Source organism: Xylanibacter ruminicola 23, assembly GCF_000025925.1.
GTDB classification, from domain to species: Bacteria; Bacteroidota; Bacteroidia; order Bacteroidales; family Bacteroidaceae; genus Prevotella; species Prevotella ruminicola.
In genome coordinates, this window is sequence record NC_014033.1 from 3327058 (window position 1) to 3384728 (window position 57671).

The 57671-nt window shown below is 47.0% G+C and carries 34 protein-coding genes and 1 pseudogene (2 of these 35 only partly in view); 29 read left to right on the forward strand and 6 right to left on the reverse strand.

Translation table 11 applies throughout. The features are described 5' to 3' along the window. Together PRU_RS13920 and PRU_RS13925 are read left to right on the forward strand one after the other, a co-directional pair. Nucleotides 1-192, forward strand: partial view of a SusE domain-containing protein gene (locus PRU_RS13920; protein ID WP_013063198.1) — the 3' portion only. Its footprint begins 933 nt before the window's first position; only the last 192 of its 1125 coding nucleotides appear in the window; its start codon lies beyond the left edge, outside the window; the stop codon is at nucleotides 190-192. A 17-nt stretch (nucleotides 193-209) separates the two neighbouring features. Further along, nucleotides 210-1349: a glycoside hydrolase family 76 protein gene (locus tag PRU_RS13925; protein WP_041386346.1), complete on the forward strand. Its 1140-nt coding sequence runs from the start codon at nucleotides 210-212 to the stop codon at nucleotides 1347-1349. On the opposite strand, the gene PRU_RS13930 is transcribed toward PRU_RS13925, so the two are convergent. Continuing rightward, nucleotides 1303-5307, reverse strand: coding sequence for a hybrid sensor histidine kinase/response regulator transcription factor (locus tag PRU_RS13930; protein WP_013065517.1), 4005 nt, complete (start codon nucleotides 5305-5307; stop codon nucleotides 1303-1305). The two genes, PRU_RS13925 and PRU_RS13930, sit on opposite strands and share 47 nt — an antisense overlap. 181 nt (nucleotides 5308-5488) lie before the next feature. Between PRU_RS13930 and PRU_RS13935 the strand changes: the two genes are divergently transcribed. Next, on the forward strand, nucleotides 5489-6613 hold the full coding sequence (locus tag PRU_RS13935; protein WP_013064478.1) for an AAA family ATPase: 1125 nt from the start codon (nucleotides 5489-5491) through the stop codon (nucleotides 6611-6613). Nucleotides 6614-6661: 48 nt separating this feature from the next. Here the strand turns inward: PRU_RS13935 and PRU_RS13940 are convergent, their stop codons facing one another. After that, nucleotides 6662-8182 carry a tetratricopeptide repeat protein gene (locus PRU_RS13940; RefSeq protein ID WP_041386348.1) on the reverse strand — a complete coding sequence of 507 codons (1521 nt, stop codon included), beginning with the start codon at nucleotides 8180-8182 and terminating at the stop codon, nucleotides 6662-6664. 177 nt (nucleotides 8183-8359) lie between these two features. Here PRU_RS13940 and PRU_RS13945 point away from each other — a divergent pair, with 177 nt between their 5' ends. The 9 genes from PRU_RS13945 (at nucleotide 8360) to PRU_RS13980 (ending at nucleotide 16669) form a co-directional block, all read left to right on the forward strand. Beyond that, nucleotides 8360-8722, forward strand: a complete 363-nt coding sequence (locus PRU_RS13945) for a hypothetical protein (RefSeq protein ID WP_041386350.1) — start codon at nucleotides 8360-8362, stop codon at nucleotides 8720-8722. A 71-nt stretch (nucleotides 8723-8793) separates the two neighbouring features. Beyond that, the gene (locus PRU_RS13950; protein WP_041386352.1) at nucleotides 8794-9018 is read left to right on the forward strand and encodes a hypothetical protein; all 225 of its coding nucleotides are present in this window, start codon (nucleotides 8794-8796) and stop codon (nucleotides 9016-9018) included. A gap of 18 nt (nucleotides 9019-9036) precedes the next feature. Then, the gene (locus PRU_RS15915) at nucleotides 9037-9252 is read left to right on the forward strand and encodes a hypothetical protein (protein WP_148214895.1); all 216 of its coding nucleotides are present in this window, start codon (nucleotides 9037-9039) and stop codon (nucleotides 9250-9252) included. A 47-nt stretch (nucleotides 9253-9299) separates the two neighbouring features. Continuing rightward, nucleotides 9300-10136, forward strand: a complete 837-nt coding sequence (locus PRU_RS13955; RefSeq protein ID WP_013065117.1) for a GLPGLI family protein — start codon at nucleotides 9300-9302, stop codon at nucleotides 10134-10136. 197 nt (nucleotides 10137-10333) lie between these two features. After that, the gene (locus PRU_RS15480) at nucleotides 10334-11188 is read left to right on the forward strand and encodes a GLPGLI family protein (RefSeq protein WP_013065307.1); all 855 of its coding nucleotides are present in this window, start codon (nucleotides 10334-10336) and stop codon (nucleotides 11186-11188) included. Further along, a complete protein-coding gene (locus PRU_RS13965) occupies nucleotides 11185-13749 on the forward strand; it encodes a peptidase associated/transthyretin-like domain-containing protein (RefSeq protein WP_013064624.1) in 2565 nt (854 codons plus the stop codon). The genes PRU_RS15480 and PRU_RS13965 overlap by 4 nt, the downstream gene beginning before the upstream one ends. Nucleotides 13750-13932: 183 nt before the next feature. After that, complete coding sequence (locus PRU_RS13970) at nucleotides 13933-14319, forward strand: BlaI/MecI/CopY family transcriptional regulator (RefSeq protein WP_013063002.1); 387 nt, start codon at nucleotides 13933-13935, stop codon at nucleotides 14317-14319. Further along, complete coding sequence (locus PRU_RS13975) at nucleotides 14316-15557, forward strand: M56 family metallopeptidase (protein ID WP_013065113.1); 1242 nt, start codon at nucleotides 14316-14318, stop codon at nucleotides 15555-15557. The genes PRU_RS13970 and PRU_RS13975 overlap by 4 nt, the downstream gene beginning before the upstream one ends. A 23-nt stretch (nucleotides 15558-15580) precedes the next feature. Then, on the forward strand, nucleotides 15581-16669 hold the full coding sequence (locus PRU_RS13980) for a TlpA family protein disulfide reductase (RefSeq protein WP_013065711.1): 1089 nt from the start codon (nucleotides 15581-15583) through the stop codon (nucleotides 16667-16669). 656 nt (nucleotides 16670-17325) lie between these two features. Here the strand turns inward: PRU_RS13980 and PRU_RS13985 are convergent. Together PRU_RS13985 and PRU_RS13990 are read right to left on the reverse strand one after the other, a co-directional pair. Beyond that, complete coding sequence (locus PRU_RS13985) at nucleotides 17326-18588, reverse strand: ATP-binding protein (RefSeq protein WP_080517212.1); 1263 nt, start codon at nucleotides 18586-18588, stop codon at nucleotides 17326-17328. Between the two features lie 202 nt (nucleotides 18589-18790). Next, nucleotides 18791-19324 (reverse strand): outer membrane beta-barrel protein, encoded by a 534-nt coding sequence (locus PRU_RS13990; protein ID WP_074683860.1) that lies wholly within the window; start codon nucleotides 19322-19324, stop codon nucleotides 18791-18793. A 216-nt stretch (nucleotides 19325-19540) separates the two neighbouring features. Between PRU_RS13990 and xyn10D/fae1 the strand changes: the two genes are divergently transcribed. The 3 genes from xyn10D/fae1 (at nucleotide 19541) to xyl3A (ending at nucleotide 27071) form a co-directional block, all read left to right on the forward strand. Then, nucleotides 19541-21721, forward strand: a complete 2181-nt coding sequence (gene xyn10D/fae1, locus PRU_RS13995) for a bifunctional endo-1,4-beta-xylanase/feruloyl esterase (RefSeq protein WP_013065621.1) — start codon at nucleotides 19541-19543, stop codon at nucleotides 21719-21721. Nucleotides 21722-21989: 268 nt separating this feature from the next. Continuing rightward, complete coding sequence (locus tag PRU_RS14000; RefSeq protein ID WP_013064566.1) at nucleotides 21990-24455, forward strand: glycosyl hydrolase family 95 catalytic domain-containing protein; 2466 nt, start codon at nucleotides 21990-21992, stop codon at nucleotides 24453-24455. Nucleotides 24456-24485: 30 nt separating this feature from the next. Beyond that, the gene (xyl3A, locus tag PRU_RS14005; protein WP_013064096.1) at nucleotides 24486-27071 is read left to right on the forward strand and encodes a xylan 1,4-beta-xylosidase; all 2586 of its coding nucleotides are present in this window, start codon (nucleotides 24486-24488) and stop codon (nucleotides 27069-27071) included. Here the strand turns inward: xyl3A and PRU_RS14010 are convergent. Together PRU_RS14010 and PRU_RS14015 are read right to left on the reverse strand one after the other, a co-directional pair. Then, nucleotides 27061-28353 carry an ABC transporter substrate-binding protein gene (locus tag PRU_RS14010; RefSeq protein WP_013064401.1) on the reverse strand — a complete coding sequence of 431 codons (1293 nt, stop codon included), beginning with the start codon at nucleotides 28351-28353 and terminating at the stop codon, nucleotides 27061-27063. The genes xyl3A and PRU_RS14010 overlap by 11 nt on opposite strands. A 17-nt stretch (nucleotides 28354-28370) precedes the next feature. After that, nucleotides 28371-32375 (reverse strand): hybrid sensor histidine kinase/response regulator transcription factor, encoded by a 4005-nt coding sequence (locus PRU_RS14015; RefSeq protein WP_013064354.1) that lies wholly within the window; start codon nucleotides 32373-32375, stop codon nucleotides 28371-28373. Nucleotides 32376-32563: 188 nt separating this feature from the next. Here PRU_RS14015 and PRU_RS14020 point away from each other — a divergent pair, with 188 nt between their 5' ends. The 14 genes and pseudogenes from PRU_RS14020 to PRU_RS14090 form a co-directional block, all read left to right on the forward strand. Further along, nucleotides 32564-35053, forward strand: a complete 2490-nt coding sequence (locus tag PRU_RS14020; RefSeq protein ID WP_041386356.1) for a glycosyl hydrolase 115 family protein — start codon at nucleotides 32564-32566, stop codon at nucleotides 35051-35053. A gap of 242 nt (nucleotides 35054-35295) precedes the next feature. Further along, nucleotides 35296-38430, forward strand: coding sequence for a SusC/RagA family TonB-linked outer membrane protein (locus PRU_RS14025; protein WP_013065530.1), 3135 nt, complete (start codon nucleotides 35296-35298; stop codon nucleotides 38428-38430). 12 nt (nucleotides 38431-38442) lie between these two features. Further along, nucleotides 38443-40341, forward strand: coding sequence for a RagB/SusD family nutrient uptake outer membrane protein (locus tag PRU_RS14030; RefSeq protein ID WP_041386357.1), 1899 nt, complete (start codon nucleotides 38443-38445; stop codon nucleotides 40339-40341). A gap of 36 nt (nucleotides 40342-40377) precedes the next feature. Further along, nucleotides 40378-43179, forward strand: a complete 2802-nt coding sequence (locus PRU_RS14035) for a SusC/RagA family TonB-linked outer membrane protein (protein WP_013063376.1) — start codon at nucleotides 40378-40380, stop codon at nucleotides 43177-43179. A gap of 13 nt (nucleotides 43180-43192) precedes the next feature. Beyond that, nucleotides 43193-44962 (forward strand): RagB/SusD family nutrient uptake outer membrane protein, encoded by a 1770-nt coding sequence (locus tag PRU_RS14040; protein ID WP_013063196.1) that lies wholly within the window; start codon nucleotides 43193-43195, stop codon nucleotides 44960-44962. A 34-nt stretch (nucleotides 44963-44996) separates the two neighbouring features. Further along, nucleotides 44997-46031, forward strand: coding sequence for a DUF5627 domain-containing protein (locus tag PRU_RS14045; RefSeq protein WP_013065175.1), 1035 nt, complete (start codon nucleotides 44997-44999; stop codon nucleotides 46029-46031). A gap of 19 nt (nucleotides 46032-46050) precedes the next feature. Next, complete coding sequence (locus PRU_RS14050) at nucleotides 46051-48174, forward strand: endo-1,4-beta-xylanase (protein WP_013063764.1); 2124 nt, start codon at nucleotides 46051-46053, stop codon at nucleotides 48172-48174. A 137-nt stretch (nucleotides 48175-48311) separates the two neighbouring features. Beyond that, nucleotides 48312-49970: a DUF6057 family protein gene (locus tag PRU_RS14060; RefSeq protein ID WP_224082997.1), complete on the forward strand. Its 1659-nt coding sequence runs from the start codon at nucleotides 48312-48314 to the stop codon at nucleotides 49968-49970. Beyond that, nucleotides 49954-51438: a TolB family protein gene (locus PRU_RS14065; protein WP_013063945.1), complete on the forward strand. Its 1485-nt coding sequence runs from the start codon at nucleotides 49954-49956 to the stop codon at nucleotides 51436-51438. The genes PRU_RS14060 and PRU_RS14065 overlap by 17 nt, the downstream gene beginning before the upstream one ends. 9 nt (nucleotides 51439-51447) lie before the next feature. Continuing rightward, nucleotides 51448-52671 (forward strand): DUF6057 family protein, encoded by a 1224-nt coding sequence (locus PRU_RS14070; RefSeq protein ID WP_041386359.1) that lies wholly within the window; start codon nucleotides 51448-51450, stop codon nucleotides 52669-52671. An 11-nt stretch (nucleotides 52672-52682) separates the two neighbouring features. Further along, nucleotides 52683-54131, forward strand: a complete 1449-nt coding sequence (locus tag PRU_RS14075; RefSeq protein WP_013062996.1) for a TolB family protein — start codon at nucleotides 52683-52685, stop codon at nucleotides 54129-54131. A 224-nt stretch (nucleotides 54132-54355) separates the two neighbouring features. After that, nucleotides 54356-55606: pseudogene (locus tag PRU_RS14080) on the forward strand (glycoside hydrolase family 43 protein); the annotation flags it as partial. Nucleotides 55607-55663: 57 nt separating this feature from the next. After that, complete coding sequence (locus tag PRU_RS16185) at nucleotides 55664-57013, forward strand: family 43 glycosylhydrolase (protein ID WP_177168177.1); 1350 nt, start codon at nucleotides 55664-55666, stop codon at nucleotides 57011-57013. Nucleotides 57014-57022: 9 nt separating this feature from the next. Then, nucleotides 57023-57671 carry the beginning of a glycoside hydrolase family 31 protein gene (locus tag PRU_RS14090; RefSeq protein ID WP_013064576.1) on the forward strand. Its footprint extends 1499 nt past the window's final position, so 649 of the gene's 2148 nt are visible here — the first part of the coding sequence; the start codon lies at nucleotides 57023-57025; the stop codon falls past the right edge of the window.

A 57671-nucleotide genomic window follows, 5' to 3' on the forward strand; every position in this document is an offset into this window, starting at 1 on the left:
CCTGGTGGTCTGGCTATGGACGATCCTTACTATTATATTATGGAAACTGGCAACAACCAGTGGGACGACAAGTGGAAGTTCGATGGCGACTTCGATGGTGGCTCTGATGGTCCTCACCCAGGTGTCAAGACCCGCATTACCGTGCTCTTCCATGGTGCTAACTATACCCACCATGTTGAGCTGGCTGATTAAACTGTAAGTTCTAACTTATGCATAACATATTAAAAGTTTTCTTCGTACCGCTTCTCTGCAGCCTTGTGCTGCAGGGTTGCGGTTCTTCTTCATCCGAGGATGAACCAACGCCTGCGCCACAGCCTGAGCAGACGAACTGGAAACAGGTGGCCGAACAGGCTACACAGGCTTTAGTAACTCACTTCTGGAACGGTCGCGAGGGTTATTTCAACTCGTTGCCCGATGTGGCCGATATCCATCAGAATCAGTACTGGCCCCAGGCACATGCCATGGATGTGGTGATTGATGCCTATCTGCGTACAGGTAGTGCCGGCTATCGCGACTTGTTTGATAAGTGGCACGAGGGCATCAAGAAAAAGGCTGGCAACAGCTATTTCAACGATTTCTACGACGACGAGGAGTGGATTTGCCTGACGATGCTCCGCCTGTACGACTGCACCAAGGAACAGAAGTACCTGGATACCGCCCAGTTGCTGTGGGACGACATCCAGAATGCCTGGAACACCAAGTACTGTGGTGGTGGCATGGCTTGGCGCAAAAGTCAGCCCTGGAGCAAGAATGCCTGCAGCAATGGTCCTGCCGGCATCATCGCTGCCCGCATGTACAATATCCTTCACAAGGCATCAGATTTAGATCTGGCTAAGCGTATCTACAACTGGGAGCGCGACAACCTGTATGCCCCTGGCACGGGTGCTGTTTATGACAGCATGAACGGTCAGGATGGCAACAATGTTACCACCTGGGTGTTTACCTATAATCAGGGCACGTTTGTGGGTATGTGCTACGAGTTGTTCAAGATTACTGGCGAGACCCTTTATCTGCGCGATGCTGTGCGTGCTTCGTCTTACACCCTGTCGAGCCTGAGCGACCTCACCGAGAGTGTACTCAAGGACGAGGGTACTGGCGATGGCGGCTTGTTTAAGGGCATTTTTGTGCGCTACTTCACTTTGCTCATTCAGGAGCCCCAGCTCGATGCAAGCGATAAGACCCGTTTTGTGGCTTACTTAAAGCACAATGCCGAGGTGCTGAAAGAAAAAGGTCTGCAAACCCAGTACCTGATTGGCAGCAACTGGGCTCGTAACACATCGGCCATCGACTTGGGTACCCACGTTAGTGGTTGTGTACTGCTCGAAGCTGTTGCTCTCGATACTCTTTAGGCGTCATACCAAAATGCTTTCGGAACTCAGTATAGAACTGTGAGCGCGTGTTGAAGCCCGTTTTATAGATGATTTCCTGAATAGTGGTATTAGTAGTGGTAAGCCATCTTGCGGCCACATTAATACGGTAGGTCTTGATATAATCCTTAGGTGTCGGCATATTGGCATCACTGAACTTCCTATAGAGATTGCGCGGACTGATACTCATCAGTTCCGCCAATGTCTCTGGGGTCAGCTCAGTATCGGTCAGATGCTCGTCAATCACCTTTGTCACCTCGTCGGCAAAGCTCTGGTGCTCCTTGCTAATCAGGTCGCCGCCAGCATACACATAGGCCGATGCTGCCGAATTATAGTATTCGCGCAGCACGTTGCGGTTCTCTAACAGTCGTACCACGGTGGCCTGCAGCAGGTTGATGCTGAAGGGCTTGCTGATATACACGTCGGCACCGCTGTCTAATCCCTCTATACGCTCCTCTTCCGATGTCTTGGCCGATAGGATAATCAGTGGTATGTGCATGGTGTGCTTGTTGCGCTTTACCTGTTGTGTAAAGTCCAGTCCGTCGGTACCAGGCATCATAATATCGGTAATAATCAGGTCGGGAGTTTCCTCTTTTAGGTAAGCCATGCCCTGTTCGGCATTCAAGGCTGCCAGCACACGGTAGTCCGACAAGCAGTCGGCCAGCAGGTCAAGCATCTCCTGGTTGTCGTCAATCGTCAGGATGGTAGGTGTTCTGTCGCCTGCCATCTTGGGCAGTGGGCGTGCAGGTTTGGCTGTGCTTACTGCCTGTGGTACAGCCAGGGGCATGTTGTCGGTCTGCTTAGCCGATGTCACCACCTCGTCGCTCACCCCTTCGGGTAGCGGCTTTTCGGGCAGATACACATTAAACTGTGCATACTGGCCCACTTCGCTGTCAATCTCTATCCGTCCGCCTAACAGTTTGGCCATGTTATGACAGATGGCCATACCAATGCCATTACGCGAGGTCTGTCCGGCATTCGGACTCTCCTCAACGCTGTCGAACACAGTGTAATAGTCAAAAATGCGTTCCCTGTCTTCAGGTGCGATACCACGTCCTGAGTTATAAACCGAGAACAGCAATCCTCCCTCCTGTCGGGTAAGTTTTACTTTGATGGTGCCCTCGCTCTTGGTGTATTTAAAGGCGTTTGATATCAGGTTGCCTACGATGCTTCTCAGTGCCTTATCGTCAGATGTCCACACCAATCCCGGCTCAATGTCCTGTTCGTAGCTGATGCCACTGCGCTCGGCCATCTCGGTAAAGGCGTTGGCGTAGTCGCCCACCACTGCCGATACATCCACGCGTCGCCAACTAATCTCGTGGTGTCCTGTGGTTACACGGCGCAGGTCGATAACCTCCTGAATCAAACTGTTCAGTCGACCCAGGTTCTGCATCACCTTGCCCACGTATTTTCTCACAAACTCATCGGCCTTGGTGTAAGCCATAATGCGCTCGCATGGTCCGTAAATCAGGGTCAGAGGTGTGTTCAGTTCGTGTACCACATTGGTCAGGAACTTCAGTTTCTCCTCGTACAGCTCGTCCTGGTGCTGCTGTTGCAGTCGGGTTAGCTGCATCTGCTGGTGCAGCTTCTGGTCCTCGTACCAGTGACGCACATAGATGGCTATCAGGGCAATGGCCAGTAATATATAAATAAGGTAGGCCCAGATGGTGCGGTAATAAGGTGGCTTGATGTCGATGTGCAGTTGCGATACGGCCGTTTCCTTACCGTTCATCATGTTCTTGGCCTTTACATACAGCGTGTGACTGCCCTCGGCCATCTGGGTAAACGATATCACGTTGCTCGATCCGTTGTCAATCCATTCGCCATCGTCTGTCAGTCGGTACAGGTAATGGTAGAACGGCTCCTCCAGATAGTTAAAGGTGGCTAAGCTCACGGCAAAGGAGTTCTGCGTGTGGTCTAATGTCAACGTCAGGTTATCGCGCTCGCCCTGCATAAAGTCGTTGATGTTCTGCAGCTTACCCAAAATGTTGAGTGTGGTAAAACTAATGCGCAGTTCGTGTACCTGCTGCTGTACGGTGGTGTCGTTCACAATAGCCGTAAAGCCGTTGATACCGCCAAAAAACAGCTCCCTGCCATTGGCAAAGGCGGCACCATCGCAGTATTCGGTTACATCCAGTCCGCTGTTCATGCCATACACCTTCAGCACCGTGCCGTTGGGCGACAGTTCTACCAGTCCGCCGTTGGTGGTAGCCCATACTTCGTCTGCTGTACCTTTTGTAAAGGCATGTATGGTGTTGTTAGGCAGTCCGTTGGCTGTAGTCAGATGGTGACTCTTGCCTTGCTTGTTACGTATAAAAATGCCCATGCCCGTACCTATCCACAGGTTATCGCCCACGGCCTGCAGCGCAAACACATCGTTAATGCTGGGGTCGTTGGTTGTCTGGCTGGGTGCCATATACTTCAGCTGTCCTTTCTCAAAGGTATAAAGTCCTTTTCCACGGTTTCCAAACCACCAGCGGCCCTGTTCGTCGCAGGTCAAACAGAAGAAGTAGTTCGACGAGCCTTTGCCGCCATCCAGCACATAGCGTTTCATGTTGGTTAGTCGTGGCTGTCCGTTTTCTACGCTGATATCGGCCTTTACTATACCCGATCCCAAGGTAGCCATCCACAGTTCGTTGCCTTTCTCGCGGATATCTATCACCTGCTGCAGGTGCATTTCGGCTGGTACGGGTCGTATGCTCTTGGTGGCTTGCGAGTAATAGCAGATGCCATCGCCGCCACTAATCCAGAACCAGGGATGTTTGCTCTCGGCCAGTTTGTAAACCACATTGCTGCTCAGACCGCTGTTTTGCTCTCTGTACACCGTTTCGCCCAGCTGGTGTGGGTTCTGGTAGATGCTGAAGTTGGGTACCTGTATCAGTCCGTCGCCCTTGGTGCCCACCCATAGGTTGCCCTCGCCATCTTTTAGCAGGGCACGGATGGGGAACGATTTGCCGGCACGTAGCGAGGTGCTTGCAAACGAGCGTAATGTCAGTGGCTCGTCGCTATACATCAGCACGCCGGCACCATCCGAGCCTATCCATACGATATCGCCTAAGCGGTCCTTGTGCATACAGAATACGCCTGTTTCTACCCCTAAGTCAATCACCTCGGCAGGTCGGCCTTTGGGACGGTTCACTTTAATCACACCACCTTCGCCAAAGCCAATCATCAGCGACTCCTTGTATTGCAGTACCTCGTTGACGAAACCTCGTCGACTGATTTCATGGGCCAGCGACATCTCGTGTTGCAGGGTGAGTGCCTCCATCTGGTAGCTGTATAGCTGTCCGTCGTTGGTAACCAGGTATTCTGTATCGCCATCGGGCATGGCCGATACCAGGTGCATGCGTTGCACCATTTTGGGCTTGCCAATGGAGTATTGGTTGTTGTTGGCGCTTAGCTGATAGCTCACAATGCCATCGCGGTTAAACAGGTAAAGAGCCTTACTCGATACGGCAAAGTCGCACACGTTGGCCAGTGTTACGCCTTTCAGGGGTAGGGCATGTATGCTGCCGTCGCGCTTGTCGATATAGTTCAGTTTGCCGTCGGTAAGCAGGAATCCGTCGCCTTGCGGATTCTTTCGTATGCGTCTTAGTCCTTGGAACTGTGGGTAGTAGCGCACCTCCTGTCCTTTGGGTGTTACAATGTTCAGACCATAGTTAGTCAGCACCCAGGTGTTGTTATCGCCTACGTTCAGCACATGCTCTATCAGGTTGCCGTAGAGTCGCTGTCCGGCATGCAGGGTGGCAGGGCGCACCTTACTGCCGTCGTAGCAGTTCAGTCCGTCGATGGTGCCAAACAGCATAGTGCCGTCGGGTTGCTGCTCAATACTGAGTATCGAACTGGCCGACAGTCCGTCGCCACTGGATATATGTCGGATGTTATAAGCCTGTACTTGCAGCACGAAAGCCGCGAAAGCAAGTAGTAATTTAATCTTCATGTTTTTAATTTTTCCTTTTCGTGCGCAAAAATACAAAAATATTTTGTAACACCCGTTCTTTATGCCTTTTTTGTGACAAAAAAGTTATAATCATGCAATTACGTTAAATATTATTATAAGATGATTATTATAGTATGATAATTGAAAGATAATAATTATATTTGCAACAAAAAAGCATGGTATGGTAAACAATCCTTTTATTCTGTATGGATATGAGTCGGAGGAGTATTTCTGTGATCGTCAAGACGAGACGAAGCATCTGCTCCGATTAATAGAGAATGGAAATAATGTTGCATTAATAGCTCCACGTCGAATAGGTAAGACGGGGCTGATAGAGAATTTATACCATCTAAAGGAGGTTCAGGAGAATTATTATACGTTTCTGATTGATATCTATGCAACTAAGAATATGGAGGATATGGTTATGGCGATGGGTAGCGCAATGCTTGCATCATTACGGCCTAAAGGTGCTCAGATTATGCAGAAGTTTACAGGCTTCTTGTCTTCTTTACGTAGCGGTATCTCTTTTGATCCTGCTGGAAATCCGTCGTGGAATGTGGAGATTGGAGATATCAGGATGCCAAGAACAACTTTAGAGGAGATCTTTCACTATATTGAATCGGCTGATAAACCATGTATTGTTGCTATTGATGAATTTCAGTCGGTTGCAAATTATCCTGATGGTCATGCAGAGGCACTTCTACGAACACATATTCAACATTGTCGCAATGCAAATTTTATCTTTGCCGGGTCGCAACGTACCATGATGGCCGAGATATTTAATAGTCCGGCACGTCCGTTTTACCAAAGTGCTTCGATGATGAATCTTGGCTGTATTTCAATGGATAAGTATTGCCAGTTTGCTCAGGAGCATTTTTCGAAGGCAGGCAAATCGCTTCCTGCCGATGTGTTCCAGATGGTTTACGAGCGCTTTGAAGGTATAACCTGGTATGTACAGCGTGTGATGAACGAACTTTTTTCTTTAACGTCTACAGGATCTGCCTGTACGGTGGAGATGATAGATGTGGCTATAGATAATATTCTGCGAGCTAACGAATTCAATTATCAATCATTGCTGTTTCAACTGCCACCAAAACAAAAGATGCTGTTAGTGGCTATCTGTAAAGCAGGTAAGGCCACTGCCTTAACGTCGGCCGATTTTGTTCGTCGCTGGCATCTTCCGTCAACAAGTAGTGTTCAGTCTGCTATAAAGGGGCTGCTCGAAAAGAGTTTTGTGACAACTTCGCTTGGTGTTTACGAGGTTTACGATAAATTCTTTGCCATGTGGCTCCTCCGTCAATCATAATTTTCAAAATTTATCTACCACTCTACCACCAATCTGCTGGGATGCCTGTTATAAACTTTGTAGGTAGTCATCCCATTGGGTGGGGGAGCCTTTCTGGCCGAACGATTTCTCGTATAGGCGTTCTCGGGTTGAACTGATTGCTTGCTTGCTTTTATTGAGTAAGTTTGCAACCTTTACGGGAGCAATGTCGATTTTCCTTAACAGGCAAATTTGGCGTTCAGTAGCGCTGATATCACATAGATTCTCCAACCTCTCTGTAAAACGTGGATAAACTGTATTGATGACCTGTTCTAATTCCTGCCAGTCTTTATCGGTAATGTTAGGAGCAAAGGTCATACTGTTATCTGCAAAGTTGTAGAACTTTTTACGAATATCACATTCTTGTATTTGTTTTTTTCTTTCTTCTGATAGGGCTTTCTCTTCCTGTGTTTGTTGCCATTTCTTTGCCTGTTCTAATATTTCAGATCTCAGACTTTTTGTTTCTTTGTGTTTGGTGTAATACAAATATACAGCAATAAAAATAAACGCAAGCGTCAGGATGACGAAACAAGCTACTGTAAGATAAAAGTATATGCGTTGATTGCTTTCACGTAGCTCTGCATTCTCTTGTTCCTGTCGCTGATAATTGTATAGTGCATTTATCTTGGCAACGGTTGCTGTGTTTGTTGTTTCGTTGATAGAGTCGTTAAGATTCTTATATACTGTTAGATAATGCAATGCTTCTTTTGCTTGTCCTCGTTTGAGGGCAATTTCGGCCAAGCGCTCATTAGCTGAGCAGCGAGCATATATTGTACCTATTTTTAATAGTTGCTTAGAGTAATATTCGGCAGAGTCCACCATACCGATGGTCATATAAATATTTGCTGCAGTTGTTAGTACGCCACTGCTGTCAGGGCCATATACGCAGGTTAAAGCTTCGTTTATCTCTGCTTTTGCTTTTGGGTAATTCTGCAATTTGCAATATAAACCTGCAAGGTTGCTTTTGTTACCATAATACAAATAGTCTATATTTTTTGCTTTTGTCAACTGGATTGATTCCTGTAATATCCTTAGGGCCTCATCATATCGTTCATGGTCACTTAGTTCCTTTCCCCAATCTCTCAGGCCATATATCATACCGAGCGTATCTTTTTGGCTTTTACAGAACTGGTAGGAGCGTTTGAATGCTGCGATGGCCTCTTCTGGTAAGTCTTGGTACGAAAATACATAACCTATCTGGCTATAGATTACTCCTTCCAAATCTGGGGTGTCGCTATGTGGTAGGGCTGATACTGCCTTATTGTAATAATGTAGTGACTTTGTGAAATCTCGTCGCTCGTAGAAAACACGACCTGCGTAATAACATGCCTCAGCTAATTTCAGTTTACTGCCATGATGTTCATAATAGTCAACTAGCGAAAGTGCTAAAGAGTCAGATTCTGCAATAGGTTCATCGGCTTTATCTGCCGTTTTAATGCTTTGTAGCTTTTGATACATATCTTTTTCAAGAGAAGAATCCTCCCCCTGACACGAAAATGTAATGACCAATATGGTAACGAATATGATGCGTTTTAGCAAATCTAATCTCATAACAATCTTTTTTCGCTTGCAAAGGTAATACTTTTATTTCAAAAATTCCCCATTTCATCGAAATTTTACGGTTTTGCGTACAGTACGCAGAAAATGCGTACTCATTTGCGTACTAAAAAGTTTGGTTATATGTCATGAGCGTATTAATTTTGCAGCATTAAATTTAAAATTTACTGTATGAAGAAATTAATTCCAATTCTATTATTGGCTTTCATAAGTCAAATTTGTTATGCAGAGGACACGCCTAATGGCAATAATGCAGATGGATATGATAAGGGAGAAAAAGGTCATCCACATAAGGCTCCCATAAAGCCATCTGCCCCACTTATCTCTTATAATCAAGGAGTGTTGTCTGTCTCAACCCATAATACATTGTATAATGCAGAGATAATAATTCGTGATATTAATGGTAATATCATATATGATGTTGTTGATACCATCTCAAATGGTTATGTCATACTCTTGCCAGAATTCGTATCTGCTGAGATGTATCGTTTTGAATTGGTTTATTCAGAGAATCAGATTGTTTTATATTTCTGAAATAGAATATGGATCCATAGAGGAAACTCCACAAATTCTATAAATATTAACAATTTTAAAACAAAAGTAAAATGAAGAAGTTTTTATTGATGCTTGCCATCATGGGAAGCGTAGTTACAACTGCTTCGGCTGAAAAGAAAGAGCAGCCCAAAGAAGAATATGTTTATACTTTTCGTGGGCATTGCGAAACTTTGTCGATAACAAAGAGTTTTGATCATGTACTTACAGATGCCGAAAAAGCATACTGGAATGGTTATGTGGATGGATTGTGTAATCCTCTACTACATTATTGTTAAACAATATCTGTGATGGTTATGAAAGCATTTCTATTATTTCTATTACTAATTCTAGGACTTAATTTTGCTTACGCAGAAAAAAAAGAAGATCCTAAGTCACATTGTTATTTATTTGTTAGCAAGTGTGATAGATGCTATACAAAGGTTTTTGATCATGAACTATCTGATGCGGAATATGCATATTATCAAGGGTTTTATGATGCGCAATGTGATAAAAACTGGCATTACTGTTAATTATTTGATTAATCGATTATGTAATAATTTTGTAATTCTATGTTTATATGAAAAAAAAAGTCATTGTATTATTGCTAGGACTCGCAATAATGAATCTATGCTATTCAAAGAATTTTATGGATAAGATGATGTTTCGTTTCGTCTATGACGTACAGGCAAAGGCTTTCGAAAAGAGTACCCGGTTGAATTCTGATGAACATTGGTTGGATATTGGTGAAAATGGTGTTAGCAAGTACTATAGTAGATGGAAGAATGATTATTGGCATATAAATGATAGTTTAAAAGCAATTGGCGGTGATTTTAACAGCATACAGCGCGTTGTTCGTGAAAAAGGGATAGAGTCATCACAATTCAACTACTATATCTACAAAAACTATCCTAGTCAGCGACATCAAACGGTGGATTACTATTCAATAGAATTATTCCAGTATCAAGAGCCCATGGGGCAGGACTGGGAACTGGCAGAAGGAGATACTACAATTTTGAACCATCCCTGCCATAAGGCTGTTTGCAATTATCACGGTAGAACATGGACAGCCTATTATGCCACAGATATCCCCATCTCTGATGGTCCATGGAAGCTCTGTGGGTTGCCAGGTCTCATATTGAGAGCTTACGATCACGATGGTGCTTTCATTATTAATTGTATCGGCATCCACCAGGAAGTTGGAGGTGAGATAACCATGCGTGATGCTAAGAAAAGGAAAATGAAGCCAGAACAAGCGCATAAATTGATAGAACTGATTGATAGCGATCCTGATGCATATATGGAATCGCAAGGTCACAAAAGCACGACTTATGATGAGAAGGGCAGACCAATGAAGATGCCTCAGATGCCCAAGCGTGCCTATTACGAAAGTTATTCCTCTGGAGATAAGAAATGAGATATACGCTGTTGACATTGATGGTGTGGCTGACAGCTATGGTGGTCGGATTACGGACACCTTATTTATTTCATCTTGTTTCATGAAACACATTGAACCAAGAAAAATTTGGTTGTTTGTGTAGTTTTGCCTATCTTTGCCCCAGGAATTTTAAAACAAAAAGTAAAATGTGATGAATTATTGAAAACTGGATTATTATGAAGCTGTTATTAATTGGATTAATTCTATTTTGCATCGGAAACAATGCTTTTGGTCAGAAAACAATTTCTGACCAAAAGGTATTGGATACGGTTTCTTATCGCTTTGTGTACGATGTCCAGGCAAAGGTTTTTGAGAATAGCAATCTAAGGAAATCTGATGAACATTGGTTGGATATTGGGAAAAAAGGTATTAGTTATTATTATAGTGCTTGGCAAATGAGAAATATCCAAATCCATGATAGCATACGCAATATTGGTGGCTCAATGAATGATGTCTTTCGAGTGAAGTACGAGCAAGGTGTTGAACCGTCAAATTTCCTTTATTTCATATTCAAGAATTATCCACTGACAGGGCAGCAGACTGTAGATTATGCGTCGATGGATTTATTCCAATATCAGGAACCGATGGATTTGAATTGGAATTTTGTAGAAGGGGATACTATTATTTTGAATCATCCTTGTCAAAAGGCAATCTGCAATTATCATGGTAAAACATGGATTGCATTTTATGCCACAGATATCCCTATTTCTGATGGTCCTTGGAAATTATCAGGGTTGCCCGGGCTTATTCTCAGGGCTTACGACCTTTCCGACTCGTTCTTGTTTAACTGTGTAGGCATCTATCAGAATGTAGGAGGAATTATTGCAATGATGCGTTCTAATAGAAAGATAACTACTCCTCAAAAAGTACATGAGACGACAAGAGAAATAGAAAAGGATCCCAATGCATATATGAAAGCAAAAGGCCAAAATGTCACAACGCTCGATGAAAAGGGGCGCCCTATCAATTTGGGTAAGATTCTGTCGAATATGGCTCATTACGAAAGTTATTCCTCTGGAGATAAGAAATGAGATATACGCTGTTGACATTGATGGTATGGCTGACAGCTATGGTGGTCGAGGCCCAAACATCTTTTTCGGGACGTGTTGTTGCTGAAGGTTCGAAAAAGGGGTTGGGCTGGGCCAGTGTAGTGGCCGAGGATGGTAACCATAAGCCCGTGGCATTTGCTAGAACTAAGGAGGATGGCACCTTTGAACTGAAGGTGCAGGCAGGCAAGGAACCGGCATGGCTATCGTTCTCGTTGCTCAGCTATGCAAAAAAAACGATTGCTGTAGCTGATTATCGCAATGGTCAGACCGTAAAAATGCGCGAAGAGGCACTAATGCTGAAGGAGGTAAAAGCCACCTCGAAGCGATTGGTTCGACGTAGCGATACGTTGGTATATAGCGTGGCAGGATTCCGCCATAAGCAAGACAGATCCATAGCCGACGTCATTGCTAAAATGCCTGGGCTTGAAGTAAAGCAGGATGGCTCTATCCAGTATCAGGGCAAGCCCATCAACGAGTTTTATATTGGAGGCATGAACCTGATGGGCAACAACTACTCGCTGGCCAGCGAGAATATCAATGCCAACAAGGTGAAGAATGTAGAGGTTCTTACCAACCATCAGAAGGTGAAGGCCCTGCGTGGTGTGCAATTCTCCGACCAGGCTGCACTGAATCTTGTATTAGAAGAAGATGCCAAGAATACCTGGTTGGGATTGGTGGAGACAGGAGTGGGAACCACATTGCAACAGAACGAGACCGACCGTCTGCTGCGCGACGGGCGCCTGATGGCCATGATGTTTGGAGGTAAGATGCAGAGCCTGTCGATGTATAAATGGAATAATACAGGTAAAAACATCAAACGAGAGATACGCGACCTGCAAAACACCATCGCCGACATCAGTAGTGCCAAAAGCATGATTAATAGTGTTGGACTGAGTGCCCCTGGCCTGATGCAGGAACGCTATACGATGAACGACTCCCGACTGCTGGCTACCAACTGGCTGCGTAAGGCTGGTAAGGATGCCACCATCAGGTTCCAGCTCAATGGCTTTATCGACAATACCGAGGGTAATCGCTACTCAGAAACCACCTACTCGGATGTGATGGGTGGTGCCATCATCACAGAGGAAGCCAATGGCGAGAATCGGCAGAGCCAATGGAAAGGTGAATTGAAATATGAGCGCAATGGAGAAAAACTGTTTGTTACAAATGTATTGAGCGGCTATATGGATTTCGACAAGAGCTGGGCTACGACATACACAAACGGTCAGGTTCTGCGACAAGAGGCTGCACCCAAAGAACGCTGGGTGGGCGACCATCTGGAAATCGTGAAGGCCTTGGGTAATGACCGTGTGCTGCGACTGAATGCCAGTGGCTTTATCGCCTATCTGCCTGGTATGCTGCTACTGGCCGACAGTACTAGCCAGAATGTCGATCAGCATGCCACCCAATTGCGTGTAGGGGCCTCATTCCGCCATAAACTATTTGGTAAACTGTATGTTTCATATAAAACAGGTGTTGACTACGATGACGAGCGTTTCGCACTTAGTTGCCATCAACAGCCTACACAGCGCAACAGCTATCAACAGTTCAGCTGGTATCTGCAGCCATCATTCAATATCAAACGTAATGATCTGGAGCTTACGGCATCGCTGCCATTCAGATTAATCAATCGCCACTTTGGTAATGAAAACAACACGCAGGGCATACTAACGCCAACAATAAACATTCATTATCAGCTGCTTAGCGAACTGGCTGTTATTGCCAGCTATAACTACAACTGGCAGCCCGCCTCGTTAGAGGATATGACGGCAGTTCCTGTTTACAGCAGCTATCGAAGCTATAGTACAGGTATCGGCAGTCTCTATGCCCAAAACAGTCAGAATGGCAATCTGAAGTTTGAATACAGTAACCCTGTGATAGGTTTGTTTGGCCATATCCAGGCCACCTTGTTATATCAGGACAATCAGCCTCTTTACAACAGCCAGTTGGACGGCATTTTCTACCATAGTAGCCCGTCGGGACAGTTCTACGACAATACCACATGGATGCTTTCCGGCCGTCTCAGCAAATCACTCGGCACTATGAAATTTATTACAGCCATCGACGGTAATCTGTCGAGCCGACGCTCCACCACCATGATGAGCGGGCTACTACTACCTTACCGTCTCGACAGCTATCGTTGCGGCATCAGTTTCTCTTTGCGCCCGGCACAGACGCTGTCTTTCGAGGAAGAGAGTCATTATCAGTACAGCTGTCAGAAATTCAACAGCATTCAGTTGTCGGATAGCCGTGCCTTGCGTTCGTTTACCCATACTTTGAAGAGCTACTACATGCCAGGTAACTGGCAGATAGAATGGACCAACGAGATGTATCATAGTAACGACCATTCCGTATCGTTCACCTATTTCTCCGACCTGCAGGTGTCATACCGCACCAAAAAGCATGAGTTTGGTGTAAAGGTAGGTAATATCTTCGGCAACAAGGATTACGAACGCAGATACATCTACACCAATTACACCAGTTACACGATGAACCGCTTGCGCCCAAGAGAAATCCTATTGAAGGCTAGTTTTGATCTGTAAGTATTAGTTGTCATCTATATTCTAATTTATCTGATAGAGACTATTTGAGTGGTGCCTCATATACCCCATTATCACCAGTTGTAGTGATAAAAAGATGTTAAATACTAAAAATTTAGTTGATAAAATTTGGAACTACTAAATATTTAGTATATATTTGCCGGCGGAATGATAAACCTAAGCATTATGAAGGAGAAAAAGAAGCAACTAACCAAGGCCGAGACGCAGGTGATGAACATCCTGTGGAGTTTGCCAGAACAGCAGGGCTTTATTCAGGACATCATCGATCGCTATCCTGAACCCAAACCTGCCTACACTACTATCCTGACGTTTATGAAGATTCTTACAGACAAGGGATTTGTAAAGCCTGAAAGGGTAGGCAAGGCCAATCGTTTTTCGCCGTTGGTAAGCAAGGACGATTACACCTACTCGTTTATCAGCGATGTAAAGGATACTTTTTTTGATGGCTCATTCACATCGCTTGTCAGCTTCTTTGCCAAAAAGGAGCAATATACCGACGAGGAGTTGGCAGAACTGAAGGAATTGATGACAAAAATCGAGTCGAAACGATGATAACGGCATTTCTGTTATATATAGGTAAGGTGGCGATACTGTTGGCAGTGTTCTATCTGTTTTATCGCCTATTGATGGAACGTGAGACTTTTCATCGCTTTAATCGTGCCATCCTGCTTTTGTCGTTCTTGATAGCCTTTATCCTTCCGCTGTGCGAAATCACCCTGCACAAAACGGTTGTGGCTGCATCTACGTCTGCATCCGGGTCTAATGTTGCAGCTGGTGTTGTATCGGATATTCCCTCTGTAACTTACGGTAATCCCCTTCTATGGCTATTCGTTATCTATCTTGTAGGCGTAGTATTAAAACTGCTCCATACCGCCATCAGCATCTATCGTTTGAACAAGTTGATTAACCAATGCGAGCAGCACCCGCAAGCAGATGGTACCACCATTGCCGTTTGCGCTCAGAATATTGCTCCGTTCAGTTGGTGGAACACCATTGTGTTTTCGCGTCGCGACTATCAATTACAGGATTCGGCCCTCTTGGTTCATGAGCGGGCACATATCAATAGCTATCACTCCTTCGATCTGTTGCTGATGGAGTTGGCGATTGCCCTGCAGTGGTTTAACCCTGCCATCTGGCTCACAGGTAGAGAGTTACGTGCCGTTCATGAGTACGAGGCCGATGCCAGTGTGCTTTCGGGTGGTGTAGATGCACACCACTATCTGAACCTGCTGATGGATAGGGCCAATGCCAAGTTGGAGTGTAAGTTGGCTAATGCCATCAGTCAGCAAACGCTGAAGAACCGTTTTCAGATGATGGCGCGTCATCGCTCCAAGCCTTCACGATTGCTCAAGGTGCTGTATCTGCTCCCCGTTGTAGCCATCACCTTAGCCCTGAATGCTCAGACGATTATTCACTATCAGGCACCTGAACCCGCTCCCAGCCATCCTGTTGCTGATACCATTCAGCCCCCTGCGTCACAGAAGGTGGCACCAGACCCTGAGGTTAAGCCATATAAACAGCAAAGCACTCAAAAGACGGAACCTCAGCCAGAAACCGCATTGCTGACGATTTCAGGAACGGTAGTTGACGAAGAAGGTAATCCCTTGTTAGGTACAGCTGTAAAGGAACATGACGGTGCAACAGGTACGATTACTGATTTTGATGGTAAATTCTCGCTCAAAGTACCCAAAGGCACTGTGGTAGATTTTCTGAATATAGGCGTGGCCACAGTCTCCATACAGGTAAAGAGCGATATGACTGACCAGAAGATAATTATGAAACAAGAATAACTTAACCAATAAAAGTAATGAGTATGAAAAAAGTTTTTGTGATGATGGCAGTGTTGTTGGCATCAGTAACCGCATCTGCTAATGACAACTTTAAGTTGACAGGTAAAATTGATGGTGCAAGCAATGATACGCTCTGCATCGAGTATACTATTTTGCAGCCTCAGAAACAGCACATGGTGCATAAGGTGGCTGTAAAGGCTGGTGAGTTTTTGTTCCACGCCAATCTGAAAGAGGCTTATTCGGCTAAAATGTATTTAAAGACGAATCCCAAAGAGAGTCTTTATTTCTATTTGGTTCCTGATGAGGAGGCTGTCTTTAGTGGCAGTCTTAATTCGGTAGACGAGCATTGGAGTGGTAGTACATTCTATCAGCAGTACGAACGAATAACTGAACTCCAACGTCCTTTTAATATTGAGTTTGTGGCTGCTCGAAATGATCCTGATAGCATAAGGGGGGAGAAAAACCGTGATATCAATAGGCGCGCACATTCTGTATATATGAAATACATAGAGGAACATCCCGACGAGGATGCCACGGCAACTTTGATTGTTTATGTAGGTTACGAGCAGGTGTTGCCTGCTATGGCCAAGTTGACTCCGGAAGTTCGCAATGGCAGAATGAAAAGCGATTTGGATAGCTTGGAGAGAATGTTTAAGCAAGTGCTGAAAGAGGCGGCTGCACGCAAAGCCGTTAAGAACGATACTGTTACAATAGGCACTCAAGTACCAGAACTTGGGTTGAAAGATTTGCAGGGAAATGTGTTGGAATTGAAATCGCTTCGTGGTAAATATGTAGTGCTCGATTTCTGGGGCTCGTGGTGTACCTGGTGTATCAAAGGGTTCCCCAAACTAAAGGAGTACTACGCCAAATATAAGGATCGCCTTGAGATTGTGGGCATCGACTGTAACGATACTGCCGAAAAGTGGGCTGCTGCTGTTAAGAAACACAATCTGCCTTGGCTGCAGGTAAGAAGCGAGGATGGCATTACAGAGGATAGATTCAGAATAAAGGGCTATCCTTATAAGGTGCTGATCTCGCCCGAAGGCATTGTGCTCAATGCCTACCTAGGCGAAACCGCCGATTTCTACCAGTATTTAGATACCGCCCTTTAAGTTGATGGTATGGCTCAACATGTTCTGATTATAAGAAGATTGGAGAACGAATATATTAAGACGAATGACAAATTCCTATTAGTGGAACGCAGTGTTCCCAGGTTGGGAACAAAACATTCCCAGGTTGGGAATGAAACGTTCCCAAGTTGGGAAAAAATGAAGCGCTTTTGGTGGCGAGGGTTGTAGTATTAGTTGGCGTTTCTTTTGAAACTTTTGCAAAAAAATCTCTCATCTCTCCCTCAATCTCTCAAAACCCGCATAAACACAGGTGGTTTGAGCGATGAGAGATTTTTCGCATCCCTCCCTCATCTCTCATGTATCTCTCCCTATAGCATGAGAGATGTAGGGAGGGATTAGGGAGGGAAAAGGGAGAGATTAAGAAAATCTCCACCCTCTCGAAATGCCTGTGTACAAAGGCTTTTCGGAAGATTGAGGGAGAGATGGCTGTTTTTACAGAGAAATTATTTGCAAAAATTATCTCCGTTACCTCTTCTTTACCTATCTTGGCTTTGATGATATAAACACCTTTAGGCCAGCCTGCGGTAGAGATGGTGGTAGAGTGCTATATGTCAGGGACCAGTCCCGTGGCATAGATAGGCTATCGCTAAATATCTTCGAGAGATAACGTTATTAAATTGAGATGGTATGATCCAAAATCAGATGCTGGCAAAGATGCTACTCTTTGTTTCTAACTCTGAAAGACTAAGTTTTTTAGGGTTCCTTTTAATTTCGGCAGCAATACCAGTGTGCTCAAATTCATTGAGGGCAATCATATCTATCTCATTCTCACCTTTACGATTCCACCAATTCCCCACTATCGTATATTGCCCCGATTCCATAGCTTGTTGTTGAAAGAACTGTTCAAGTGTACGCCCTGTAAACTGTTCATAACCTTTCCCCATATTCTGTCGCAACAAGGAAAGTTGCTGGCGTTCCACAAGTGCCTGATATGGCCACACAAAGCGGAACCAGAAACGTAGGAACTGGTCGGAAATCTCGTAAGCACTGGTTTTGCTGTTAGGTTTGGCCAGTAGGGGTTTTAGACGCGAGATGATGTTATAGTTGTTTTCAAGATTCTGGATGAAAGTACCCATATCCTTTTGCATTGCGCCGTCTATATCCGAACGCCTGGTCATACCTCCCGCTATTAGCTGGAGAATAGAAAAGTATGTGCTACTCTCATCGCCAAACTCCTGAATCATCAGATCGCGACCCTCTGAGAGAAAATAAGAATCCTGCCTGCATACAAAGTTTAGCATTTTCTCCTTTGTATAACATCCTGCATCCATCAAAAGCTCTACGTATTTTGCCACTCCACCAGTAATCATATAGAGGCAAAGCAAGTCCTCATTGTTATAATGCGGGTGATGGTCGCCGAATATCTGCTTCAGTACATTAATAGAGAAAGGTAACAGTGTGAATTTTGAGGTGGGGCGTCCATAGAGCGGTTCGTTTCTATCTTCGAAGATACGTTTCATCAACGAACGGATACTACCCATCGTTATCAGGTTAATATGTGAGTCACGATGATACCTGTCCCAAATGTCTTGCATCTCACTAAAGATGGCTGGATTTACTTTATAGAAGTTCTGAAACTCATCAAAAACAATAGAAAAATGGCGATGTACCGATTCTCTCATAATAACCTCGAACACATCACGGAAGTGCGACAATCGACCATATACCTGTATACCTACCTGTTCCTGGAGTGTTTGCTGAAACTTATGGCAAAGCATGGCTTCGCTATCTTTCGCCACAAAAAGATAAGCAAACTGGCACCCCTCCAAGGCTTTTATCACAAGCGACGTTTTACCAACTCGGCGTCTACCCATCAGTACTGTAAACACAGCATGCTGTTCGGCCTGCTTCTCATTCTGCTTCAGAATCTCCATCTCTGCTTTGCGATCATAAAACTTCATAATATAAATCCGGATTTATATAAATTGTCATTTATATTTCTGCTGCAAAGTAACAAAAAAAACTTCATATCTCCAAATATTATGGCTATTTTTTAATAGTTTACCTCACATTTGGACGAAAACTAGTAAAAATAGCGATAGCCTACTGACGAATATAGGCTATCGCAAATATGCCAGGGGGCACTTTATTCCGTGGCATGCACTATTTCTTGCTATGGAAAGAGTAACCAATAGTAAGGCCTACATGCGAGTAGTATTTCTTACTGATGTGGGCATCAAGGGTGAGGCGCAGGTGGCGGGCAAATTCTACACCTGCTCTTGGAATGATGCAGAGAGTTGTGCCCTCATCACCTAAGCTGCCCTTGATTTGTTGGCAATTCGCAACTCCAAGGCCAAGACCGATGAATGGTGATACCTTCGAGCCACGATTTATCTGATAGTCGGATAGTATAGCAAGCGATATCGTTCGGTTGCTGAGCGACTTGTCATCTTCGGCATGTCTTACAGCGCTGCCGATATATAGTTCTGCACCAACGTCCATCGGCAGCCGTTTCAGATTCCATCGCGATTCAAGTCCCAAGTTAACGCCTAACTTGTTGCTGATTCCCGATTCGCTATCCAACGGTAAATTGGTTCCTGCTTTTACTTCAAACTCAAACGGAGCAACACTCTGCTGGGCCCTGCTTGGCATAACGGCCATCAGGGCCATACATAATACAAGTTGTAATTTCTTCATCTTTATTTTATTGGTTTGTAAATTCACGTGCAAAGGTACAACAATTAGTTGGAATATACTCAAGAAAATCCCTATATAGTGGTAGGTAATCCCCCTAAAGTAGCCATTGATGGTACAAATAATAAAGTTTATGATACTCACGGAATAGAGGGTTTGGGGGATTTGTTGTAACTTTGCAGCCGAATAGATTAATAAACAGAAATCAAATTAGCAAATATGAAGAAACTATTAGTAGCGTTATCGCTTATCGCCGGTAGCCTGACAGCATCGGCACAGTGGGGACGTCCTGTAGATTATGCAGCAGGTCCTGGACTTAAGGATGCTTACAAGGATTATTTTACTGTAGGTGTGGCTGTAAACAAGTTCAACATCTCTGATCCTGCTCAGACTGCAATCGTAAAGAAGCAGTTTAACAGCGTTACTGCCGAGAATGCTTGGAAACCAGGCGAGATTCATCCCAAAGAGGGTGTGTGGAACTTTGGCTTGGCCGACAGCATTGCCAACTTCTGCCGCGAAAACGGTATCAAGATGCGTGGTCACTGCTTGTGCTGGCACTCACAGTTTGCCGACTGGATGTTTACCGATAAGAAGGGTAAGCCAGTAAAGAAAGAGGTATTCTACCAGCGTTTGCGCGAGCATATCCACACCGTGGTTAACCGCTATAAGGACGTGGTTTATGCTTGGGACGTAGTAAACGAGGCTATGGCCGATGACGGTCGTCCATTCGAGTTTGTTGATGGTAAGATGGTGCCTGCCAGCCCTTATCGTCAGAGCCGTCATTTTAAGCTTTGTGGCGATGAGTTTATTGCTAAGGCTTTTGAGTTTGCACGCGAGGCCGACCCAACAGGTGTGCTGATGTACAACGACTACAGCTGTGTTGACGAGGGTAAGCGCGAGCGTATATATAATATGGTGAAGAAGATGAAGGAGGCTGGTGTGCCCATCGATGGTATCGGCATGCAGGGTCACTATAACATCTACTTCCCTGATGAGGAGAAGCTGGAGAAGGCCATCAACCGTTTCAGCGAGATTGTAAACACTATCCACATTACAGAGCTGGATCTGCGTACCAATACCGAGAGCGGTGGTCAGCTGATGTTCTCGCGTGGCGAGGCTAAACCACAGCCTGGTTATATGCAGACACTGCAGGAGGACCAGTATGCCCGTTTGTTCAAGATATTCCGTAAGCATAAGGATGTGATTAAGAACGTTACATTCTGGAACCTGAGCGATAAGGACTCTTGGCTGGGTGTAAACAATCACCCACTGCCTTTCGACGAGAACTTCAAGGCTAAGCGCTCGCTGCAGATTATCCGCGACTTTGATGCCGCTATGGACAATCGCAAGCCAAAAGAGGACTTTGTGCCCAACCCCATGAACCAGCCCGGACAGGAGTATCCTATGGTTAACTCTGAGGGTTACGCCCGCTTCCGTGTTGAGGCTCCCGATGCTAAGTCGGTAATTGTAAGCCTGGGTCTTGGTGGCCGTGGCGGTACCGTACTGCGCAAGGATAAAAATGGTGTTTGGACTGGTACTACCGAGGGCCCAATGGATCCTGGTTTCCACTACTATCACCTGACTATCGATGGTGGCGTGTTTAACGATCCTGGTACACACAACTACTTCGGTTCTTGCCGTTGGGAGAGTGGTATCGAGATTCCTGCCAAGGATCAGGACTTCTACGCTTATCGCAAGGATATCAACCATGGTAACATCCAGCAGGTAACCTTCTGGAGCGAGAGCACTGGTAAGATGCAGACTGCCAATGTTTATCTGCCTTACGGTTACGGCAAGGTGGTAAAGGGTAAGCAGGAGCGCTATCCTGTACTGTACCTGCAGCACGGTTGGGGTGAGAACGAAACCAGCTGGCCTGTACAGGGTAAGGCTGGACTCATCATGGACAACCTGATTGCCGATGGTAAGATTAAGCCATTTATCGTAGTAATGGCCTACGGACTGACTAACGACTTTAAGTTCGGTTCAATCGGTAAGTTTACTGCCGAGGAGTTTGAGAAGGTACTCATCGACGAACTGATTCCTACTATCGATAAGAACTTCCTGACCAAGGCCGACAAGTGGAACCGTGCGATGGCAGGTCTGTCGATGGGTGGTATGGAAACCAAGCTCATCACCCTGCGCCGTCCTGAGATGTTCGGTTACTGGGGATTGCTGAGTGGTGGCACCTATATGCCCGAGGAAATTAAGGATCCTAAGGCTGTGAAGTATATCTTCGTAGGTTGTGGCGACAAGGAGAACCCAGAGGGCATCAACAAGAGCGTTGAGGCACTGAAGGCTGCTGGATTTAAGGCCGAAGGTCTGGTTTCTGAGGGCACTGCACACGAGTTCCTGACATGGCGTCGTTGCCTTGAAAAGATGGCTCAGAGTCTCTTTAAGTAAGGAAAAGTGCGAAAAAAGTGTGATTTTTTAGTGGTTGAAACAAAATAAAAAGTAAATGTAACATGAGGATAAGCCACTTTCGAAAAAATACACTAACTTTGCACCCAGATAAAATAAAGAATCGGTTAAAATTGTTTTAGTTATATTAGTAGTTAGTAGTTTTTCCTTCCCTGGGACTAAAGAAAGGCGTTTCTTGTCCCAGGGTTATTTTTTAAATTCATAAATTATTTGTATCTTTGCAGCGAAATTTAAAACCAATAGTATATATATGAAACGATTATTGACTATCCTTGCCAGTGTGTGTGTAGCACTTGTGGTTAATGCCCAGCAGCACAAGCTGTGGTACAGTAAGCCTGCCGCTCAGTGGTTAGAAGCCCTGCCTATAGGCAATTCGCACTTAGGTGCCATGGTGTATGGCGGTATCGGTACAGAGCAGATACAGCTGAACGAAGAAACCTTCTGGAGCGGCTCGCCGCACAATAACAACAATCCTGATGCCAAGGTGGCTATGAAGGATGTGCGACGCCTGATTTTTGAAGGCAAAGAAAAGGAAGCCGAGGCGCTGATTGACAAGACTTTCTTTAAAGGACCCCATGGACAAAAGTATCTGCCCCTGGGCGACCTGATGCTTTCTTTCGACTACCAAAATGGGGCTGAACCAAGCAATTATCGTCGCGAACTGAATCTGGGTGATGCTTTGTGTACCACCAGTTTTGATGTGGCTGATGTGAAATATATTCGTACAGCCTTTGCCTCGCAGGCCGATAACGCCATTATCATACAGCTGACTGCCAGCAAGAAGAAAGCCCTGAACTTCGGGGTGAGCTATCAGCGCAACCAGCAGGCTGTTGAGGGCGGTGCTGTGGCCAAGAACGAGCATGCCTATATTATTAATAATGTAGAGCACGAGGGTATCGCTGGCAAGCTGCAGGCCGAGGTGCGTGTAAAAGTAGTGGCCGATGGAACTGTGACCGATATGGGCAGCGATATGCAGGTGCGAAATGCTACCAATGCCACTATCTTTATTACGGCGGCTACCAACTACGTGAACTATCAGACTATTAACGGCGATCCGGTTGCGAAAAACAACCTGACCATGCAGTTGCTGAAAGGCAAGAACTACAAGCAACTGTTGAAACGCCATCTGGATAAGTATCAGGATCAGTACGATCGTGTGTCGCTGTCGTTAGCCAAATCGGCGCAGTCGGAGCTGCCTACCGATGAACGTCTGGCAGCTTTCGATGGTACCGATCTGGATATGGTGTCGCTGATGATGCAGTACGGACGATACCTGCTGATATCATCGTCGCAGCCTGGTGGTCAGCCTGCCAACCTGCAGGGGGTATGGAACCATAAGATGGATCCCGCTTGGGACTCGAAATATACCATCAACATCAATGCCGAGATGAACTACTGGCCTGCCAATGTGGGTAATCTGGCTGAGACACAGGAGCCACTGTTCTCGATGATTCGCGACCTGAGTGTCACAGGCGCTAAAACGGCTCGTACCATGTACAACTGTCCGGGTTGGGTGGCGCATCATAATACCGACCTGTGGCGTATTGCCGGTCCTGTGGATGGTACCAGCTGGGGAATGTTCCCAACAGGTGGTGCCTGGCTTACCACGCACCTGTGGCAGTACTACCTGTATACTGGCGACAAGCGATTCCTTGATGCTTGCTATCCCATCCTGAAAGGAGCTTCCGATTTCCTGCTGTCGTATATGCAGGAATATCCAAAGAACGGCGAAGTGAAGCAGGCTGCCGGCTGGCTGGTAACGGTGCCAACAGTATCGCCTGAACATGGACCAGTAGGCAAGAACACCACCGTAACAGCTGGATCAACAATGGACAACCAGATAGTGTTTGATGTGCTGAGCAGTACCCTGAGGGCACACCAGATACTGGGCTATAATAATGTGGTTTATACCACCATGCTGAGCAATGCCATTGCCAAGCTACCACCTATGCAGATAGGTAGATACGGACAGTTGCAGGAGTGGCTGATTGATGGCGACGATCCAAAAGATGAGCATCGCCATATATCGCATCTGTACGGCTTGTATCCTTCGAACCAGATATCTCCCTACAGTCATCCCGATCTGTTTACCGCTGCGTCTAACACCCTGAACCAGCGCGGCGATATGGCTACTGGCTGGAGTCTGGGTTGGAAGATCAACTTCTGGGCACGTATGCAGGATGGCAACCATGCCTTTAAGATTATCAAGAACATGCTGAACGTGATACCCAGCACCACAGAGTGGGGGCGCAGTGGCGGTACCTATCCCAACTTGTTTGATGCCCATCCACCATTCCAGATTGATGGTAACTTCGGTTGCTCGGCTGGCGTATGCGAGATGCTGTTGCAGAGTCATGATGGCGCTGTACACCTGTTGCCCGCCCTGCCTGATAGTTGGAAAGATGGCGAGGTGAGTGGACTGGTGGCCAGAGGTGCCTTTACGGTAAGTATGAAGTGGCACCAGGGTGAACTGACCGAGGCTACTATATACTCGAAGATTGGCGGACAGCTGCGTCTGCGTTCGTATGTGCCATTGCAGGGGGCTGGTTTGAAGCCGGCTCAGGGTGAGTGCAGTAACGAGCTGTTGGCACCTGCTGCCATCCGCGAGCCATTGGTGTCGGAAGAGCTGAAGGACTTTAAGACACTGCCCATCCGCAAGGTGTACGAGTATGATATCATGACCGCACCGGGGAAAACGTATTACATTAAACATTAAACATTAAAGATTAAAGATTAAACATTAAAGATGAAATATCAACTATTCTTATCATTGGCATTGTGTGTGGGGCTGGGAGCCTCGGCACAAACATTGCCTTACCAGAACCCGAACCTCTCGGCTAAAGAGCGAGCCGTTGACCTTTGTAGTAGACTGACTTTGGAAGAGAAAGCCATGCTGATGCTGGATGAGAGTCCGGCCATCCCCCGCTTGGGCATCAAGAAATTCTTCTGGTGGAGCGAGGCGCTGCATGGTGCGGCTAACATGGGTAACGTAACCAATTTCCCTGAGCCTGTAGGTATGGCTGCGTCGTTCAACCCTCATCTGCTGTTTAAGGTGTTCGACATCGCATCTACCGAGTTCCGTGCTCAGTACAATCATCGTATGTACGACCTGAATGGCGAGGATATGAAGATGCGTAGCCTCTCTGTTTGGACACCAAACGTGAACATTTTCCGCGACCCTCGTTGGGGACGTGGACAGGAAACCTATGGCGAGGATCCCTATCTTACCAGTGTGATGGGCGTGCAGGTGGTGAAAGGCTTGCAGGGGCCTGAGGATGCCAGATACCGTAAGCTCTGGGCCTGTGCCAAGCACTATGCCGTGCACAGTGGTCCTGAGTACACACGTCATACTGCCAACCTGACTGATGTGTCGGCCCGTGACTTCTGGGAGACTTATATGCCTGCCTTCAAGACATTGGTAAAGGATGCGAAAGTGCGCGAGGTGATGTGTGCCTATCAGCGTCTGGACGATGATCCCTGCTGTGGTTCAACCCGTCTGCTCCAGCAGATATTGCGCGATGAGTGGGGCTTTGAGTACCTCGTTGTGAGCGACTGTGGTGCTGTTAGCGACTTCTACGAGAACCATAAGTCGTCGTCGGATGCCGTACATGGTACATCGAAAGCTGTCTTGGCTGGTACCGATGTAGAGTGTGGCTTTAACTATGCCTATAAGAGTCTGCCCGAGGCAGTCAGAAAAGGTCTGCTCTCTGAGAAGGAGGTTGATAAGCACGTGATCCGTTTGCTCGAAGGTCGTTTCGACCTGGGTGAGATGGATGATCCGTCGCTGGTGGAGTGGTCGAAGATTCCTTATTCGGCTATGTCGACCAAGGCTTCGGCTAACGTAGCGCTGGACATGGCCCGTCAGACCATCGTACTGCTTCAGAACAAGAACAATATCCTGCCTCTGAAGAAGAATGCCGAGAAGATTGCCATTATCGGTCCTAATGCTCATAACGAGCCTATGATGTGGGGAAACTATAATGGTACTCCTAACCATACCGTTACCATCCTGGATGGTGTGAAGGCTAAGCAGAAGAAACTGGTTTATATACCTGGCTGCGACCTGACAAATGATAAGGTGATGGAGTGCCATCTGGCTACCGACTGTGTAACTCCCGATGGTAAGAAAGGCTTGAAGGGTACATTCTGGAACAACACAGAGATGGCTGGAAAGCCCTTTACTACCGAATACTACACCAAACCGGTAAATGTAACCACTGCAGGTATGCACGTGTTTGCACCCAACCTGCCTATCGAGGATTTCTCGGCTAAGTACGAGACAACCTTTACAGCCAAAGAGGCTGGCGAGTATGTGGTAAACGTGGAGAGTACTGGTCATTTCGAACTCTATGTCAATGGCAAGCAGCAGTTTGTGAACCATATCTGGCGTGCAACACCAACACGCACGGTGCTGAAAGCTGAAAAGGGTCAGAAGTTTGATATTGAGGTACGTTTCCAGACCGTGAAGACATGGGGTGCTTCGATGAAGATTGATGTGGCTCGCGAGCTGAATATCGATTATCAAGAGACCATCGCCCAGCTGAAGGGTATCAATAAGGTGATTTTCTGTGGTGGTATCGCTCCCAGTCTGGAGGGCGAGGAGATGCCTGTAAACATCGAGGGCTTTAAAGGTGGCGACCGTACCAGCATCGAACTGCCTAAGGTGCAGCGCGAGTTCCTGAAGGCCCTGAAGGCTGCAGGAAAGCAGGTGATCTATGTAAACTGTTCGGGTTCGGCTATTGCCCTGCAGCCAGAGACAGAAAGCTGCGATGCTATCGTACAGGCCTGGTATCCTGGTCAGGAGGGTGGTACAGCTGTGGCCGACGTGCTCTTTGGCGACTATAACCCAGGCGGAAAACTGTCGGTAACCTTCTATAAGAACGACCAGCAGCTGCCCGATTATGAGGACTACTCGATGAAGGGTCGTACCTATCGCTATTTTGATGATGCGCTGTTCCCCTTCGGCTATGGCTTGAGCTATACTACTTTCGAGGTGGGCGAGGCTAAGGTTGAGGCTGCTACCGATGGTGCGCTTTACAACGTACAGATACCTGTAACCAATACCGGCACCAAGAACGGTAGCGAAACCATCCAGCTGTATATCCGCAACCTGCAGGATCCCGACGGTCCACTGAAGAGTCTGCGTGGCTTTGAGCGTTTGGATATCAAGGCCGGTAAGACGGCAACAGCCAACCTGAAGCTGACCAAGGAGTCGTTGGAGTTCTGGGATGCTGAGACAAACACCATGCGAACCAAACCCGGAAAGTACGAGATACTCTACGGAACCAGTTCGTTGGACAAAGATCTGAAAAAACTGACCATCACTTTATAGTGGTGGTCTTTTTTTGACGTAACAAAAGTGTAGTGGTGATAATCATAAACAGGGCTACACAGCCTGCAATCACGTAGAACCAGTAATCAACAACAGGTTTCTCCTTGATTTTCTCCCAAATCTCACGAAGCACTTCCTGGCGGTCGCCACTGTCGCGTAGATAGCTGCAACGGCTGATGACGTCCTTGGTGGGATACATCACGCTATCTACATGAACGGCGGTTGCTTCAGGGCCAAAAAAATAACTCAGATCGATGGCAGGAAGACTGTCGTTGGTAACAGCTTGCAGTATCTCGGGTGTGCCGATGGCCGAACTGTAGCCTGTTTCTTCCATACACAACAGGGCTATATCAGGGCGGCACAGGAAGTTTATCCAGAGGCTGGCGGCCTTGATATTCTTACAGGTGGTGGGAATCACCCAGCAGTCGGCCCAGCAGTCGCTACCCTCGATGGGTACAACATACTGCAGGTTGGTGTTGTCGCCTGCCTCGTCGATAGCCCATCTGGCGTCGCCGTTCCAGGTTATACTCATCCAGTCCTTGCCGGCTGACATCAGGCGCTTGTCGTCCTCTACATCAAAACTCTTCATCTGTGGACGGGCCGACTCCAGCAAGTCCTCGACAATAGCGATGTTGCGGTTGGTGAGGTAGGCGGCCAACAGGTTGCGGTTGGCTACGCCCGACTTGATGTCATCGTAGAATGCGTAGTTGATAAACACGTTATAGATATCGCTGAACGAGTCTTTCATAATCACCTTGCCGCGATATTTCGAGTCGAACAGGAATGCCCAACTGTTTACCTCTTCGGGTTTAACAAACTTGGTGTTGATGAGTACGCCTGTGTTACCCCATAGATAGCCTACGGTGTAATCCTTGGCGGTGATGCCCTGTGCCTCGCCGATGTGCTGTAGCATGTTGTCGATGAAGGGTGAGGTGCCATGCAGGTAGTTAGGAATGCCTTGAGCCACGAAACTGGTGTCGATCGGGGTGAGCATCTTGTGCTTCATCATGCGTTCGGCCAGATATTCGGGTGGACAGAACACATCCACCTCTGTCTGCTGGTCCTTTATCATGTCGAAACACTCTTCAGGGTAGTCGTAGGTTACGTAGCTTACCTTGATAGGCTGGCCTGTAACCTGCTGGTACCATTTCTCAAACTTCTCTATAACGCCTACACCAATGTAGTCGCCCCAGTTATATACCTTCAGTATCTGTTGACGGTCCTGTGCCTGTATGGCCAGACTGCAACACAAGGCAAGAATAGCGGTTGCTAGCCGTTTCATATCGTTCCTTTTTTTGTTTAGCGCTCTTCGTGCTCCTTCATATAGTCGCGTGGCGACATACCGTAGAATTTCTTGAATACGGTAGAGAACGAGGCTGAGTTTGCAAATCCACATGCATACATCACCTCGGTAACGTTCATGCCTTGGTTGGCCAGCAGCTGGGCGGCCTTCTTCAGGCGGATATTGCGGATAAAGTCGTGAGGTGTCTGGCCGGTAAGGTCCTTCATCTTGCGATGCAGGTGTACACGGCTGATACCAACAGTATCGGCAATCATATCTACACTCAGGTCGGAGTTGTTCAGGTTCTTGTTGATGCACTCCATGATGCGCTCCAGCAGCTTCTCGTCGGGCGACTTGAGTTCAATCTCGTCAATCTGTTCCTCCAGGCTGTCGTTACGCTCGTACTTCAGGCGCAGCAGACGGTGCTTGTTAATGAGGTTCATGATGGTGCGGCGCAGAATCTCCATGTTGAATGGTTTAACGATGTAGGCATCGGCACCAGTCTCCAGACTCTCCAGTTTGTCCTCGTCGCGGTTCTTGGCGGTGAGCAGTACTACTGGGATAGAATTGGTGTTAGGATTGGTTTTGATGCGGGTACACAGGGTGTTACCATCCATCTCGGGCATCATGATATCACTCAGTACCAGGTCGGGCTTGGTGCGGATTACCTCGCCAAGTGCCTCGCGACCATTGGTGCAGGCATGTATATCGTAATCCTTCGAGAGCTCGCTCTCAAGGTAGTTGCGAATCTCCTCATCATCTTCGGCAATCACCAGAGTGAGCTTGCGGTTGCCAGGTGTCATCTCGCTCATCGGGTTAATCAGCTCTGTCTCGGGCTCCTCTTCCAACAGCAGTTCGGGGGTGATGGTCTCGGCGGCCTCGGCTGCTTCGGCTTCGGTAATCATCTCGTCAGCATTCAGATGGCTGTTGCCCATAGGGATGGTAATCACAAACTCACAGCCCTTCTCCAGGTTGTGAACGGTAATGGTACCATGGTGCAGCTCAACCAGCGAACGGGTAAGGTCGAGACCGATGCCAGTGCCCACATAACGGTCGTTGAGCGTGGTGGGCGTCTGATAGAAGCGGTCGAAGATCTTGTTCATCTTATCCTCGGGGATGCCTTCGCCATTGTCGTAGATGGCGATTGTGGCCGATTCGTCAGTATGACTGATGCGAATGCCTATCTCGCCACCGGTTGGGGTGTACTTGAAAGCATTCGAGAGTACATTCATAAGTACCTTATCGAAGTTCTGGCGATCTATCCATACAGGAATCTTATCGCTATCGTGTTCGTAGATAAACTTAATCTGCTTGGTCTTGGCCTGATTATCAAACAGGTCGTAGATATCCTTGGCAAAGCTTACCAGGTTGGTCTCACGCATTCGCATCTGCATCTGACCCTTGTCGATCTTTCGCAGGTCCATCATCTGGTTAATCAGACTGAGAATACGCTCGGCATTACGACGGATGGTTTCGTAAACTGCTTTGCGGCTGGGATCGTTGTCGTTCTTGATAAGCGAGAGCAACGGTGTGAGAATCAGCGTCATTGGGGTGCGGATCTCGTGACTCATGTTCATGAAGAAACGCAACTTGGCCTCGCCCATCTCTTCGGCATGGATATGGGCCTGGAGGCGCAGCTTATCCTGCTCCTTATGGCGACGGTAAACCAAATACTGCCATACAAACATACCGATAACCATAGCGTAGAAGAAATAAGCCCAAGCCGAGCGGTACCACGGACTGTGGATAACCACCGTGAACTCTCTTACGGGTGTTTCTACGTTATTGCGCTCGGCCTTAACCCTGAATCGGTAGGTGCCTTGTGGCAGGTGCGACAGGGTAAGCACGTTCTCGCCTGGCTGCAAGCGGTTGAATGGCTCGCCATTAATACTATATAAATAAGATATGTGTTCAGGGTTCTCGTAGGTAAGGGTCGAGAACTGGATTGAGAACGTGTTATCGCTATAGCTGAGTTCGAAACGGTTGCTGGCAATGATGGTAGTATCGGTAACCAGATAACTGCCTGAATGGGTGGCACGACTTACCTGCTGACCATTGATAGAGAAGGAGGTGAGCTCAACCTCAGCCTCCCACTTGCTAGGAGCAATATGGTGAGAGTCGAACCACGAGATACCTGCTGTGCCACCCATGGTGAGGATACCATCGGGCGACATGAATGAGGCACCATCGCTGAACTCGTTACTCTGCAGACCATCATCCACAAAATAGTTCTGCCAGATATCGGATTTAGGTGTGAAACAGCTCAGTCCGTGGTCGGTACCTATCCAAAGACGGCCTTGCAGGTCGCGTTCGATGGTGGCAATACCGTTATCGGCCAAACCATCAGCACGGGTATATTGCTGGGTTTTGTGGGTACGCAGATCGTAGCGGAACAAGCCCTCGTTGGTACCATACCACAGGTTACCGTCGTATTCGCGGGTAATTCTTACAGGGGTGCTGTAGTTCAGACAGTTCATACCAAAGGTGCTTGTCCAGCTGTTGGCAGGGATGTCGAGACAGCATAACCCCATACTGGTGGATACATACAAACGTTTGCCATCGGGCGACAGTTGAACCTGCGATACATAATCGTTGGTAATGCAGTTCATCTTCCTGTTCTTATCAGCGCCTGCCTTCATTTTGTAAATGGCCAGCACACGTCCGTCGTTGGGGTCCATCTTCACAATGCCATGTTTCATGGTACCCAACCACAGGTAGCCATCGTTGCCCACGGCTATGTCCATTACAATCAGGTTGGGATCCATGGGGAATGGTACGCGGTGATACTGGAAGGTAACAGGATCAACCCAGCCGATACCTTCGCGGTATGTACCTAACCAGATACGTCCCTTCTGGTCTTCGGCCAGCGATACGATGACTGATGGATACTGGTCCTTAAGGTGCTTAGAGGCCTGGCTGTAGAAATCGTAGCAGTAAAGCCCGTCCTTATCGGTACCCACCCATACACGCTTCTTGCTGTCCAAGATAACGCTGATGACGCAGGCTGTACCTAATATATTATGGGCACCAAGTTTATGTCCCATGTAGTGGAAGCCCTTAAAGCTGATGGGCTGCATAAAGATACCCTTCTGCAATAATCCGAACCACAGGTTGCCGCTCTTGTCCTCGGTAATAGAGTAAACCTTACTCATAGGAAGGTTAACCTCGAGTGAGAAGAACGGGTTATCAATCAGTTCGGGTTTGCGGGGATTATAGAGGGCTATACCCTGACCATCGTAACCAATCACAATGTTACCATCGTGGGCACAATAGAGCGATGATACGGCTTTAGTACCTGTTTCGGCAATGTGAACGAACGTGTCGCCCTGCATTCTGAATACACCGCAGTTGGTGCTACCGGCATAGATGATGCCATCGGCACCTTCGCAGAGGCATGAGAACACCACGCTGGGCAGGTTCTGCATATGGCGCTTGACGGTCTTGCCGTTGTATGAGATGAGGCCCATGTGCTCTGTAACAATCCACAGGGTACCTGTACGGTCCTCAATCATACTGTTAACGGTGTGTATGGTCGCCAAAGGTCCCTTCTCCTGATAGGCTGTCTTCTGATCCTTGAACTTCAGGATACCTAGACCAGAGGTTCCCACCAGTACGTCGCCATTGGCACGCTCCAGGAAGCAGTTGGGGTAACTGTGACCGGCGTTGCCGTTCTTGTCGTACATGGTGACATTATGGAATTTGGTGCCGTCCCACGTCTGCAGGGCGCCATACATACCAAAATAAAATAAACCATTGCGATCTTGCATCATGCTGTTCACATAGTTGCTGGCCAGTGAACTGTCGTGCTCGTTCTCTTTCTTGAATACGCGGAACTGATAACCATCGTAGCGATTGATACCGTTACGGGTGGTTGTCCAGATGAATCCCTCGTTATCAAGATATACTTGTGTTACAAAGCTGCTTGATAATTGATGATCGGTAGTGAAGAACTTTCCCCTTTGGGCGAAAGCACTCAACGAGAGAAGTGAAGTAGCTAGAGTCAGTATATACTTAACTTTCATTGTTTTGTTAGTAATTAAATGGTTGCGTTAGTCGTTTTATTGTTTATATGTTGCAAAGATAGTGCATTTCTCGTGATGTAACAAACAAATGTTACAAATATTAAAGTTTTTGATACATTTAATGTGGTTTTACTCCCAAAAATGCCCTATCTTTGCGCAAAATTATATAATTTGTAACATTCGTAGTGATGAATAAAAGACTGATTTTGTTGAAGACATTGGCATTTTTGGTGTGCGTAACAGCTGTCTCTCAGTTGAAGGCGGCCAGCCAATTTGTGTCGTTCCTGCCAGAGGCTGATGCCTGGCAGTTGAAGAACCTGACTGTTGGCTTGAGTCAGAAAGAGCATAGTTGTGTGCAGCTGGCAGCCAAAAATCTCTTGGTGGATTTTGAGAAAGTAACGGGGCGGAAAGCATCGCTCTCGGAGGGTGCCGCCGAGGTGCTGGTTGGTACGGTGGGGTGTAACCCGCAGATTGACCAATGGGTGAAGCAGGGTGTGCTGCCTGGTTTGAAGGGTAAGACCGAGAAATATATCATTAAGACCATCGGCAGTCAGCTGGTGATTGCCGGTAGTGATAAGCGTGGTACGGTATATGGAATCTATGAGCTGTCGAAGCAGATCGGTGTGTCGCCATGGTATTATTGGGCCGACGTACCTGTAGAGCAGCATGCTGCTATATATATTAATAAAGGTGAGTATACCGACGGCGAGCCTGCTGTTCGCTATCGTGGCTTATTCCTGAATGATGAGGCGCCTTGCTTGACTACATGGGTAAAGAATACTTTTGATACCAATTATGGTGGTCATCAGTTCTACGAAAAGGTGTTTGAGCTGATTCTGCGTCTGAAAGGTAACTACCTGTGGCCAGCCATGTGGGGATGGGCTTTCTATGCCGATGATCCTGAGAACCTGAAGACAGCCGATAGGATGGGTGTGATGATGGGTACGTCGCATCACGAGCCTATGGCACGTAACCACCAGGAGTATGCTCGCCATCGTAAAGAGTGGGGTGCTTGGAACTATTCTACGAATAAAGATAATCTGGATCGCTTCTTCCGTGAGGGTATCGAGCGTATGAAGAATACCGACGACATTGTGACCATTGGTATGCGTGGCGATGGTGATGAGGCTATGGGAAACGGTACTGATACGCGTTTGCTCGAGGAGATTATCAATAACCAGCGTCGTATTATTAAAGAGGTGACCAAGCGTCCGGCTAAGGAAACACCTCAGATCTGGGCCTTATATAAAGAGGTACAGGATTATTATGATGCCGGTTTGCGTGTGCCCGATGATGTAACCATTCTGCTTTGTGACGATAACTGGGGTAACGTGCGCCGTATTCCTACTGCTGAAGAAAAGAAACGTAAAGGCGGATGGGGATTGTACTACCATGTAGATTATGTGGGTGCGCCCCGTAACTCGAAGTGGATTAATGTAACGCCCATTCAGAATATGTGGGAGCAGTTGCAGTTGGCCTACAATGGTGGCATCCAGAAACTGTGGATACTGAATGTAGGTGATCTGAAGCCAATGGAGTATCCTATCCAACTGTTTATGGATATGGCTTGGGATCCTGCTAAGTATCAGGTTGACAATCTGTTGGATCACACCCGTGATTTCTGTGCCGAGAGTTTTGGTGTGCCGCATGCAGATGAGGCTGCATCAATCCTGAACCTGGTTTGCAAGTACAACGGACGTATCACCTCGGAGATGTTGGATGCACGTACCTATACCTGTGACGAGTTTGAACGTGTGGTAAACGAGTACAAGGCCTTGGAAACCCGTGCGTTGCGTTTGTTCTTAGAGTTGAAACCTGAGTGCCAGGATGCTTATCGCCAGCTTGTGCTCTTCCCTGTACAGGCCATGGGTAATATCTATGAGATGTATTATGCACAGGCCATGAACCTGCAGCTGGCTAAGAATCATGATCCAGAAGCCAACGAGTGGGCCGACCGCTGTCGTCAGGCTTTTAAACGCGATTCGTTGCTGTGTAACTATTATAATAAGGTGATGGCCCGCGGTAAGTGGGATGGCATGATGATCCAGAAACATATCAGCTATCGCACATGGAACGATAACTTCCGTGCCGATGTTTGCCCACGTCTGGTTGAGGTGCCCACCCCTGTCAGCGGACCGGTATTCTCGCCCAGCGATGGTTATATCAGCATAGAGGCTGAGCATACCTATAGTCGTGAGGATGCTAAAAATGCTACTTGGACGGTGATTCCTTATATGGGGCGTACGTTGAGTGGCATCTCGCTGATGCCTTATACTGCTTCTACCGATCAGGCCAAACTGACTTATCAGTTCAAGGCTGCTGATGTAAAGACGGTAAAGGTGCATGTGGTGACAAAATCAACTCTCGACTTCCTGGATAAGGGTGGCTTGATTTACGACTTGGCTATCGATGGCAAGCAGCCCGTGGCTGTGAACTTTAATAAAGACCTGAACGAGAAGCCTGAGAATATTTACACGGTTTACTACCCAACGATTGCCAAGCGTGTGGTTGAGATGGTAGTGGAGTTGCCAGTTGATGCCAATGAGAAGGTACACACACTGACCCTCCATCCTCAGGATCCGGGCATCGTTTTCGAGAAGATTGTGATTGATCTGGGTGGTTATCAGTCGCAGTATCTGTTCGGTAAAGAGTCACAAAAAGCGTACAATTTACAATAAAAACTAACTCTATATTATTAGTTTTCTTTGTTTTCTGTAACACGGACTTTATATTTTGTAACATTTTTCTTTAATTGTTACTGAATATAAAGTTTGTGTTTCTTCTTTTTAACCCTTTTTTTACTTAAAATATGTACTTTTGCGACCGTTTTAGTCTGTAAGTCGAAAAAGTATGTAGAATCAAAACAAGTTTTTTTTATCTCAATTAACTATAGTCAAATTATGTATCAAAATCAATCAAAATGAAACAGCTAACAAGTCTTTTGAAACGTGCTGTTCCTTCTTTGCTTCTACTTTTCTGCTCTGCTTTCGCGCAGGCGCAGGTAGGCAGTGTTAGCATTAAGGGATCGGTCGTTGACAATGCGGGTGAGCCTCTGATTGGCGCATCGGTTGTTTTGAAGGGAAACACTGGTCAGGGTACGGTAACGGACTTTGACGGTAATTTCCAGTTGAAGGTTCCTTCTGAGAGTTCAGTTATTGTGATCTCTTATGTGGGAATGAACACTCAGGAACTGAAGGTGGGCAAGCAGCGCACTTTCAAGGTGACACTGACCGACAACACCAAGTTGACGGAAGTGGTAGTAGTTGGTTACGGCCAGCAGAAGAAAGCCTCGGTGGTAGGTGCTATTACCCAGACCACAGGTGAGGTGCTGGAGCGTGCCGGCGGTGTGAGCAACATTGGTGCTGCCCTGACAGGTAATCTGCCTGGTGTAGTAACCATGCAGTCTACTGGTATGCCAGGTGATGAGGATCCAAAGATTGTGATCCGTGGTATTTCTTCTTGGAACTCAAGCGATCCTCTTGTATTGGTGGATGGTATTGAGCGTTCACTCGGAAGTATCGACATCGCCTCTGTACAGAGCATTTCTGTACTGAAGGATGCCTCTGCTACAGCCGTGTATGGTGTGAAGGGTGCCAATGGTGTTATTCTGGTTACTACCAAACGTGGTAATGATGGTAAGGCCAAGATCGAAATCGGTATGCAGGCTACTGCCAAGGTGGTTTCACAACTGCCTGGAAAGCTGCACTCAGCCGATGCACTGGCCGTTCGTAACCAGGCTATCGAGCATGAGTTAGGTCTCACTCCTTCTTCATGGGGTAAGATTACACCAGAGGGAATCCTGAATAAGTATCGTAACCCTATCGATCAGGCAGAGCGCGAGCGCTATCCTGATGTGGATTGGCAGGACGAGCTCTTCAAAAAGATGGCTTTCTCTTACAATCCTAATGTTAACATCTCGGGTGGCACCAAGGCCGTAAAGTACTTTGCTTCGGTTGACTTCCTGCACGAGGGTGACTTGTATAGGGAGTTTGATAATAACCGTGGTTATAATGCCGGTTATGGTTTCAACCGTATCAACGTACGTTCAAACCTGGACTTCCAGATTACTAAGACAACAGTCTTGAAGTCGAACCTGTTCGGTAGTCATGGTCAGAAGAAGGGTCTGTATGGTATCGACACCGGTTCATGGTATGAGAGTCAGTTGTGGCAGGCTGCCTACAGCACACCAACAGATGCTTTCATGCCTCGTTACAGTGACGGTACATGGGGTTACTATCCCGACGACACTCAGGGTGCTCATAACTCTATGCAGGATATTGCAACTGGTCATGGTTCGGCCACCAATACTACTACGCGCGTAAATACCGACTTTATCCTGGAGCAGGATCTGTCGTTCATCACACCAGGACTCCGTGCTTCGGCTACGGTATCTTGGGATAACGTGTTTGTTGAGGTGAACCGTGGTATCAACGATATGAACCACTCTACACAGACCAAGTGGATTGATCCTGAGACTGGTCAGGAGAAGTATTCTCAGCCTCAGGACAGTAAGACCAACTTCGACTACCACGAGGGTATCCTCTGGAGTACTAATGGTGGTTCTATTCAGAACTGGAACACACAGCGTAACCTGTTCTATCAGGGACAGTTGTTCTGGGGCCGTCAGTTCGGTCAGCACGATGTAACTGCCATGGGTGTATTCAACCGTACAGAGCGCACATCGGGTGGTAACTTCACTAACTATCGTGAGGACTGGGCCTTCCGTACCACTTATAATTATGGTGGCAGATATTTCTTTGAGTACAATGGTGCTTACAACGGATCAGAGAAGTTCTCAAGTGCCAACCGCTTTGCTTTCTTCAACTCAGGTGCCGTAGGTTATCTGATTAGTGAGGAGAAGTTCTTCCAGCCTTTGAAGAAGTATATCGGCATGCTGAAGTTCCGTTACTCTTATGGTGAGGTTGGTGATGACTATATCAACAGTCGTTGGCTCTATGCTACACAGTGGGCATATGGTGGTAACATTCAGCAGGGCCTGCAGACTGAGACCAGTCCTTACACATGGTATAAAGAGTCTTCTGTAGGTAACCCCGATGTACACTGGGAGAAGGCTATCAAGCAGAACTTAGGTATCGACTACTCTCTGTTGGATGGTTTGTTCGCCGGATCGATTGAAATCTTCCACGAGAAGCGTTCCGACATTCTGATTGCTGGTGCTAACCGTTCTATTCCTTCTTATTATGGTGCTACACCTGCCACTGCTAACCTGGGTCGTGTTCGTACCAAGGGTTATGAGTTGGAACTCCGTGTAAACAAGGTGCTTCATAATGGCATGCGTTTCTGGGGTAACTTCAACATGACTCATGCTGAGAATAAGATTCTGGAGTATGATGATGCTCCTGGACTGCCCGATTATCAGAAGCAGACCGGCTTTGCCATTGGTCAGGATCATGCAAACCTGACATCTGGCTATGCTAACACTTGGGACCAGGTTATTGGTATGACCGATTTCAATACCAATGATGATCAGAAACTGCCCGGATCGTACATCATCCACGACTACAATGGTGATGGTGTGATTGATTCAAACGATTCAGCTCCATATAGTCTGACTGGCACACCACAGAACACCTATAGTGCTTCTATCGGTTGGGAGTGGAAGGGCTTCAGCGTTTATATGCAGTTCTATGGCGTACGTAATGTGGTTCGTTATGTAGCCTTCAACTCTCTGCCTGGTGGAAAACTCGATACCGTATATGATGAGGGTAGCTACTGGACCGTGGATAACATGGATGCCGACGCACCTATGCCACGTTGGGGTTCTAAGCCCGACTATTACGAGGGCACACGTTTCCACTATGATGGTTCATTCATCCGTCTGAAGAATGCTGAGATTGCCTATACATTCACTCAGCCTTGGGTTAAGAAGATGGGTGCACAGAGTCTGAAGGTATTCCTGAATGGTAACAACCTCTGGGTATGGAGCCGTATGCCAGACGACCGTGAGTCGAACTTCGCTGGAACTGGTCTCGCTTCACAGGGAGCCTATCCTACTGTTAAGCGTTTTAACTTAGGTCTTAAGATCAACCTATAAAAAAAGAAAACAATGAAATTTCTAAATAAGTATATAATGATAGGTGCTGCTGCCCTGACCCTGAGTCTGGGTATGACTTCGTGCACCGACTATTTGGACAAAGCCCCAGAATCAGATATCTCTGATACTGACGCCTACAAGGATTTCCATAACTTCCAGGGCTTTGTAGAGGAATTATACTATTGTCAGCCTGATCCTACCAACGGTTACTGGACTAACTCTTGGAACTGGGGTGAGGATGAGATTATGAACATCAATGTGAACTATCACATGTGTTATAAGGTTGACCAGGGTGACTTCTGGGGATGGCAGAGTGAATTCGACGGATGGCAGTCTGGTTGGATGGATCGTGCTAGCAACGAGACAACCAGTGCTAATGGTCCCGACCGTTTCAAGCACTCTATGTGGCCTTTGGCATGGTATGGTATCCGCAAGGCTAACATGGGTATCGAGAATCTGGATAAGATCACCGCTACCAAGGAGGAGAAAGATCTGATTGCCGGTCAGCTTTACTTCTTCCGTGGTTGGTTCCACTTCATGTTGATGCAGTACTTTGGTGGTCTGCCTTATATCGATTCTGTTCTTCCCGCTGGTGAGAAGCTTACTTTGCCTCGTCTCTCTTATGCCGAGTGCGCTGAGAAGGCTGCTGCCGACTTCCGTAAGGCTGCCGACCTGCTGCCTGTTGACTGGGATAAGACTACTGTAGGACGTGTAACTGCAGGTAAGAACCAGTTGCGTGTAACTAAGATTGCTGCCCTCGGTTATCTGGGTAAGGATCTGTTGTGGGCTGCCAGTCCTTTGATGAACGAGGAGTCGACAGGTGCTACTACCTATAATAAGGACTTTGCTAAGCGTGCTGCTGAGGCATTTGGTGAACTGCTGAACATTGTTGATGGTGGTAACACACAGTTCGGTCTGATTCCATTCGACGAGTACTCTGAGAACTTCGTAACAATGGATGGTTCAGGTAAGATGCCTGGACAGAATAAGGATAATACCATCACCGAGGCTATCTTCCGTGGTCCTACCTATGGTTCTGGTTGGGGTTGCTCAGCCTGGGGACAGGTAAAGTGCTATGGTGGTATGGATATCAACGACAGTGGTGTAACCTTTATGCCAACTGCCAACTATGTAAACTACTATGGTATGGCTAACGGTCTGCCTTTGGATGATAGCGATTCTCAGTTTGATAAGACTCATCCTTGGAAGGACCGCGACCCACGTTTCTATCATGACATCAAGTATGATGGCTGTCAGATGATTGTAAAGGAAGACGACGGTTTCAAGGATTGGCGTTATGCTGACATGCAGACCAATGGTAAGTATCGTGATGAGTACCGTGGAACCCGTACAGGTTACTTTAACTATAAGTTCGTTTCTACCAAGTGTAACAAAGTGGACGATGGTTATGGATGGTCGCCACAGATTCACATGCATATCCCCTGGATGCGTTTGTCGGATGTTTACCTGATGTATGCTGAGGCTGCTGCCGAGGCTACTGGTAGTGCTACAGGTTCTGTAGGTTGCAAGCTGACTGCTGTTGACGCAGTAAACAAGGTGCGCGAGCGTGCTGGCGTAGCTGCTGTTGCCGATAAGAACACTGCTTCACTCGACAATTTCATGAGCGAGGTTCGTCGTGAGCGTGCTGTAGAGCTCTCGTTCGAGGGTCACCGTTTCAACGACTTGCGCCGTTGGCTCCTCCTGGATAAGTATCCTTATAACATCAAGACATCACAGGAATTCTTGCGTGTAGGCGATATGAATGTGGATGATCCTACAAAGAACACTGTTGCAGAATGGAGCGAGAAGGTGATTCTGAAGCGTAATTTCTCTAAGAAGCACTACTGGCTGCCACTTAAGAAATCGGATACAACACTTTATCCTGAGTTTGGTCAGAATCCAGGATGGTAAGATCATCAATACTATTATTTATAAGAACATTGATTTATGAAACATATAATTAAGAATATTGCACTTGGCGCCGCTCTGCTGCCTGTAGCAGCAGTGGCACAGACAGAGAAGGAATATACCGACTCTGTGGCAAGTCAGGTGAATGTGGCCTTCCGCACAGTCAACGAGGCTGATCTGATGGGAGGTGTTTCAACTGTCAATATGATAGAGCAGGCCAAGAAGGACTATACAACCTATAGTCTGGATGGTATGGATGCTTTGGTTGGCGGTTATAACGGACAGCTTTGGAATCAGGGTGAGGCCTTGGTGCTTGTTGATGGTGTGCCCCGTGATGCCAACAATGTACTGCCCACCGAGATTGAGCAGATTACCTTCCTGAAGGCCGCTTCGGCAGTAGTGCTCTATGGTAGCCGTGCTGCAAAAGGTGTGATTCTGATTACTACCAAGCATGGTCGTAACGACGGTCTGAATGTAAGTGTTCGTGGTAATGCTTCGCTCTATGTTCCAAAGAGCTATCCTAAGTATCTGGGATCGGCTGCTTATATGGAGCTTTATAACGAGGCTCTGCAGAACGATGGTAAGGCTGCCGTTTACTCTGAGGATGATATCTATCACTATGCCTCTAATGAGAATCCCTACCGTTATCCAAACATCAACTTCTTTGATAGCCAGTATATTAAAAAGACCTATCAGCGTTACGATGGTACAGCTGAGTTCTCAGGTGGTGGTCGTCTGGCTCACTTCTATGCCAATATCGGTTTGTCGAATGTTGGTAGCCTGATGAACTTCGGCGAGGGTAAGAACAATCATACCACTCGTTTGAATGTTCGTGGTAACATCGACCTGCGTCTGAATGACTGGATTGACGGTTATGTAAACGCCAATGCCACATTCTACGATGCCCGTAACGATAATAGTAACTTCTGGAGTGAGTCGGCTACTATGCGTCCTACCAGTCAGTATCCTTTGGTGCCATTCATCCCCATCTCGTATGTGGAGGAAGCTGATGCTGTAACGCTGAAGACCATTCAGAACTCTAACTATATCATCGATGGTAAGTACTTCCTTGGTGGTACTCAGTCGCAGCAGACTAACCCATTCGCAGCTATGTATGCAGCAGGTTACAACAAGTACACCTCTCGTCAGATGCAGTTTGATATGGGCATGAACTTCGACTTGAACAGTCTGGTAAAGGGCCTGAAGTTGAAGACCAAGTTCGCTGTTGACTACCACACACAGTATAACACCTCTATCAACAACGAGTATGCTGTTTACGAGGCTAAATGGAATAATTACTCTGGTCAGGATCTGATCACATCGATTACCAAGTATGGTACAGATAAGCGCACTGGTACTCAGAACCTCAGCAACAGTCATGACAAGCAGTTCATCCTGATGCAGGCTCAGCTCGACTACGACCGCTCGTTTGGTGACCACAACCTCAACGCTACATTGTTGGCTCACGGCTATCAGATTAGTGAGGATGGTAAGTATCACCGTACCAGCAATGCTAACCTTGGCTTGCAGTTGGCTTATAACTATGCTCATACTTATTATGCAGACCTCTCAATGGCTGCCATTCACTCAGCTAAACTGGCAGAGGGTCATCGTGAGGCCATCTCTCCAGTAGTATCACTGGGCTGGCGCTTGAAGAACGAGAGCTTCCTGCGTAATGTGAAGGCTGTAGATGATCTGAAGCTGACCGCTTCGTATGGTATCATCAATCAGGACCTTGATATCGAGAAGTACTATATGTACGACTACGTTTTCACTGCTACCGGTACATGGTGGGGATGGAACGAGGTTGCTAACTCTATGCAGACCAGCGATTCGCAGCAGGGTTCTAACTATAACCTCGGCTTCATTAAGCGTAAGGAGTTCCGTGCTGGTCTGACTGGTTCGTTGTGGGAAGGCGCATTGAAGTTCGATGCCAACTTCTTCACCACTTCAACAAACGGTCTGCTGACAACAGCTTCGACTATCTATCCAAGCTACTTCCAGACTTACTGGCCTGTATCTACTTTCCTGGCTAACACCAACTACAACAATCAGCGTCGTACTGGTGTTGACCTGACCTTGAACGTACATCAGAAGTTTGGTGAGTTTGATACTAACTTCGGTGTTTCGGCTATGTACTATACTTCGAAGAACACTAAGTGGGACGAGAACGTAGAGTACGACTGGTTGAAGGCTGAGGGACAGAGCATCGAGGCTATGCGTGGTTACGAGTGCCTTGGCTTCTTCAAGGATGCCGACGATGTAGCTAACTCTGCAAAGATTAATAACAACACCAAGCCTGGCGACCTGAAGTATAAGGACCAGAATGGTGATGGTATCATCGACTCTAAGGACCAGGTGGTAATCGGTAAGTGGACTGCTCCATTCCAGATGGGTGTACACTTCACTGTAAAGTATAAGGACTTTACCCTCTTTGCTCAGGGTTCTGGCACCTTTGGTGGCAATGGCCTGAAGAATGGCAAGGATACGTGGGTATATGGCGACGGCAAATACTCGGATGTAGTGCTGAACCGTTGGACTCCAGAGACAGCCTCTACGGCTACTTATCCTCGTCTGACCACAGAGAGTGGCGACCTGAACTTCGTCGCTTCTGATTTCTGGAAGTACTCTACTTCTGCATTCCGTCTGAACAAGGTTCAGCTCACTTATGATCTGCCTCAGTCAATCTTCGCTGGCGATTCATTCGTGAAGGGTGTTTCTGTATATGTAAGTGGCAGCAATCTGCTGACTATTGCCAAAGAGCGCAAGTATATGGAACTGAACGTAGGTACTGCTCCTCAGACACGTATGTATAATCTTGGTGTGAAGGTAAATCTCTAAAGATAAGATAAATATGAAAAAGATTATTAATATATTGACTCTGGCCGCAGTATCGGTAGCATTCACATCATGTGATGACCTGTTTGAGCCTGCTATTGAAAACAACCTCGGTCTGGACTATATGTATGAAAACCCTCAGTACGCTGAAGGCGTATTGGGTAATGCTTATACACGTATCCCCTGCGCTGACTTCCCATTCAGCGAGGTGGCTACCGACGATGCTGTGAGCAATGACGCTACAAACGACTGGCGTAAGATTGCTTCAGGTACATGGACTTCGAACGAGAACCCATCAGAGCGTTGGCGTAACTGCCGTGCTGCCATCATGTATCTCAACCTGTTCCTGGCTAATGCCGACAAGGTGAATTGGGCTAATGACGAGATGGCTTCGCGTATGTTTAACGACCGTGAGAAGGGTGAGGCCTATGGTATGCGTGCCATGTATATGTACTATCTGTTGCAGGCTCATGGTGGTATGACTGCCGATGGTCAGTTGCTGGGTGTGCCCATCGTAACTGAGCCCGAGGATGCAAGTAGCGAGTTCAATTTGCCACGTAACACTTTTGCAGAGTGCCTGCAGGCCATCTATGATGACTGCGACCGTGCTTTGGAATTGTTGCCTACTAATTATAAGGATATTAAGAATGCCAGTGAGATTCCTTCAAAGTATCAGGGTGCAAACGTTGGTCAGTACAACCGTGTGTTCGGTGCTAACTTCCAGCTCCGTATGTCGGGTGCCATTGTCGAGGCTTTCCGTTCTAAGGCTGCTCTGCTGGCAGCCAGCCCTGCTTTCGAAAAGTCGGGTGCTACCATGGCTCAGGCTGCCGACTATGCAGCAGTAGTTCTGGACCGTATTGGTGGTGTAGCTGGTATGGATCCTAATGGTTGGACCTGGTACTGCAACAATGAGATTGATGCCCTCTCAGCTGGTCAGCTGCCAAAGGAAATCCTTTGGAGAGGTGAGGTGGAGAAGAGCGGTAGCAACGACCGCGAGGCTGACATGTTCCCTCCATCACTCTATGGTAAGGGTCGTATCAATCCTACTCAGAACTTCGTCAATGCCTTCCCAATGGCCAACGGTTATCCTATCGATAATGAAAAGAGTGGATTCAATGCTGCTAATCCTTATGCTGATCGTGATCCTCGTCTGACTGCGTACGTTGTTTATGATGGCAACGGTGCAGGTAAGGATAACACGGCTATCAACACTACAGTGGATGATTCACAGAACCGTGATGGTTTGAACAACGAGGTTGGTTCTTCTACCCGTACAGGTTACTATATGCGTAAGCTGTTGCGTCAGGAGATTAACCTGGATCCCTCGGCAAAAACCACACAGAAGCACTACAATGCTCGTATCCGCTTTACCGAGATCTTCCTGAACTATGCTGAAGCTGCCAACGAGGCTTGGGGCCCAACAGGTAAGGGTAACCACAGCTATAGTGCTTACGACATCATCAAGGCTCTGCACGAGCGTGCTGGTGTGGGTAACGACTATCTGGAGAGCATTAAGAACGACAAGGATAAGATGCGCGAGCTGATCCGTAACGAGCGTCGTATTGAGCTGAGCTTCGAGGGCTTCCGTTTCTGGGATCTCCGTCGTTGGAAGGCTAACCTGACAGAGCCCGCTAAGGGTATCAGCATTAAGACCGTTGATGGTAAGAAGACCTATACCACCATCGAGGTTGATAAGCGCGATTATAAGGACTACATGATCTATGGTCCAGTACCTTACTCTGAGATGCTGAAGTTCGATGAGTTGAAGCAGAACCAGGGCTGGTAATAAAACAATGTAAAACTAAAAAGTAAAAAAGAAAATGAAACGAATATATGCATTCATTTGTGGAATCTGCGCGCTGAGTGCTTTCACATCTTGTGAAAACAAGGAGGTGGAGTTTGACGACTTTGACTATCAGACCGTCTACTTTGCCAAGCAGACTCCTATCAGAACGATTGTACTGGGTGACAATGTTTATCCTACAGAACTTGACAACCAGCATCAGTTCGAGGTATATGCCACTGTAGGTGGTGTATGGAAGAACCGTCAGGATCGTACCATTCAGGTGGCTGTGGATAACTCACTGGTTACCGGTAAGACCTTCGAGAATGGTTCACCTGTCCAGGCTTTGCCCGAGGATTATTATGAGTTGTTGAGCAATACACTGACCATTCCTTATGGAAAGGTGATGGGTGCAGTGAAGGTTCAGCTCACTGATAAGTTCTTTGACGATGCCAAGGCTACAAGTCTGAATTATGTACTGCCTTTGCGTATTGTAGGCGCTAAGGACTCGGTACTGACTGGTAAGGACTATATCCTTTACGGTTTGAAGTATATCAACAAATATACAGGCGCATGGATTAGTCATGGTACTGATGAGATTGATCTGAATGGTGTGAAGTCGACCGAGACCCGTGAGGCTGAGTACCTGGAGAAGAACGAGATCCGCTACCTTACTACCGAAGGTCTGGCAGTAAGCAACTACTCTGTTCCTACAACAGTAGAGGCTTACAGATATGATGATGCTGCGAAAGCGTATAAGAAGACCATCGTATCACTGCCATGTAACCTCAAGCTGACCTTTGGTCAGGACGAGAGCTGCACAGTAGTTCCTACTACTGCAGGCTGCACCGGTTCTGGTTCAGGTAAGTGGACTTTGAAGGGCGCTAAGAATGCATGGGGTGGTAAGGATCGCGACGAGATCGTGCTCAACTATACCATCGATTATGAGTACACTGACTATGATCCCAATAACAATTGGGCTGCTGTTCAGCGTCATAAGATTGTGAAGAGCGCTGATACGCTGGTTATGCGTGATCGTCAGACCAAGCTCGAAACTTTCGTAGTAAAATAAAAAATAATTCTGAAAGATTATGAAACGTAATATTTCAAATATCATCTGTGGTGTTGTCGCCGTCTGTGGCCTCGCTTCATGTGCCGACACAGACATGATCAACATCTTTAAGGATAAGACTAAGAATCTGAAGGACTATGAGTACCTGAATGATTACGATGCGCTTAAAACATTTTCTAACCCTAAGGCTTCTCCCAATTTCAAGTTGGGAGTGGCCTTGGAGGCAGATGACTATAATGCCAACGGTCTTGTTACACGTCTGGCTAATGCCAACTTCATGGAGCTGACAGCAGGAAATGCAATGAAAATGGCTTCGTGTGTGGATGAGAATGGTAATCTGAACTTCGAGAATGTTCAGGCATTTGTTGATAATGCTGAGGCCAATGGTGTGTCGGTTTATGGTCACACACTGGCTTGGCATGCTCAGCAGCCCCTGAAGTGGTTGGAGAAGCTGCTCAAAGATAAGGAGCTCGACATCGATCCTAATGCGAAGCTTGAGAAGGAAGACTATTCTGGTGACTTTGTGGGCATGTCAAAGTTCCCTTATTATGTGATGGGTTATGAGCCATCTATTGTTAATGGCTGTCTGCATTCAGAGAACCCTGGTTCATGGTATCAGTATTTTATTGCTGATGGTATTTCTATCCCAGCCGATGGCAATTATACTGCTATTGTAAAGGTCAAAGGTTCTGTTGCAAATGATGGTCTTACCCTGAACTGTGGCTGGGGCTGGGGCTCTGGCGAGTCAGCTTCGGGTAAACTGAAGATTACAACAGACTGGACTGAGCAGAAGGTCGACTTTACCGGAATTCCTGGTGGAAAGAAGTGTAACCTTGTACTTCAGCCTGGTAGCTATGACGGTACTCTTGATATTCAGACCGTTCGTCTGGTTCATTACGAATCACCTGCTATCGAGGTTGCAGTTAACGATTATGATTACTCGTTCAAGGATGTTAGTAAGTTCCCATATTATGTGATGGGCTACGAGCCAACAATTGTTAATGGCTGTCTGCATTCAGAGAACCCAGGTTCATGGTATCAGTACTTCATTGCTGATAACATTCCGCATCCTATCGAGGGTACTTATGTTGCAACCGTACGTGTAAAAGCTTCAAAGGCTGGCAGCATGGCTCTTAATATGGGCTGGGGCTGGGGCTCTGGCGAATCTGCATCTGGAACTTTGAAGGTTGATACTGAATGGAAGGATGTGAAGGTTACCTATGATAATATCCCTGCCAAGTCATGTAACCTGGTACTCCAGCCTGGTAGCTTCGATGGTGTTATTGACATCGCATCGGTGAAGGTTGACCACATCGTAAAGATGAACACACTGCCTCTGACAGAGAAAGAGAAGAAGGATACACTGACTTATGCTCTGGATAAGTGGATCGGTGGTATCATGACTGCTTGTGATGGTAAGGTAAAGGCTTGGGACGTAGTAAACGAGGCACTCTCAAGCGGACATGCCGATGCTGAGGGCGTATATGCTTTGCAGCACCTGAAGGATCAGGAAGATCCTGAAAAGGCTGCAACCGAGAGCTTCTTCTGGCAGGATTATCTGGGCGATATCGACTATGTTCGTACTGCCGTTAAGCTGGCTCGCAAGTATGGTCCACAGGATATGAAGCTCTTCATCAACGACTATAACCTTGAGGCTGCTTGGGATCAGAACAACAAGGCCAAGAGTCTGGTTGCTTGGATTAAGCGTTGGGAGGCTGACGGCGTGACCAAGATTGATGGTATCGGTAGTCAGATGCACGTAACCTGCAGCATGAATGCCGACAAGCAGAAGGCTAATGAAGAGGCTGTTGTGAACATGCTGAACATTCTGGCTGGTAGCAAGAAGCTGGTTAAGATCTCTGAGCTTGATATGGGCTGTGAGGATGAAGCCGGCAATGTTATTAAGACAGAGAATATGACCGAGGAGCAGCATAAGGCTATGTCTGCTTACTATAAGTTCATCATCGAGAAGTACTTTGAGATTATCCCTGCTGACCAGCAGTATGGTATCTGCCAGTGGTGCATTACCGATGCTCCAACTAACTCAGGTTGGCGCAAGGGTGAGCCTGTAGGTCTCTGGGATCTCGATTATAACCGTAAACATACCTACGGCGGATTTGCTGATGGTTTGAACGGTAAATGATATTGTTTGTCTATGAGCAGACAATTTTAGAACTTTACATTGTTTTTGGAGCCTGGGCTTGTGAAAGTCCAGGCTTTTTTCTTGGTAGATTCAATAAAAATGTGTAATTTTGCAGGGTTTTTTGAAAGATCAGATTTATGAAGCCTGAATACATCAATAGATATCTCCAGACGGCTGCCAAAAAGAATTGGATTTTGTCAGTTTTTCTTGGCGCTTTGATCTTTTTGTTTTGGGGAGGATATCTGCCGCATGCACTTTCTTACGCAGAGCAATACCAACTGTTTTTGTGGACGCCTGACTATCTGTTAGGATGTTTGGGGCATCCAGGAGGGGCTGCTGAATGGCTCGAAACATGTATGGTGCAGTTTTATTACCTGCTGTGGTTGGGGGCAATGATTCTGGCTTTGCTTTTTATCGGCTATCAGCGGATGGTGGCAAGCTGGTTAAAAGCAGAGTCTTTTCTGCTGAGTTTGATTCCTGCTATTTTGCTCTTTTGGGCGATGGGCGATCTGGATGTGCTTCTTTCGTTTCCTATCGCTATTATGGCTTCTCTGGCGATGGCTAAGATTGGTGTTGCTAATCGTTGGTTGGATATCTGCAAGGAAATGGTTCTGACACCATTGGTATATTGGCTGATTGGTCCGATGGCATGGCTGTATGTAGCATTACGCATTGTGGTGGATTACAAGCGCTTTATCTGGCTGCCATTATGGTTGTTGGCCATACAACTGGTGTTGTGGCATACGTTGCTGGAGCAGTTACCCTTACACTCGGTGATGTGTTCTATGGGCTATTATCGTAGTCCATCGGTGGTTCCCCTGCTATGGATAGTGCCACTATCCGTGCTGTTATGTGTGTTGGCTGACCGACTATATATAAATAAGGTATTAAAGTGGCCTGTTCAGGCGATTGCCGTTGTGGTGTTAGGTTGGCTGGCTGTGACACGTGGTTATGCCGATGAGCGCTACGAGTTGGTATGGCAAGACTATCAAATCAGAAACGAACATTGGGACGACATCATCAAACGGGCCGAACAGAAAACGGTGGAAACGGCATTCTGGTCTAACAGCGTGAATCTGGCATTGGCAGAACGTCGCCAGTTGGCTGATAGAATGTTCGACTTTTACCAGAGCGGAATCGATGCCTTGTTAATGAATATGGTACGCGATCCATTCTCGAATATACCAGCTGCCGAGGCTTTCTATCGTTTGGGTATGGTTAATTCTGCACAACGGTATATGTTTGATATGCAGGAGTCGATCAATAATGGCAGAAAGAGCGGACGTTTTACCCAGCGTATCGCTGAGTGCTATATTATCAATGGGAAATACGATTTGGCCAGGAAACATCTGGCGCTCCTGAAGAACAGTCTGTTTTATAAGAACTGGGCAGAAGAGGCAGAGCAATATCTGGGCGATGAGGCTGGGATTAATGCCCATTCTGTTTGGGGAAAGTTGCGACAATATCGACAGAAGCAGGATTTCCTGTTCTACTACCCGGAGATGGCTTCGATGCTGGGTAGCTTGTTTAATGGAAACAGATCGAACACCATGGCGTTGGATTATTTCGTGGCGCAGGTCCTGTTGAACGGCGATGCGCCCACCTTCCAGCAGGCATTGCCATGGGTAGAGCAGTGTGGAGGCTATATGCAGATGCCTCGTGGTTATCAAGATGCCTTGAACTGTATCCAGCGTCAGGGTAATGTGCCAGGTTCGCCGTATGCCGCCTTTATCAGTAGGATGTTAGCGAAAGCACAGCAACAACAAAACAATCAAGTGTATGAAACAGCTCATTAATCATATTTCTATTGTCTTGACAGCGATCTTCTGTCTGGTCATGCTGGAGGGCTGTCGCCATCAGGTGGAGCATGCAACTCGTGTGCATCAGGTGCCTGCTATCTATCCCGATTATGTAGGGGTGACTATCCCGGCGGGTATTGCTCCCTTGGATTTTAATTTCGTGGGTGGCAATGTGGATCTGTTGGATGTAACGGTTCGTGGCTCTAAAGGAGGCGAACTGCATGTACAAGGTGAATGGGCTGACTTTGATATTGAAGCATGGCAACAGCTGACCCAACAGAATGCAGGTGGTGAGTTGCTATTTACTGTTTGTGTGGAGCATGATGACCAGTGGACACAGTATGATGATTTCAAGGTGTATGTGAGCAAACTGCCCTTAGAGGATTATGGCCTGACTTATCGTAGAATTCCACCTGGTTATGAGGTGGGTGGCGCTAACATCGGTATCTATCAGCGTGATTTGCACAGTTTCGACGAGACTGCCATTTTGAAGGTGAGTGCTGTTTACGGCCATTGCATCAACTGTCATACAGCTAACCAGACCAATCCTTCTACGCTTACCATGCAGTTCCGTGGCGAAGGTGGTGGCACCCTGGTGCAGAAGAATGGCAACCAGCAATGGCTGAATACCCGTACCGATTCTACCAAGGCTGCTGGCAGCTATGCCTACTGGCATCCGTCGGGGCGTTATTGTGCTTACGCCGTGAATTCGGTGCATCAGAATTTCCATGTGGGTACCGAGAAACGTATTGAGGCTTATCACCGCTTTAGCGATCTGATTCTCTTAGATACTCAGACCAATCAACTGATACTCTCGCCATTGTTACAGACGGAGGATCAGGAGATATTCCCCGCATTCTCGCCCGATGGTAAGTATCTGTATTACAGCACTTCGAAACCATGCAATCTGCCTGCTGAGTACGAGAAGGTGAAGTGTAGCATCTGCCGGATTGCCTTTGATGGGAAGACAGGCACTTTCGGTAACGAGGTTGATACACTGGTAAATACTGCGGCTACCGGTAAGAGTTATACGTTGGTTCGTCCTTCTTACGATGGACGCTGGCTGATGTTCTGTGTGAGCGACCATAGTAATTTCCCGGTGTTCCAGAATGATGCCGACTTATGGCTGATGGACTTGAAAACTGGTGAGATGCGTGAGTTGAAGGAGGTAAACAGTCGTAAGACGGAGAGCTTTCATAACTGGAGCTCAAACAGTGGATGGTTTGTGTTCTCGTCGAAACGCGAGAATGGCGAGTATGCCCAACTTTACCTGGCATCTATAGATGATAAAGGCCGTGTTACCAAGCCGTTCTTGTTGCCCCAGCGTAATCCCAAGAAATACTACAGTGAATTGTTCGACTCGTATAATGTGCCCGATTTCACCAAGTCACCAGTAAGTCTGGATGTACATGAGGTTCACAGACAGGTGTTTGATGGCAAGCGACAACAGGTAACAATTAGATAACCAAACGAAATGATGAAAAAGAATTGGAAACTATATCTGACAGCCCTATTTGGTATAGCTGTGTTCTGTTTCTGGGGGTATGTGTGGCCTGAAGTGATATTGGCGCGTGAGTCGTTTCAGCTGTTCCTCTATCAGGATGATTATCTGATGGAGCGGTTGGCTTTTCCTGATGGCATGGCGCGCTATGTTGGAGAGTTCCTGGTACAGTTCTTTCGATTCGTGACGCTGGGAGCCTTGCTATCTGCTATCTTGCTGGTTGCTATTCAACAGCTTTTCGGTGTGCTGCTGAAACGAGTTCTGCCTGCTGTCAGTGAAAAGATTCTTTTCCCCGTATCTTTCTTGCCTTCGGTCGTGCTGTGTTACCTGTTATGCGACCTGGACTTCTCAATGACTCTGCCTGTAGGTCTTCTGTTTACATTGGTGCTGATATTGCTATTGCCCCATCGGAAGATGCCTGCTTTCATCGTTTCATGTCTGCTCGTGCCAATAGGCTATTGGCTGGCAGGTCCTATCATCGTGTTGCTGCCTTTATATCATCTCAGAATGCTTTCTATCCCTCGCGAAAGAATAGCTGTTGTAGCACAGACTTCGGGTATGGGCCTGCTGTTGCTGGCCTGTATCATCTTCAGTTCGTATTTCGTGCCGTATTCTTTGGAGAATATATTCAAGGGCTTGGATTACCAGATGATTCAGCGTGGCAAGTTTGGCACCGATGAGGAGATGGTGTATGATCGTCTTTTGCGTATGAAAGACTGGAACGAGATTGTCAGGAGGTCGAACGAGCAGGAACCGCAGTCGTTAGCTTGTAAAAACGTGGTACGTTTGGCCAAGTATTACCTGAAGCAGATTTCCGGTGATGAGTTGAAGGAGAATCTGTTGCATACTTACGAGGTGCTGACCAGTGGTATGGCGGCCATGATGATGAGCGATGTATATCTTCACATGGGTTTCCCGAACATATCGCAACGTGCTGCCTTCGAGGTGCTGGAGAGTACTTCGAATTATAATATGAGTGGTCGTGAACTGTCGCGACTGGTGGAAACAGCTCTGATTACGGGGCAATATGAGGTAGCGTTGAAATACATCTCTTTGTTGGAATCTACCTTGTTCTATCGTAACTGGGCAAAACAGATGAGAGAGTTGGCTGCGCATCCTGAAACAATTAAAAGGGTGCCATTCTATGGCCCGTTACAGGATATCTATGGTCAGACAGTTGATGTGAATTTCTTTTAGATGAAGGTGATATGAAGAAGATAAACAAATGGGCTTTGATAACACTGCTGTCATTTCTCGTGTCGGCATGTAGTCTGCACCCTGATCATGTGCAGATGGTGAACCAGCAGCCTGATATATATCCGGATTATATCGGTGTAACGATACCTGTGGATATCGCACCGCTGAATTTCTCAATGACTGATGATGACTTTACAGATGTCTATGTAGATGTGAAAGGCGAGAAGGGTGGTTCTATACATGCAGAGGGGACCTATGCTGATTTTGACGTAGATGAGTGGCATCAGTTATTGAAGGCTAACAAGGGAAGTCGTTTGTTGGTGTCGGTGATGGCATGCAGAGAGGGAAACTGGTATCAGTATCGCGACTTTTCTATCGAGGTTAGTCCGAATCCGCTTGACGAATGGGGTATTACCTATCGCCGTATTGCGCCCAGTTATGCGCTCTATGGTCATATGGGGCTGTATCAGCGTTGTCTCTCTGACTTTACAGAAACGTCGATGCTGGAGAATTCGCAAGTGCATGGACAATGCATGAACTGTCATACCCAGAATCGTACGAATCCTGAGCAGTATGTGTTCCATGTGAGAGGTGAGCATGGTGCTACAGTGGTACATCAACACGGAAAGGATGTACTCCTCAAAGCGCGTAACGACAGTCTGGGAGGTACAATGGTCTATCCCTACTGGCATCCGAGTGGTCGCTATTGTGCCTTTTCAACTAATAAAACAGCACAGATGTTTCATACTGGCAACAACAAGCGTATTGAGGTGTTTGATACCTCATCGGATGTGTTTGTTTACGACATGGAGAAGCATGAGGTTATCAAGGATACCCTGATTATGACGACTGGTTGGGCAGAGAATACACCTGCTTTCTCGCCTGATGGTAAGTGGTTGTATTTTACAACTGTCAGATGTGGCAACTATCCCAAAGGCTATGATCAGGTAAGGTATAGTCTTTGTAGAGTGGCATTTGATGAGAAATCGGGCAAGATTGGTACCGAGGTGGATACGTTGGTAAATGCTGGTGTAACGGGTAAAAGCGTGACTTGGCCTCGCCCTTCGTATGATGGAAAGTACTTGATGTACACGCAGTTGGATTATGGTTACTTCTCGGTTTGGCATCCGGAAGCAGATTTATATATGCTTGATCTTGAGACGGGAGTAAACAGACCATTGAACGAGGTGAATAGCATACGTTCGGAGAGTTTGCATAACTGGACGCGTAATAGTCGTTGGTTCCTGTTTACCAGTCGTCGTGAGGATGGTTTGTACACACGTCTTTATTTCTCGTCTGTTGATGAACACGGGAAGGCCACCAAGCCGTTCCTGCTTCCACAACAAAATCCTAAGGAGTATTATCAGCGCTTAATGTATTCGTATAACACCCCCGATTTTACATCTGTACCAGTTAAAACGAATGCTCGCGAAATGGGTAGGAAAATAGAGCGTTTCTGATGATATCTATCTTGCTTTAAGTTATCTGTTACGTTTTACAAAGTAAATGATACATATAGGAAATCTAATATCGTTATTTTGTGCTACCTTTGCAGCAGTAAACTAATAAGCGAGAAAGAATGATTAATAAATCAGCAGCCATAGCAGCACTCATGTTGCTAGCTACAGGTGCGAAGGCACAGAACCCCTTCGTACAGACTTGGTGTACCAGCGACCCTGCACCGATGGTACATAACGGAATAATGTATGTTTATACTGGTCATGACGAAGATGGCGCCGACTTCTTTTGGATGCAGGAGTGGCGTGTATATTCAACTCAGGATATGGTGAACTGGCAGGACCATGGTTCGCCATTGGCCTTGGAGACTTTCTCGTGGGCCGATGACCGTGCTTGGGCCGGACAGACTATCGAACGTGACGGAAAATTCTACTGGTATATCTGTGCTCATTCAAAGATTTCGAATGGTATGGCCATTGGTGTGGCTGTGAGCGATAGTCCTACAGGTCCGTTTAAGGATGCACTTGGAAAACCTTTGTTTGAGAATGGCAGCTGGGATCATATCGATCCAACCGTGATGATTGATGACGATGGGCAGGCTTGGCTGATGTGGGGTAATCCACAGTGCTACTACCTGAAGCTGAACCGTGATATGATTTCGTACGAAGGTGAACTGGGAAAGCTGCCTATGACCGAAGAGGCTTTTGGCGGTCCGATGATGAAGGAGCGCGAGAAGGGCAAGACCTATAAAGATTCGTATGTTGAAGGTCCTTGGTTAACCAAGCGCAATGGTACATATCAGTTGTTGTATGCTGCTGGCGGCGTGCCTGAGCATATCTCCTATAGTACGGCTCCATCGCCTCTGGGTCCTTGGAAATATGCCGGCGAGATTATGCCGCTGTGCGATACCAACTCGTTTACCAACCACTGTGGTGTGGCCGATTATAAAGGTCATAGCTATTTCTTCTACCATACAGGTAAACTGCCAAATGGTGGCGGTTTCGGTCGTAGTGTAGCTGTTGAGGAGTTTAAGTACAATGCCGATGGCAGTTTCCCAAAGATTATGCCCACCGATGCAGGCGTGAAGCCTGTTGGCGTGTTTAACCCTTATCGTAAGGTTGAGGCCGAGACGATGGCTTTCTCGAAAGGCGTGAAGACCGAGCAAAATGATGAGGTAGGGGTTTATGTCAGTGACATCCACAATGGCGACTATATCAAACTTCAGAATGTGGCCTTTGCCAACAAGTATCCACGTACGTTCACAGCCCGTGTGGCCAGTGGTTTGCGTGGTGGCAGAATTGAGATTCATCTCGACAGTATCGGTGGCAGATGTTTGGGCACCCTGAACGTGCCTGGTACAGGTGGCTGGGAGAAGTGGCAGACCATTACCGTTGATCTGGATTACTCTACCATCACCGATATCGATGCACCAACCCGAACCATTTCGGGTTTGAACCTGCCTGCTACAGCCGACGTTTATCTGGTGTTCAAAGGTCGTAAGGGACCAAAACTGTTTAACTTCGACTGGTGGGAGATGCGTGGACTGGAGCAGGTGAACATGCCTTTGTTCCAAACCAAATATACTGCCGACCCATCGCCACTGGTAGTAGGTGATACCCTGTTCCTCTATACTTCGCATGATGCCTCGCCCGAGGATATCCCCGATGTGAACGAGAAGAGTTCGGCAGGTTTCTTTATGTACGACTGGCTGTTGTGGAGCACTACCGATATGGTGAACTGGACCGAGCATGGTGCAGTGGCTTCGTTGAAAGACTTCGCTTGGCGCAGTCGCGAGAACGGTGGCTGGGCTATCCAGACCGTAGAGCGTAATGGTAAGTATTACCTGTATGCCCCTCTGCATGGTCATGGTATCGGTGTACTGGTGGCCGATTCGCCTTACGGACCGTTTAAAGACCCACTCGGCAAGCCATTGGTTTGGGATCAGAGTAACTGGTATGATATCGACCCATCAGTTTATACCGACGACGATGGTCAGGCTTATATGTACTGGGGAAACCCACATACCTTCTGGGCTAAGTTAGGTGAGGATATGACATCGCTGACCAGCGGTGTAACCAAACTGCCACATATCCCCAACTATCAGGAGGGACCTTGGTTCTACAAGCGCAATGGTCATTACTATTTAGGTTTCGCATCAACCTGTTGCCCTGAGGCTTTAGGCTATGCCATGAGCGACAGTCCTACCGGACCTTGGGAATGGAAAGGCTATATTATGAAGCCCACCCAGCGCGACCGTGGTAACCATCCCGGTATCTGCGATTTCAAGGGACATTCGTATGTGTTCGGTCAGAACTACGATCTGATGCATCTGGAGACTTTTGTGCACCATGAGCGTCGCAGTGTGTCGGCTCAGGAGATTACCTATAATGGCGATGGCACCATCCAGGAGATTCCTTACTGGTTGGACCAGCAGCCCATGAAGCAGTTGCACTGGCTGAACCCCTACCAGCGTGTAGAGGCTGAGACCATGGCTTGGGGCTTCGGACTGAAGAGTGCCAAGATGGGTATCGAGAATCCTGGTGTGGTAGCAGATATGCCTACCTCAACGGGAAAGAAGAATATGTATATCTTTGATATTAATGATGGCGAGTATATCAAACTGCGTGGTGTTGACTTCGGTAAGGGTGCCAAGCAGTTTAATATCACAGCAGCCGCTACTGGTGGTTGCACCATCTGTCTGCGATTAGATAGTGCCGACGGTCCTGTGGTAGGTACCGTCACCATCGGTAAGACCGGTGGCGTTGAGAAATATCGCTCATTCGGTGGCAAAGTGAAGAATGCTGCTGGTGTGCATGATCTTTATATATGTTTCGACAAAGCATCAGGTGATGTTCGTCTGGATTGGTGGCAGTTTAAAAAATAAATAACGATAATGAAGAAACTAATATCAACTATTCTGTTCTGTGTAGTGGCAGTGTCGGCCACTGCGCAGAACCTTTCTGTAACTTATGTGGCTAAGAATGCCGTGAGAGTGAGATACGCCAATCCGGCTACAAAGAGTGAATTGCCCGACTGGTTGTATGTGAGTCACGATGAACTGAAACAAGCTGATATTACTGCCGAGGTGGATGGTCGCACCTTGACGGTGAAAGATAATACAGGTAAAGCTGTATTTAAAGCCACTGACCATCAGTTGGCGGGTAGCGAGGCTACACTGACTTTCGTCTCGCCTAAGGATGAATATCTCTTCGGTCTGGGACAGTTCCAGGATGGCTACAGCAATGTGCGTGGATTGTCGCGCCGACTTACACAGGTAAACACCCAGATCAGCATCCCCATGCTGATTTCGAGTAAGGGCTATGGCGTGCTGTGGAATAACTACGGCCTGACCGACTTTAACCCATGCAGTCACAGTGTGAAACTAACGAAGCGTGCTGGTGCCGGTGAGCGTGAGGTGGTGGATGTTACCTCTACCGAAGGTGGCAAGCGTGAGGTTCGCGAACGCCATATCTTCGAGGCCACGATTGATATTGATGAAACCGTCGATTATGCGCTGCTGCTCGATGTGGGGCAGAAGATGG

What these genes read in the sequence shown, in the direction of transcription:
- PRU_RS13925 (WP_041386346.1), top strand. Translation starts at nt 210, where the DNA reads ATGCATAACATATTAAAAGTTTTCTTCGTACCGCTTCTCTGCAGCCTT.
- PRU_RS13930 (WP_013065517.1), bottom strand. Translation starts at nt 5,307, where the DNA reads ATGAAGATTAAATTACTACTTGCTTTCGCGGCTTTCGTGCTGCAAGTA.
- PRU_RS13935 (WP_013064478.1), top strand. Translation starts at nt 5,489, where the DNA reads ATGGTAAACAATCCTTTTATTCTGTATGGATATGAGTCGGAGGAGTAT.
- PRU_RS13940 (WP_041386348.1), bottom strand. Translation starts at nt 8,182, where the DNA reads ATGAGATTAGATTTGCTAAAACGCATCATATTCGTTACCATATTGGTC.
- PRU_RS13945 (WP_041386350.1), top strand. Translation starts at nt 8,360, where the DNA reads ATGAAGAAATTAATTCCAATTCTATTATTGGCTTTCATAAGTCAAATT.
- PRU_RS13950 (WP_041386352.1), top strand. Translation starts at nt 8,794, where the DNA reads ATGAAGAAGTTTTTATTGATGCTTGCCATCATGGGAAGCGTAGTTACA.
- PRU_RS15915 (WP_148214895.1), top strand. Translation starts at nt 9,037, where the DNA reads ATGAAAGCATTTCTATTATTTCTATTACTAATTCTAGGACTTAATTTT.
- PRU_RS13955 (WP_013065117.1), top strand. Translation starts at nt 9,300, where the DNA reads ATGAAAAAAAAAGTCATTGTATTATTGCTAGGACTCGCAATAATGAAT.
- PRU_RS15480 (WP_013065307.1), top strand. Translation starts at nt 10,334, where the DNA reads ATGAAGCTGTTATTAATTGGATTAATTCTATTTTGCATCGGAAACAAT.
- PRU_RS13965 (WP_013064624.1), top strand. Translation starts at nt 11,185, where the DNA reads ATGAGATATACGCTGTTGACATTGATGGTATGGCTGACAGCTATGGTG.
- PRU_RS13970 (WP_013063002.1), top strand. Translation starts at nt 13,933, where the DNA reads ATGAAGGAGAAAAAGAAGCAACTAACCAAGGCCGAGACGCAGGTGATG.
- PRU_RS13975 (WP_013065113.1), top strand. Translation starts at nt 14,316, where the DNA reads ATGATAACGGCATTTCTGTTATATATAGGTAAGGTGGCGATACTGTTG.
- PRU_RS13980 (WP_013065711.1), top strand. Translation starts at nt 15,581, where the DNA reads ATGAAAAAAGTTTTTGTGATGATGGCAGTGTTGTTGGCATCAGTAACC.
- PRU_RS13985 (WP_080517212.1), bottom strand. Translation starts at nt 18,588, where the DNA reads ATGAAGTTTTATGATCGCAAAGCAGAGATGGAGATTCTGAAGCAGAAT.
- PRU_RS13990 (WP_074683860.1), bottom strand. Translation starts at nt 19,324, where the DNA reads ATGAAGAAATTACAACTTGTATTATGTATGGCCCTGATGGCCGTTATG.
- xyn10D/fae1 (WP_013065621.1), top strand. Translation starts at nt 19,541, where the DNA reads ATGAAGAAACTATTAGTAGCGTTATCGCTTATCGCCGGTAGCCTGACA.
- PRU_RS14000 (WP_013064566.1), top strand. Translation starts at nt 21,990, where the DNA reads ATGAAACGATTATTGACTATCCTTGCCAGTGTGTGTGTAGCACTTGTG.
- xyl3A (WP_013064096.1), top strand. Translation starts at nt 24,486, where the DNA reads ATGAAATATCAACTATTCTTATCATTGGCATTGTGTGTGGGGCTGGGA.
- PRU_RS14010 (WP_013064401.1), bottom strand. Translation starts at nt 28,353, where the DNA reads ATGAAACGGCTAGCAACCGCTATTCTTGCCTTGTGTTGCAGTCTGGCC.
- PRU_RS14015 (WP_013064354.1), bottom strand. Translation starts at nt 32,375, where the DNA reads ATGAAAGTTAAGTATATACTGACTCTAGCTACTTCACTTCTCTCGTTG.
- PRU_RS14020 (WP_041386356.1), top strand. Translation starts at nt 32,564, where the DNA reads ATGAATAAAAGACTGATTTTGTTGAAGACATTGGCATTTTTGGTGTGC.
- PRU_RS14025 (WP_013065530.1), top strand. Translation starts at nt 35,296, where the DNA reads ATGAAACAGCTAACAAGTCTTTTGAAACGTGCTGTTCCTTCTTTGCTT.
- PRU_RS14030 (WP_041386357.1), top strand. Translation starts at nt 38,443, where the DNA reads ATGAAATTTCTAAATAAGTATATAATGATAGGTGCTGCTGCCCTGACC.
- PRU_RS14035 (WP_013063376.1), top strand. Translation starts at nt 40,378, where the DNA reads ATGAAACATATAATTAAGAATATTGCACTTGGCGCCGCTCTGCTGCCT.
- PRU_RS14040 (WP_013063196.1), top strand. Translation starts at nt 43,193, where the DNA reads ATGAAAAAGATTATTAATATATTGACTCTGGCCGCAGTATCGGTAGCA.
- PRU_RS14045 (WP_013065175.1), top strand. Translation starts at nt 44,997, where the DNA reads ATGAAACGAATATATGCATTCATTTGTGGAATCTGCGCGCTGAGTGCT.
- PRU_RS14050 (WP_013063764.1), top strand. Translation starts at nt 46,051, where the DNA reads ATGAAACGTAATATTTCAAATATCATCTGTGGTGTTGTCGCCGTCTGT.
- PRU_RS14060 (WP_224082997.1), top strand. Translation starts at nt 48,312, where the DNA reads ATGAAGCCTGAATACATCAATAGATATCTCCAGACGGCTGCCAAAAAG.
- PRU_RS14065 (WP_013063945.1), top strand. Translation starts at nt 49,954, where the DNA reads ATGAAACAGCTCATTAATCATATTTCTATTGTCTTGACAGCGATCTTC.
- PRU_RS14070 (WP_041386359.1), top strand. Translation starts at nt 51,448, where the DNA reads ATGATGAAAAAGAATTGGAAACTATATCTGACAGCCCTATTTGGTATA.
- PRU_RS14075 (WP_013062996.1), top strand. Translation starts at nt 52,683, where the DNA reads ATGAAGAAGATAAACAAATGGGCTTTGATAACACTGCTGTCATTTCTC.
- PRU_RS16185 (WP_177168177.1), top strand. Translation starts at nt 55,664, where the DNA reads ATGCGTGGACTGGAGCAGGTGAACATGCCTTTGTTCCAAACCAAATAT.